Genomic DNA, 56,101 nt, shown 5'->3' with positions numbered 1-56,101 from the left:
GCACGCTGATCAAATGCACGCAGGCGCCACCCGGGTTGACGAAGGCGGCCACGACGTCGACATCCCCCGAGCCACCTTCCATGTACTGTTGGTCCTGCACTCGGCGCAGCAAGGCGATCTGGTCGCGCAACTCTGCCGCCTTCTCGAAGTTCAGGGCCATGGCGGCCTTTTCCATTTCGGCATTGAGCTCATTGCCCAATTGCTGGCTGCGGCCTTCGAGGAACATCATCGAATGGCGCACATCCTCAGCGTACTCCTCTGGCGTCACCAGGCCGACGCACGGGCCTTTGCAGCGCTTGATCTGGTATTGCAGGCATGGCCGGGTGCGGTTGGCGTAATAGCTGTCCTCACATTGGCGCACCGAGAAGGCTTTTTGCAGCAGGCTCAGGCTCTCGCGAATGGCGCCAGCGCTAGGGTACGGACCGAAGTAACGCCCCTTGGCCTTCTTGGCGCCACGATGAATGCCCAGCCGTGGGAATTCACCGTCGGAAAGAAAGACATAGGGGTAGGATTTGTCGTCGCGCAGCAGGATGTTATAGGGCGGACGCCATTCTTTGATCAGCGTCTGCTCCAGCAGCAACGCCTCGGTCTCGTTGGCGGTGATGGTGGTCTCGACCTGGGCGATGCGCCCCACCAGGGCTGCCGTCTTGGGCGCAAGACCCGTCTTGCGAAAATAACTGGCCAGGCGTTTCTTGAGGTTCTTGGCTTTGCCCACGTAGAGCAGCCGCGCCTCGGCGTCGAACATTCGGTAGACGCCTGGGCGACCGCTGCAGGTCGCCAGGAATGCACTGGCATCGAAGATTTGAGACATGGGGCCTTACAGACTTGCGTCAACCATACCGTGGCGAACGGCCAGCAAGGTCAGTTCGACGTCGCTGGTGACCGAGAGTTTTTCGAAGATCCGATAACGGTAAGTATTGACGGTCTTGGGCGACAGGCACAACTTGTCGGAGATGATCTGCACTTTCTGGCAGCCCACGATCATCAACGCGATCTGGATCTCCCGCTCCGACAAGGCATCGAATGGCGAGCCCTGGGGCTGGAACGACTTGAGCGCCAGCTGCTGGGCGATCTGCGGGCTGATGTAGCGCTGGCCGGCAAAGGCCAGGCGGATAGCCTGGACCATTTCGTCCAGCCCTGCCCCCTTGGTCAGGTAACCGGCCGCCCCGGCCTGCATCAGGCGCGTGGGGAACGGGTCGTCCTCACACACGGTGACCGCGACCACTTTGATGTCCGGATGGCTGCGCAACAACTTGCGGGTCGCCTCCAGGCCGCCGATGCCTGGCATTTTCACATCCATCAGGACGACGTCCGGCTTAAGCTCCCGGGCCAGCTTCAGTGCCGACTCGCCGGAATCCGCCTCCCCCACCACCTGCAGGCCATCGATATCGGCCAACATGCGCGTGATGCCGGTACGCACCAGATCGTGATCATCGACCACCAAGACCCTAATCAAACAGACACCTCGTCAATGGGGCGATTGGATCCCGCCACCTTAACAAAATTTTTCACTGCTGACCTAGTGACCTGGTTGGCTATTTCGCCTCCTAGCGCGCAGCGGTCACTAGGTCAATGCATCGTCGAAAATCACAGACCGACCCGATGTGCGTACCTGGCCACCATCGCGCTCGCCCGCCTCTCCAGCCAGACGCTGCAACAGGTGGCGCAAGGCAACCTGATCAGCTTCAGGCAGTCGGCGGAAAAGCGCCAGCACGCGGTCTTCATCGACGGTCAGGCTGTCCAGTGGGGCTGGGGTATGCGCACCACTGAGCACATAGAGCGCATCAACGCCCCGCTTGGCCAGCGCGGCCAGATAATCGACCCGCGGCGTGCGCTCACCACTTTCATATTTGCCCTGGGCATTGGGCTCGACACCGCCGATGTCGCCGAACACCCGCTGGGTGAGGCCAAGGCGCTCACGCTCTTCCCGCAGCCGCGGACCAATTCCACTCATTCGACTCCCTTCCCTTGCTGTCCATGAATCCCACGGAAATGGTGACCTTCGAGCAAGTGGCCATCACCCCGGATGGCACTATGCCAAGTGGGATCCAATCCTGGCAAGCCATCATTGCGCCATTGGTCACGATCCGTCTCGACAGTCAGCTTTTCGGCGCGACCCCGCGTTGCATACGCACGAAACAGTCGTCCTCGCCCATCTCGACGAAACCATGTCGCCGATAGAGCTGACGCGCAGGATTGCTCTTGAACACCATCAATCTGAGCAAGGGCAGCCCCCGTTGCCCTGCCCACTGGGCCAGGGTCTCCAATACCCAAGCGCCGACACCACGCCCCCTGTGCTCCGGCAGCAGGTGCAACTCGCGGATGAACAGGGCCTGACGATCCTGGCTGAGGCTGCAAAAACCCAGCACTTGCCCCTCCTGCGTCACCAGCCACTGTTCGCGCCAACCCCAGGCTTCGTCGAAGGCTTCCTCGATCCACAGCAGGTCGAACTCCCGGTAGTAAGGCAGCATGGCGCGCCGGGTCAGATCGCGGGCGAAGGTGCGGTAGGCGTCGGTGGCGGGGGTCAGTTCGAACGGCATGTGGAGCGGTCTTCCAGTCAATCTACGGGGCATAGCACACCGGTGAACTACCCGGTCCACGGCGCTCCAGTTCATCCTCCAGCCACCCGGCCAGCACCACGGCGTTATTGTGCTTGGTGTCCTTGCCGGCATAGAGCAAGGTCAAGTTGCCCTTGGCCGCCAGATCCAGCAGGGGGTACCAATGCTCGGGATGGGCCGCGAGTTCCTGCTGGTAGCGCTGGGTGAAACCGGCGAAATCAACCTCGCCATGATGAAACGCCTTACGCAACTCATCGGAAGGTGCGACCTCTCGCAACCATCGGCCGTGAAGGTCGTCCTTGCGTTTGTTGCGTGGCCACAGGCGATCGACCAGCACCCGCTGACCGTCCTCGGCCTCCATTGGATCGTAGACACGTTTGCAACGGATCACGACGTTCTCCTACGCCAGGCTTTCCCATCAGCCTAGGGCCTTCATTGACCAAGGTCACGTGCAGACTCTGAATTGCCTTCTATGCTTTGCCCGCCTGGCATCTTTGCCCGACGCCACCCGGAGCCCTCCATGGCAACCTCGTCACTGGCCAACCAGACCGACCTGGCCCACTGCGACGTCCGCCCGCCGTTGTCGCACAGACCCGGCCGCGGCACCCTCACGCTGTTCATCGGCCTGCTGCTGGCCGCTGTGGCTTACACCGCCTGGAGCCTGAAACAGGATGTCAGCGCCAGCGGCACCGTCGTTACTACCTTCACTCCCTTCCTGCTGCTGGGCCTGGCGCTGCTGATCGCCCTGGGCTTCGAGTTCGTCAACGGCTTTCATGACACGGCCAATGCGGTCGCCACGGTGATCTACACCCATTCGTTGCCTGCGTCGGTGGCGGTGGTATGGTCTGGCCTGTGCAATTTCCTTGGGGTGCTGCTGTCCAGCGGTGCCGTGGCCTTCGCCATCATTGCGCTGCTGCCGGTGGAGTTGATTCTGCAGGTCGGCTCAACGGCCGGCTTTGCCATGGTGTTCGCCTTGCTGCTGGCGGCAATCATCTGGAACCTGGGCACCTGGTGGCTGGGTCTGCCAGCCTCGTCCTCACACACCTTGATCGGCTCCATCATCGGCGTCGGCGTGGCCAACGCCCTGATGCATGGCCGCGCAGGCACCAGCGGGGTGGACTGGGCCCAAGCCGGCAAGGTGGGCTATGCCCTGCTGTTTTCGCCGCTGATCGGCTTCGCCTGCGCCGCCTTGCTGTTGCTGGCAATGCGCCTGCTGATCAAGCGTCGCGAGCTATACCAGGCACCGCAAGGGCAGACACCTCCCCCCTGGTGGATCCGCAGCGTGTTGATCCTGACCTGCACCGGCGTGTCGTTCGCCCATGGGTCCAATGATGGCCAGAAAGGCATGGGGCTGATCATGCTGATTCTGGTGGGCACCTTGCCAATGGCCTACGCGCTGAACAAGACCATGCCCACCGAGCAGGCACAGCAGTTCTCTGTCATCGCCCAAAGCACCCGTCAAGCGCTGGTGCGCAGTGCGCCTCAAGCAGCACCGGGCGACCCCCGTCAGGCGCTGGTCGCCTTCATTGCCGAGCCCAAGGCGAGCCCGCAGCTGGTCCCCGCCTTGGCCGCACTCAGCGGGATGATCGGCGAACAGGTCAAAGGCTATGGCTCGCTCAACCGAGTGCCAGCCGAAGCCATGGCCAACATACGCAACGACATGTATCTGGCGAGCGAAACCATCCGCCTCATCGACAAGCAACAGTTGGCACGCTTCGACGCCGATACCCACCGCCAGATAACGGTGTTCAAACAGCAACTGGACGATGCCACCCGCTATATCCCGCTGTGGGTCAAGGTGGTGGTCGCCATTGCATTGGGCCTGGGCACGATGGTGGGCTGGCGACGCATCGTGGTCACGGTGGGGGAAAAGATCGGCAAGACCCACCTGAGCTATGCCCAGGGCGCCTCGGCAGAAGTGGTGGCCATGTGCACCATTGGCGCGGCGGACCTGTTCGGTCTACCGGTGTCGACCACCCACGTGCTCTCATCCGGTGTCGCGGGGACCATGGTGGCGAACGGCTCAGGCGTCCAGCGCCGGACGCTGTTCAATCTGTTGATGGCCTGGGTGTTGACCTTGCCGGCAGCAATGTTGCTGGCCGGATGCCTGTACTGGCTGCTGTGCCAGGTATTCTGAAGGTTCAGGGCCGCGTCGCGACCCTGAACACCTGCAGACTCAGCCCGGAATCTTCAGGCCCCGCTGCACGGCAGGCCGGGCCAGGAAGGCCTCCAGCACTCGCTGCACCTGCTTGAACTCATCGAACCGCACCAGCTCCCGTGCGTTGTAGCGCTCCACCAGGTTGCGCACCCAGGGGAAGATGGCGATGTCGGCGATGCTGTAGTCATCAACCATCCATTCGCGTCCGGACAGATGCCGGTCGAGCACGCCCAGCAGACGCCGGGATTCATTGACGTAGCGGTCCCGCGGGCGCTTGTCCTCGTACTCCTTGCCCGCGAAGAAATGGAAGAACCCAACCTGGCCGAACATCGGCCCGATCCCGCCCATCTGGAACATCAGCCACTGCAGGGTCTGGTAACGGGTGGCCGGGTCCTGGCTGAGCAATTGGCCGGTCTTCTCAGCCAGGTACTGCAGGATCGCGCCGGACTCGAACAGCGGCAATGGCTGACCGTTCGGCCCGTTGGGGTCGAGGATGGCAGGAATCTTGTTGTTGGCGCTCAAGGAGATGAACTCAGGGCTCATCTGGTCATCGTTGTCGAAACTGACCTTGTGCACTTCATAAGGCAGGCCGATCTCCTCCAGCATGATCGAGACCTTGACGCCGTTGGGCGTGGCCAAGGAATACAACTGCAGGCGCTCGGGATGACGCGCCGGCCATTTGCGGGTGATGGGAAAAGCGCTGAGATCGGTCATGGGCACTTCCTGAAAACGAGGAAATGACCACTGTAGGGGTAACCCGGTGGTTTGGCCATCGGTTGTTAATGGGGATTTCGCCGCCATGCGTGGGAGTGGGTTTAGCCGCGAATACGTTGGTGAATCCACTACCGCATTCGCGGGTGAACCCGCTCCCACAAAGACCGTGCAGTGTTTCCGATGGCGCGCCCGTGGATGCGCCATCCGTCACATCAGTAGCGCGTCGGAACGCGCTCTGCACCCTTGGAAATGATCACTTCCACACGACGATTGAGCTGCCGGGAATGCGCATCGGCATTGGAGGCAACCGGGTATTCCTTACCATAACCGCCAGTGGTGATGCGGCCAGGCTCCACGCCCTGACGGCGTAGCGCCATCGCCACGGAAGCGGCGCGCTGTTCGGACAGCTTCTGATTGAACGCATCGCTGCCAGTGGCATCGGTGAAGCCTTCTACCAGCACCTTGCGTTCAGGGTTGTCGTTGAGGAATGCGGCCAGCTTCTGGATATCGCGGTCGCTGCTCGGACGCAGTTGCGCTCGCCCGGTGTCGAACAGCACATCGCCGAACGTCACGACGGTGCCACGCTCGGTTTGCTGGGACTTGAGCGATTGCAACGCCTTGAGCTGGGCGGTACGCACCTGAAGGCGCGCCTCGGTACGCTGGGCCTCGATACGCTGAAGACCGGCCTCGGCCTGACGCAGCACGATGGTCTGCTCGGCCGTCTCGATCTTGCGGTTGGCCAGGTAGGCGAGCTGCTCGACCTGCATGTCCTTGCGGTCCTTGAGCGAGGCCAGCTCCGCCTTGCCAAGGGCACGGTAGGCTTCCTGGGTCTCCAGGGCGGCAAGGCGGCTGGCGTCAGGCTTGCTTTGCAGGACCGAATACGCCTCGCGGGCCTCCAGCAAGCTTGGGTTTTCTGGCGTCGCGCTACAACCGGCCAACGCCAGTGCGAGTACCGAGACACAAGGCAACAGATACGATTTCGACATGGTCAGCTCCTTATTCGGCGGTCACGGCAGGCAGTGTGTCGGGTGCTTCGAGCATTTCCCGCTTGAGCACTTCGATGCCTTCGCGGGCGGCACTGAGTTGTGCCTGTGCCTTGCTCGCCTGGGCCTTGCGCTCGGCGAAGCTGGCATCGGCCTCGGCTTGTTCGGCGAGGGTGCGGACTTGATCCATGTCCTGCTGGCCCATGGCCCGCTCCATGGCATTGAGTTTGTCTTGGGCCGCACGCATTTCGACGGGCGCATACTGGGTCGCATCGGCAGCCACGGCACGATTGACCGCGTTACGGGTCAGCTCGATCTGTTCTGTCGGCACGACAACACTGGCGCAGCCGCCCAGGGCCAATAACAGGCCGCCCAGAGGCATGAGATTGCGGATGGATCTGGCACGCATGAAAACAACTCCTCGGTGCAAGGCGCATGGGCACGGAGCTCCCGCCGCGATCACGCACGCGTTTGCATCAGGGGGGTAGGAAAAGTCTCGGATGCTCAGCAGAACCTCGCCTGCGTCGCAAAGGCGAGAGTGGGAGCTTTATGTGGGATTAAACGAACATCCAAGACCGTCGGTTGCGAAAACCAGACCAGCCTATTCGTAACCCTGGACGAGCCGCATAGGACTCACCTGACAAGCCCGTAAGGTTTTTCAACGAATTGGGGCATTAACCACTCGGCAGACGGCTCAGGACCGTCTGCCGATAGCAGCACTCAAGACAAACCATGGGCCTTGAGCTTGAGCTTCTCGGTATCCACGCGCACGAACACCGAGTCAGCCGTCACGGTCAGTACATCGCCTGCCCAGACTTCGCAGATGACCCGGGTCTTGCGCCCGACTTCACCTTCGACACGTGCTTTGAGCACCAGCTCCACGCCCATCGGCGTGGGTTTGAGGTACGTCAGGCTGAGGGTGCCGGTGACACAATCGATTCGCGGCAGGCTCCCCGCTTCGCGTCCTTCGGCCCGGTAGTGATAGGCCATGGCCGTCCAGTTGGAATGGCAATCCACCAGCATGGCCAGGAAGCCACCATAGACCAGCCCCGGCCAGCCGATGAAGCTGCTGTCGGGCGAGTGGCGACAGACCAGGTGAATACCATCGTCATCCCAATGACTCTTGATGTGCAGTCCGCTGGGGTGCGAGCAGCCACAGCCGTAGCAGGTGCCCTCAGGGGCCGCCAGCTCCTGCTGGGAAAGTACGTGTTCGTTCATATGCGTCCTGTGCTTGTTGGTATGCGGAGAAGACGCCACCGATGGTAGCGCCCCACCCTTCCCCCGCCAACGACGAGGCTGCGCTGGCAGCCTCGTTCTGCGCTACCGATCCGTTGCCGGGGCCAGCACCGAGATACCACGCCTGCGGGTCAGGGCAATCAGCAGGATGAAGCAGGTCACCCCCGCCGTCATCAGCGTCTCGTAGCGATAGGCATCGCTGAACAGCATGTAGCCAAGCACCATGACGATCAGCCCGATCACCAGCCAGGTCAGCCAAGGGAACAACCACATCTTCAGCGCAAGCTCCGTGCCTTCGCGCTCGGCACGCGCCCGCATGCGCAACTGCGACACGGCAATCACCAAGTACACCAGCAAGGCGATGGCGCCGGTGGTCGACAACAGGAAGCCGAACACCTTGCCAGGCAACACATAGTTGACGAAGCAACCGGCGAAACCTGCCAGGGTCGACAGCACGACTGCCACGGTCGGCACGCCATTGCCGGAGATACGCTTGATCATCCGCGGCGCCTCGCCCCGTGCACCCAGCGAATAGAGCATGCGTGAGGCGGTGTAGAGACCGGAATTCATGCAACTGGTGACCGCCACCAGCACCACCAGGTCAACCATCAACTTGGCACCCGGCACGTTCAGCACCTCGAGTACGCGCTGGAAGGACCCCACTGCTTTAAGGCCAGGGTCGTTCCAGGCCACCAGCGACACCACCAGGAAGATCGAGGCCAGGTAGAAGATGGCGATGCGATACACCACCAGGTTGGTAGCGCGGCGAATCTTGTCTTTCGGGTTGGCGGTCTCGTCGGCCGCAATGGTGACGATCTCGGCGCCGAAGAACGAGAAAATCGTAATCAACACGCCGCCGAGCACCGTGCCAAAGCCGTTGGGCATGAAGCCGCCGCTGGCCCACAGATGGCTGACACCGGAGACTTCCGCCAGCGGCCAGACGCCGAATACGGCCATGCTGCAGATGCCGATGAACGCAAGAATGGCGATCACCTTGACCAGCGCGAACCAGTACTCGAATTCACCGAAGTTCTTCACGCTGATCAGGTTGGTGGCCGACAGCACGACCATAATCAGGAACGCGAACAACCAGGACGGCACGCCGGGGAAGTACGCATGGAGGATATCCGCGCCGGCAATCGCTTCGACCGGGATGATCAGCCCCCAGAACCACCAGTACAGCCAACCGATGGTGAAACCCGCCCAGGGTCCGATGGCCTCGGCGGCATAGGTGGAGAATGAACCACTGTTGGGATTGGCAATCGCCATTTCGCCCAACATGCGCATCACCAGCAAGACCAGCAGGCCAGTCATGGCGTAGGAAATCAGGATCGCCGGGCCCGCGGTGGCGATGGCGTTGGAAGAACCGATGAAAAGGCCGGCTCCGATGATGCCGGCGATGGAAATCATGGAGACCTGACGCGAGGTCAGGCCATGTTGCAGCGAGCGTTGTTTTTTTGGGTGTGGCGATGCCATGGGGAACCCTCGAATGGGTCGGCCGCCGCCAGCGGCGGCTGAAAAGGGAGCAGAAGGCAAAAATCGTTGCTTTCGTGTTCTTGTTGTTTTCGGTCCGATCAGGCGCAGGCCCTTATCGATGCCGTGCAGTCGGACGCTGGCATTTGCCGATGGCAAATAACATTTCAGCCGCGCCGAGACGTTCGAACGCGTCGACAGTCATTGTTCTTCTCCTGTTTCAACAGCGGGTTGTCATCGTTGATATAGGTCAGTATTAATCTAATAAGACGAGGTCAACAAACGACCTTTTCGAAGCACATGATTCCGTTGCGGAATGAAATCCTTCCAAATTCACGGGGTACTCACCGCTCATGTCAAAACGACTGATGCCTTCTTCCACCGCCCTGCAGTGCTTCGAAGCGGCCGCTCGTCATCTGAGCTTCACGCGGGCGGCGCAGGAACTGCACCTGACCCAGAGCGCCGTGAGCAAGCAAGTGGCGCAACTGGAGGACATGCTGGCGCACCCGCTGTTCCAGCGCATCCGCAGGCGCCTGCAGCTGACACCGGCCGGCGCGCTGTACCTGACCGAAGTGAACAAGATCCTCACCCAAATCGACATCTCCAGCCGCTACATCCTGAGCTACGGCGATGAAACCGAGGTGCTGCGCATCGCCACCCAGCCGACGTTCGGAGCCCGCTGGCTGGTGCCCAGGCTCAAGGGTTTCGGCGATCGTCACCCACGTATCCACCTGGACATCCGCAACGAGCTGGAACCTTTCGACCTGGTCCAGTCCAAGGCGGACATCGCCTTTTTCTTCGGCCAGGGCACCTGGCCTGGCGCGACGTGCATCGAACTGTTCAGCGAGGCAGTGGTGCCGGTGTGTGCGCCATCGCTACGGGCCCAACACCGCTTCGACAGCGCCGAAGCATTGACCCAGCATCGCCTGTTGCAATGCGCTTCGCGGCCCGAGGCTTGGCATGAGTGGTTCCTGGGCCTTGGGTTGCATAGCGAAAACAGCTATCACGGCCCACGTTTCGACACGTTCTACCTATGCATCCGCGCCGCCATCGCAGGTTGCGGCATCGCCCTGATCCCGCGATACCTGGTCGCCGAAGAGCTGGCCGAAGGCAAGCTGGTGGTGGCCTGGGACCACCCGGTACCCAGCAATGGCAAGCACTTCATCGCCCATGCCGAGCATGCGGCGGAGGTACCGAAGGTGCGGGCGTTCGTGCAATGGATCCTGGAGCGGGTGGCACAGGGGGACTGAAGTTTGTCGTGGCCGCTGGTGACAGACCGCGCTGGCGCGCAGGAGGCTAGCCTTGGAAAAGCAAGAATTTTTGGAATGACCGCAATCGAATAATTCGTTTGCGAAACGACACTTCGCCGCGCTTGGATAATAAGAAAATCAAACCAAGGTTTGCGTGCACATGAATCAGGAAAGTATCAGTCAGTCCATTGCAATTGTTCATCCGATTACACTTTCCCATGGCCGCAATGCCGAAGTCTGGGACACCGATGGCACACGTTACATCGACTTTGTCGGCGGTATCGGCGTTCTGAACCTGGGCCATTGCAACCCAGCCGTGGTCCAGGCCATCCAGACCCAGGCCACACGCCTGACCCACTATGCGTTCAATGCCGCCCCCCATGGTCCTTACCTGGCGCTGATGGAGCGTTTGCAGCACTTCGTGCCGGTGAGCTACCCCCTGGCGGGGATGCTCACCAACAGCGGCGCCGAGGCTGCGGAGAACGCGCTGAAAGTGGCCCGTGGCGCCACCGGCAAGCGCGCCATCGTCGCCTTCGACGGTGGTTTCCATGGTCGCACCCTGGCCACCCTCAACCTCAACGGCAAGGTCGCGCCGTACAAGCAACGCGTGGGTGAATTGCCCGGGCCGGTGTACCACCTGCCCTATCCCAGCGCCGACACCGGCGTCACCTGTGAGCAGGCGCTCAAAGCCATGGACAGGCTGTTCAGCGTGGAACTGGCGGTGGAAGACGTCGCAGCGTTCATCTTCGAGCCCGTGCAAGGCGAAGGCGGCTTCCTGGCGCTGGACCCGACCTTTGCCCAGGCACTGCGCCGCTTCTGCGACGAGCACGGCATCCTGATCATCATCGACGAGATCCAGTCTGGCTTCGGCCGCACCGGTCAGCGCTTCGCCTTCCCTCGCCTGGGCATCGAGCCTGACCTGTTGCTGTTGGCCAAGAGCATCGCCGGTGGCATGCCACTGGGCGCGGTGGTCGGCCGCAAGACAGTCATGGACTCGCTGCCCAAGGGCGGCCTGGGTGGCACCTATTCGGGCAACCCGATCGCGTGCGCGGCAGCTTTGGCCAGCCTGGAGCAGATGACCGACGAGAATCTCGCGACCTGGGGAGAGCGCCAGGAGCAGGCCATCGTGGGCCGCTACCAGCGCTGGAAGGCCACCGGGCTGACGTCGGCGCTAGGTCGCCTGACCGGCACCGGAGCGATGCGCGGGCTGGAGCTGGTCAACGCCGACGGCAGCCCCGCGCCAGCCCAACTGGCCAAGGTACTCGAGTCGGCCCGCGCCAAAGGCCTGCTGTTGATGCCAAGCGGCAAGGCGCGGCACATCATTCGCCTGCTGGCACCGCTGACGATCGAGCCGCAGGTCCTCGAAGAAGGCCTGGATATCCTCGAACAGTGCCTCGCCGCGCTGGGCTGACGCGTTAGAGGCCCAACTCTTCCGGGGTGAGCATGTCGGACTCGAAGGCGATCCAGCCGCCTTCGAGTTCGGCGTGGCCATTGACGATCGGGCCGTAGTAGGTCAGGCCGTTCTCCAGCGTCACGCAGATGTGCGTGGCAGACTTTTCCGGTGCGGCCAGGGTGCCGACGAAGTGCACCTTCTTCAGCGTTTCGGTGACCGCTTCCAGGCCCACGCGCATGTTGGGGTTTTCCATGGCTTCGGCATCACCCCCACGGTCTTCGGCGCTGACGGTCACGGTGGCGATGTAGGGGTACTTACTCAATCGGGTTGCCTCATAAGAAAGGGACGGCGCATCGGGCGCCAAGGGTGCGTAGGTTACGGCAGGCGATGCGCGCGCGCGAGTACCGCGCGCGCATTTGCCCGGGCAAACCGCTCGTTCACAGGCATCCGCCCGTCCCGAGACCGCAGCCCCGAAATCTGTTAGGGTGCCCGCCGATGCACGCCCCACCACACGAGGATCCCGAGTGAGCGCCGAAGAACCCCTGATCGCCGACCTGTTCGAAGTCGACAAACGCCTGAGTCTCAAGCCCGTCGTGGACTTCAACGCCTACCTGCGCAATGCCTTCGGCGAAGGCGCCTGCCGCTGCCACCGCTGCCTGGAACGGGGCGGCGACGAAAGTGACTACAGCCACCAGCACTCCTTCGCACTCGAAGGCCGTACCATGCACCGGCGCTTCGCCAACACCGCGGGGAGCGATGTCCTGCTGGTGCTGAAGAAGGCCTGGCTGTCCTACACCAAGAACGATCTACCACTGACCGGCGCGCTGGACCTGGCCACCGTCAAGACGTTCACCGAAACCGCCCTGCACGAGCGTCTGCTGGCCCTGCTGCCAGCCAGCGGCCTGGCCCGCGAAACCGACGGCCAGTGGCACTTGCAAGCCCTGGCCGACTGACCCGGGCGCTTGGCCGCCGGGCTTAGCGCCCCTGGCGGCCATGCACGATAGCACGGCCTTTTTCCAGGTAAGCGTCCATCTCCTCACGCGGCACCATGCTGCCGCCCGTCGCCCAGACCAGGTGGGTGGCATTGGCCATGCGCCGCTCATCCAGGCCCAGACGCTGACGATAGCCTTGGTTTTCCTGCAACACCCGGCCCATGCCCGGCACGCCCGCCAGCGCCGAAGGCTCCAATGCCAGCCCTTCTAGCTTCTCCACCAGCGCCAGCAAGCGGAACAATTCGGCATCGCTGACGGTGTAGTAACCGTCGATCAGGCGCTGCATGGCTCGCCCGACAAACCCTGAAGGCCTGCCGACCGCGAGCCCGTCGGCGGCGGTATGGTTGTCCAGACCGAAGTCATAGACCGACACCTGCTCATGCAAACCGGTGTACACCCCCAACAGCATGCACGGCGAGTGGCTGGGCTCGGCGAACAGGCAGTGCACCGCATCGCCGAACGCCTGCTTCAAGCCAAAGGCCACGCCCCCTGGACCACCGCCCACGCCACAGGGCAAATAGACGAACAGCGGATGCTCGGCATCGACGATGATGCCCGCCGCCTGCAACTGCCCGCGCAAGCGTTCGGCCGCCACGGCATAGCCCAGGAACAGGTCGGTGGAATTTTCGTCATCGACGAAGTGACATTGGGGATCGGCATCGGCTTCGCGCCGCCCCTGCTCGACCGCGACGCCGTAATCGGCGTCGTATTCGCGCACCTCGACACCACACGCCCGCAAGCGATCCTTCTTCCATTGACGGGCATCGGCGGACATGTGGACCGTCGTGCGCAACCCCAGGCGCGCCCCCATGACGCCGATGGACAACCCCAGGTTGCCGGTCGAGCCGACGGCGATGCTGTACTGGCTGAAGAAGGCCCGTGCCGCCTCGCTGTCGAGCGTTGCGTAATCATCACCAGGCTTGAGCAGGCCGCCGGCCAAGGCCAGACCCTCGGCGTGCTTGAGCACTTCATAGATACCGCCACGAGCCTTGATCGAACCTGAGATTGGCAGCAGGTTGTCTGCCTTGAGCCACAGCGTGCCGAGCGGCGCGATGTCGAGCTCATCGGATAAGGCAGCCTGCAGGCCGGGCAAAGGCAACAGTGGCGATTCGATCAACCCACCGGCGGCTTGGGTCTGCGGGAAGGCCGAGGCGATGAACGGTGCAAAACGCGTCAACCGTGCGCTGGCCTCGGCGATATCGCCTGCCCCCAGCGGTACATCGCCCAACGCCTGGGCACTCGGTGCGACGCCAGGATTGAACCAAGTGACCGGGGCGTGGCGCACCAGGTCGGCGATCAACGGGTGCTGCTGGCACCAGGTCTGCAGCGGAACTTCGAGGGCCATGGGCGACTCCAGGCAGATCATTAGGCAGGGCCTGGATTAGGCGGCACATCAGCCCCCCTTGGCAACCGTCGGATACTTGGCCTGGGCCCCATCAGCAGCGCCATCGTCTGCTACCTTGGGAGAACCCGCTCACCCACAGGTGAATGACCATGGCCCGCACGACTCCCATCGAGCTGTACCGCAACATTGGCATCGTCGCCCACGTCGACGCCGGCAAGACCACCACCACCGAACGCATCCTGTTCTACACCGGGGTCAACCATAAAATGGGCGAAGTTCATGACGGCGCCGCCACCATGGACTGGATGGCCCAGGAGCAGGAGCGCGGCATCACCATCACCTCGGCGGCGACCACGGCGTTCTGGCAAGGCTCGACCAAGCAGTTTGCCGACAAGTACCGGTTCAACATCATCGACACCCCCGGCCACGTCGATTTCACCATCGAGGTCGAGCGCTCGCTGCGCGTGCTCGACGGCGCGGTGGTGGTGTTCAGCGGCGCCGACGGCGTCGAGCCGCAGTCCGAGACAGTCTGGCGCCAGGCCAACAAGTACCATGTGCCGCGCCTGGCCTACATCAACAAGATGGACCGCCAGGGCGCGGATTTCCTGCGGGTGGTCAAGCAGATCGACCAGCGCCTGGGCCACCACCCGGTACCGATCCAGCTGGCCATCGGCAGCGAGGAGCACTTCGCCGGGCAGATCGACCTGGTGAAGATGAAAGCCATCTACTGGAACGACGCCGACCAGGGCACCAGCTATCGCGAAGAGGAGATTCCCGCTGAGCTGCGCGCGCTGGCCGATGAATGGCGCGCGCACATGGTCGAAGCCGCCGCCGAAGCCAATGACGAGCTGACGATGAAGTTTCTCGAGGGTGAAGCGCTGAGCGTTGACGAGATCAAGGCCGGGCTGCGCCAACGCACCTTGGCCAACGAGATCGTGCCGACCATCCTCGGCTCGTCCTTCAAGAACAAAGGCGTGCCTCTGATGCTCGATGCCGTGATCGACTACCTGCCCGCCCCCAGCGAGATTCCCTCGATCAAGGGCGTCGACCCAGATGACGAGGAAAAGCACCTGGAGCGCCACGCCGACGACAACGAACCGTTCTCGGCCTTGGCCTTCAAGATCGCCACCGATCCGTTCGTGGGCACCTTGACGTTCGCGCGCGTCTACTCTGGCGTGCTCAGTTCCGGCGACGCCGTGCTCAACTCGGTCAAGGGCAAGAAGGAACGGGTCGGACGCATGGTGCAGATGCACGCCAACCAGCGCGCCGAGATCAAGAATGTCTGCGCCGGCGACATCGCCGCACTGATCGGCATGAAGGATGTCACCACCGGCGACACCCTGTGCGACATGAACAAGCCGATCATCCTCGAGCGCATGGATTTCCCCGACCCGGTGATTTCCGTGGCCGTTGAGCCCAAGACCAAAGCCGACCAGGAAAAAATGGGCATTGCCTTGGGCAAGCTGGCCCAGGAGGACCCCTCGTTCCGGGTCAAGACCGACGAGGAGACCGGCCAGACGATCATCTCAGGCATGGGTGAGCTGCACCTGGACATCATCGTCGATCGCATGCGCCGCGAGTTCAACGTCGAGGCCAATATCGGCAAGCCGCAGGTGGCCTATCGCGAGAAGATCCGCAACACCTGCGAAATCGAGGGGCGCTTCATCCGCCAGTCCGGTGGACGCGGCCAGTATGGCCATTGCTGGATCCGTTTTGCACCGGGCGACGATGGCAAGGAAGGCCTTGAATTCATCAACGAGATCGTCGGCGGCGTGGTGCCACGCGAGTACATTCCCGCCATCCAGAAAGGCATCGAGGAGCAGATGCAAAATGGCGTGCTGGCCGGTTACCCGCTGATCAGCCTCAAGGCCGCGGTGTACGACGGCTCGTACCACGACGTGGACTCCAACGAGATGGCCTACAAGATTGCCGCGTCCATGGCCACCAAGCAACTGGCCCAGAAAGGCGGTGCCGTGCTGCTGGAGCCGGTGATGAAGGTCGAGGTGGTCACGCCCGAGGAATACCTGGGCGACATCATGGGCGATCTGAGCCGTCGGCGCGGCATGATCCAGGGCTCGGAGGACAGCCCCGCCGGCAAGGTGATCCGTGCCGAAGTGCCATTGGGCGAGATGTTTGGCTATTCCACCGACATGCGTTCGATGACCCAGGGCCGGGCCAGCTACTCGATGGAGTTCACCAAGTATGCAGAGGCGCCGGCAAGCATCGCCGACAGCATCGTCAAGAAGAGCAAAGGGGAGTGATACGCTGTAGCGGCAAGTGGCCAGACACCTTCGCGGGCTCACCCGCGAAGGTGCCGATGCGGGCAAAAGCCCTGCTCAATGCTGCTCCCCTGCCCGCTTGAGCAGCTTCTTGCAGCGCTCCGACAGGTGCACCACGCGCAGGTGCTTGCCAGCCTTGGCATAGCGTTCGCGCAGGGTCTTCAACGCCGCGATCGCCGAGTAGTCGACAAAGCTCAGGTGCTTACAGTCCAGGGTAACGCTGGCTGGATCCTGCGCCGGGTCGAACTGATCGAGAAACGGCGTGGTCGAGGCGAAGAACAGCGTGCCGTGCACTTGATAGACCTTGCCGCCCGCCTCGTCCAGATGGCTGTCGGCATAGAGTTCGCGGGCGTGCTGCCAGGCAAAGTTGATCGCGGCGATGACGATGCCGAACAGCACGGCAGTCGCAAGGTCAGTCAATACCGTCACCACCGTCACTGCGATGATTGCCAGCACGTCGCTGACCGGCACCTTGCGCAACACTCGAAGCGATGCCCAGGCGAAGGTCTGCTGGGCGACCACGAACATCACGCCAACCAACGCCGCCAGCGGGATACGCTCGATCAGCGGCGAGAGGAACAACACGAACAGCAGGATCATCCCGCCCGCCACCACGCCCGACAGCCGGCCGCGGCCATTGGAGCTGAGGTTGATCACGGTCTGGCCGATCATCGCGCAGCCACCCATGCCGCCACATAGCCCCGAGACCATGTTGGCCGCCCCGAGCGCCACGCATTCGCGATCGGGGTAGCCACGGCTTTCGGTGATCTCATCGGTCAGGTTCAAGGTCAACAGGGTTTCCAGCAGGCCGACCATTGCCATCAACACGGCGTAGGGCGCGATGATCTTCAACGTCTCAAGGTTCCACGGCACCTCTGGCAGGGCCAGTCGTGGCAGACCGCCAGCGATGTGCGCCATGTCGCCCAACGTGCGGGTCGGCAAACCAAGCAGATAGACCAGCAGACCGACACCAAGAATCGCGACCAGCGCCGGAGGCACGGCGCGGGTCAGGCGCGGCAGTACGTAGACCACCAGCATGGTCAGCGCCACCAGGCCGACCATCAGGTACAGCGGTGAGCCGCTGAGCCAGTGCTCGCCGTCCTTGAAGTGCTCCAACTGGGCCAGGGCAATGACGATCGCCAGGCCATTGACGAACCCGAGCATCACCGGATACGGCACCAGGCGCACCAGTTTGCCCAGGCGCAGTACGCCAAACAGGATCATCACACCCCCACCGAGTAGCACCGTAGCCAATAGATACTGGGCACCGTGCTGCACCACTAGGGCGACGATCACCACCGCCATGGAGCCTGCGGCACCGGAGATCATCCCGGGGCGCCCACCGAACAGCGCGGTCAGGGTACAGATGATGAAAGCACCGTACAGGCCCATGAGGGGGTTGAGGTGTGCCACCAGGGCGAAGGCAATACATTCAGGCACCAGGGCGAAAGACGTGGTCAGGCCAGCGAGCACGTCGGCGCGAAGTCGGGCGGGTTTCATGGGGTTCCTGTGTCGTGTCCGGATGCAGAAGCGACCGGGATGAAAAATCGAGGGGCGCGATGTTACGAGATTTGTCCGATAGCGACCACCGATCGGCAGCTCAGCGCACGCGCTCGCGACTCTGTACCGCCAGGTCCAGTGCCCGCAGCATGTCCAGACGCGCCGAACGCCCCAAATCCGGATGCTGCAACTGGCCATTGCGTTCGGAAGGCAGGATTGGCGCGGTCAGGTCTTCGGCGTCCATGGCTTCGAAATCCTGCTGCGGGCCCAAGGTCAGCGCACTGCGGCGCAGCAGCATGCGCACCTGGTCGGGGGTCAGCTGTGGGTTGATCGACAGCATGGCAGCCACTGTGGCAGTGACCAGCGGGGTCGCATAGGAGGTACCGCAATGGACCCGGCCTTGCAGCGCAGGACGGATGCAGGCAGCAGCACTGATATCCACACGCATGTCGACATTGGAGCTGCGCCGCTTGGTCACGTGGGTCGGGCTTTCGAGCGCAACGGCTTGGTCGCTGCGTTGGTGGCCGCCGACCACCAGCAACTGATCGGTGATGAATGACGACGGCAGGCGATATTCATCCCTTCCAGACCAGGAAGCACCGTTGCCTGCCGAATTGACCACTACCACATCCGGATGTGCCTTGCGCAACCACAGGAAGAATTCCTCTAGCAGTTCTTCATAACCGCTCATGGCGAGCCCTGAGCGTACCAGAGAGTCCACCTCATCGCCCCGTACGTCCCTGGCCCCGACGCGGTGGATACCCCAGCTCCAGTTCAGCACCCTCACGCCATCCTCGACCAGATTCACCGAGGCGGCGATGTTGGCAGTGATTCCAGCATCGGCATTGCGCTCGACGATCACTTCGAAGCCCGGGGCGGCCTTGCCCAGCCCCGTGAGAAAGCCGCCTGGCGCGCCCTCGCCGCCTCGTCCGGCGAGAATCCCGGTGACCTGCGTGCCATGGCTTTGCGCCTGGTCGCCATCACGGGCGTACACACAGGTTTCGCCCGCACCGCAAGCGCCGCGGTAGGCCATGAATGCCGGAGCATCGAAGTCCACCGCCCGCTCGATCACGCCGATCCGCAATGGCTTTACGGGCACCTTTGAGGCCGGGATACGGCGCTGGTAGTAATACAAGGCATCCATGAAGCGATTGGCAGCCCATTCCTGGGCCTGATCGATGGGCGGCTTGGCGACTTGCACAGCGCCTTCCTCGCCGCGTTCGGGCGCGGACTCCTCGACGATCACTGCATCCACACTGGTTTCGCTGCCGATACGCAGGATCATCGCGTCCCGCTGCACCAGGTCATGGACTGGCAAGCGCAACTGATAGACGTTGAGCGGAGCAATCGCGCCGACGACCTGGGCGCCATATTTGTCGGCGATGCGCTGCGCTTGACGCAGACCGTCGTGATGTTCCTCGATCAATACACTGACCAAGTTCAGGTAGGTGGTCAGGTCATCCATGTTCTTCGCCACTTCGTCGGGCCCTGCGGCCAGCACATGGCTGCGCTGGCGCGTGAGCCAAACCGGATTGCTCCTCTGGCCGCGGGCTTCGAGCCACAACGGGGCGCTGCGCTGGCGGGGCGGATCGAGGGTCAATGTGAGCGTGTCGCCCTGACGCACCACATACGTTTCGGACAACGGCTGGTCACCGAGCCACACCGCAGGCTTGCCTTGCTCCAGCCCCTGGACCCGCAGACACCATCGCTGCGGGCCGTCGCCCAGCAGATCGCCACAACGTTGCAGTTGCTGGATGCGCAAGGGTTGCTGTGCGGCCACGGCCGCGCTCAAGGGCAGACAAATCAACAAGACGAGCAGACGCAGCATCAGGGCAGTCCTTTGGGCTTCTTGTGCTGCGACTGCCAGGCCCTGTCAAAGGTTCAGGCAGCCTGCTGCGGGGCCTTCGCAAGCCCCCAACCAACATGAGCTGCCCAGCCTGTGATCCAGACCCAGCAGAGGCGCGACAAATTTGCCATCATGATCATTCCACCTGCGGAGATCATGGACATGCCGCTACGCCCCTTCATCACGTCTTTTCTGTTGGTCATCAGCCTCACCGCCCAGGCGGCCACCGAGGTGCTGCCACTGCAACATCGCACCAGCGCCGAACTGCTGCCTACCGCTCAGTCATTCCTGGGCAAGGACGGCACGGTCAGCACCTTCGAGAACAAGCTGATCGTCAATGCCAGCCCTGAGCGCATCGATGACCTGCGCGCACTGTTGCAACAGCTCGACACTGCGCCCAAGCGCCTGTTGATCAGCGTCGACAACGACGACAGCAACTTCCAGGACAACCGTGGCAACGCCCGCATCATCCATTACGGCACGAGCAACCGTGAGGGCGGGATGCAGCAGATCCAGGCCAGCGAAGGCCAGCCGGCGTTGATCCAGATCGGTCAGAGCATTCCCATCACCAGTACCAGCACCGACGGCTACGGACGCATTCAAAGCGACACTGAATACCGCAATGTCACCCAGGGTTTCTATGTCACGCCGAGCCTGAGCGGCGATACGGTTCGTCTGCAAATAAGCACCAATAATGACCGAATGAGCCTTGAACGTCAGGATGTAGTAAAAGTTCAAAGCACCGACACGACCGTCACCGGCAAGCTCGGCGAGTGGATCACCCTGGCCGGGTTCAATCAGCAGAGCCAAGCCGAACGTAGCGCCTCAAGCTACACCTACAGCACCCAACGGGGTGAAAACATGACATTACGCGTCAAAGTCGACCTTCTTGACTGATTCCAGGCAATTCAAGGCCTCGACCAAAGGCCTTGAAACTGACCGAAGAGTCTCATTAGACCAAAGATGTAGTAAGCGAAAAAAACCACTACAAAACATTTGACAGGTACTTTTTTCCAAGGGCATGATGGCCTCGCTCCCGCTAATCAGAGGCCCTGGCAAGGGCCTTCGAGACGCGCTCCTCCTTACCCCTGGGGGCGTCTCGTGTCTATACGGCCCACAAGGCGGTTCGACGGGATAGTGACTGCAACGAAGAAGTTGTCCCGAGGGACGGAAGCGCATCACCGCAGTACCTGGCAGTCCTGTCGCACCGCAGCAAGGCATCCACGAGCCGACCTGCCGCCACACCTCGCCCGGCCCTGCACCTCTTCCCCTTCGAGCCTCCCTCGTACGCACTCACCTTCCGCCGGACAGGACAGCCGCCAGGCTTCTGAACCGCAGAGCACAAGCACTTACTTCAAAGACTGATGCGACGAGGTTTTATTTCCATGGCACTGACACGCGAACAGCAAATTGCAGCCCTTGAGAAAGACTGGGCCGAGAACCCGCGCTGGAAAGGCGTGACCCGTACCTATACCGCCGCCGATGTCGTCCGCCTGCGTGGCTCCCTGCAGCCGGAGCACACCTTCGCTCGCCAGGGTGCAGAGAAACTGTGGAAGCTGGTCACCGAAGGTGCCCACCCGTCCTTCCGCCCTGAAAAAGATTTCGTCAACTGCATGGGCGCCCTAACCGGCGGCCAGGCAGTCCAGCAGGTCAAGGCCGGCATCCAGGCCATCTACCTGTCTGGCTGGCAGGTGGCCGCCGACAACAACTCGGCCGAGTCCATGTACCCTGACCAGTCGCTGTACCCGGTCGATTCGGTTCCGACCGTGGTCAAGCGCATCAACAACGCCTTCCGCCGCGCCGACCAGATCCAGTGGAAAGCAGGCAAGAACCCAGGCGACGAAGGCTACATCGACTACTTCGCACCGATCGTGGCAGACGCCGAAGCCGGTTTCGGCGGCGTGCTGAACGCCTACGAACTGATGAAGAACATGATCGAGGCAGGCGCAGCCGGGGTTCACTTCGAAGACCAGCTGGCCTCGGTGAAAAAATGCGGCCACATGGGTGGCAAGGTACTGGTCCCAACCCAGGAAGCCGTGCAAAAACTCGTCGCTGCCCGCCTGGCTGCGGACGTCGCTGGCGTACCGACCATCATCCTGGCCCGTACCGACGCCAACGCCGCTGACCTGCTGACCAGCGATTGCGACCCGTACGACCAGCCGTTCGTGATCGGCGAGCGCACGCGTGAGGGCTTCTATAAAGTCCGCGCCGGCCTCGACCAAGCCATCGCCCGCGGCCTGGCCTATGCCCCGTATGCCGACCTGATCTGGTGTGAAACCGCCAAGCCGGACCTGGAAGAAGCTCGCCGCTTCGCCGAGGCGATCAAGAAGGAGTACCCGGACCAGATCCTGTCGTACAACTGCTCGCCATCCTTCAACTGGAAGAAGAACCTGGACGACGCCACCATCGCCAAGTTCCAGCGCGAACTGTCGGCCATGGGCTACAAGCACCAGTTCATCACCCTGGCAGGCATCCACAACATGTGGCACGGCATGTTCAACTTGGCGCACGACTACGCCCGCAACGACATGACCGCCTACGTCAAGCTGCAGGAGCAGGAGTTCGCTGACGCCAGCAAAGGCTATACCTTCGTGGCGCACCAGCAGGAAGTCGGCACCGGCTACTTCGACGACATGACCACCGTGATTCAAGGTGGCGCTTCGTCGGTAACCGCCCTGACCGGCTCGACCGAGGAAGAGCAGTTCCACTGAGTGTGACGCCCTTCGAACGAGGCCCGACCCTGCAAAGGTGTCGGGCCTTTTTCTTTATCGAGTGGCAACAACGTTGTTCCTACACGTATTTCTGATTACCACGTAGGAACCCGCTTAGCCCTCAGCGTTCGCAGCACAGCCGGCAACATGGGTCTATGCTTGTGGCTACCCAGCAGCAAGGACCGCCCATGCCCCGTCCAAGCCATCTGATCGCCATCGCCCTCACGGCCGCCGCCTTCTATATATATGCATTGGCCAGCGACAATACCCTGCTCGCATTGCTGGCCAAGCCATTGCCAGTGCTGGCATTGATTGCCTGGCTATGCAGCGCTCCTGCGACGCCTTATACGCGCTGGATCAGTATCGGACTCGGTTTTTCGGTACTGGGCGATATCATTTTGGCCGTTCCACGCGATTGGTTCGTTTTCGGCCTTGCAGCCTTCTTCTGCGCACACCTGGCCTACCTGCATGCCTATTGCCGCATCACTCGGCGCCCCGCCCTGGCCACACTGGCGGTATGTGCACTGCTCACCTGCGCGCTGTTCGCACTGCTGGCCAGCCACGGCCTGGGGTCCTTGCTGATACCCGTGGCGCTTTATGCCTTGGCGATTGGTGCAATGCTCTGGCGCGCCCTCGCCTGCGGTGGGCTGGCTGCAATCGGAGCCGGCCTGTTCGTGTTCTCCGACAGCCTGATCGGCATCGACCGCTTCGTCATGCCATTCGCCGGCGCCCAATTCTTGATCATTCTCGCCTACTGGCTGGGCCAATGGGCAATCGCCGCGTCGGCTTATCGTGGCTCAATCGATAAACTGTTGATTCAGAGCGGTGCAAGACGCGAGCCCAGCTGCTAGAACGAGAGGCTTTCTTATTTGCAAGATACACGCTGGAAAAATGAACTTTGCAAGCGTCAGGCCAGGTTTAAAACAACACATCAGGCCAAATGATATTAATTATCATTACTGGCGCAAAAGGTCGTTACATGATGCAAGAAACATAATTAACAAAAGCGCGTGCAATGCCCGAAACTCAAGGGTTTCAGCCATTTAGGAGATTTTTTTGTTCTTAATCCTACGAATAAATTTGCCACAGAAATTTTACTTGCACCGGGTTTACCCATAAAATCAGCCCGATTGATTCAGCTGCGACATTTGGTCACTGCAACCGCGACACGCGTCGCCGCTCTACTTATTTCAGACTGCAGAGCTGGGTCTCTGTATAAGGATTTCTAGCATGTCCGATTCGGTAGGACTCATCGCCCACAACTGGGGCTTTGCCATCTTCCTCCTGGGTGTCGTCGGCCTGTGTGCCTTCATGCTCGGCCTCTCCAGCCTGCTCGGTAGCAAGGCTTGGGGTCGCGCCAAGAACGAACCCTTCGAATCCGGCATGCTGCCCGTCGGCAGCGCCCGTCTGCGCCTGTCCGCCAAATTCTATCTGGTCGCGATGCTATTCGTGATCTTCGATATCGAAGCCCTCTTCCTGTATGCATGGTCTGTGTCCGTCCGCGAAAGCGGCTGGACCGGATTCGTCGAAGCACTCGTTTTCATTGCAATTCTGTTGGCTGGTCTTGTCTACCTATGGCGCGTCGGGGCGCTCGATTGGGCTCCCGAAGGTCGCCGCAAGCGGCAAGCGAAGCTGAAACAATGAGGCTTTGGCATGCAATACAATCTCACCAGAATCGATCCGGATGCGCCCAACGAGCAGTACCCGGTCGGTGAACGGGAAACCGTCACCGATCAACTGCTAGAGGACCAGGTCCACAAGAACATCTTCATGGGCAAGCTCGAAGATGTGCTGCGTGGCGCGGTCAACTGGGGTCGCAAAAACTCCCTCTGGCCGTACAACTTCGGCCTGTCCTGCTGCTACGTGGAAATGACCACGGCCTTCACGGCACCCCATGACATCGCCCGCTTCGGCGCCGAAGTCATCCGGGCCTCGCCCCGTCAGGCCGACTTCATGGTCGTCGCCGGCACCTGCTTCATCAAGATGGCGCCGATCATTCAGCGCCTCTACGAGCAGATGCTCGAACCCAAGTGGGTGATCTCCATGGGCTCGTGCGCCAACTCCGGCGGCATGTACGACATTTACTCGGTCGTTCAGGGGGTCGACAAGTTCCTCCCCGTGGATGTCTACGTGCCTGGCTGCCCGCCTCGCCCCGAAGCCTTCCTGCAGGGCCTGATGCTGCTGCAGGAGTCGATCGGCCAGGAGCGACGCCCGCTTTCCTGGGTTGTCGGTGATCAAGGCATTTACCGTGCCGAGATGCCCGCCCAGAAAGACCTGCGTCGTGAACAGCGCATCCAGGTCACCAACCTGCGCAGCCCCGACGAAGTCTGATCCAGCGACATGCCGCCCGCTCCGGAAGGAGCCGGCGGCCTGGCTTCATTCTCTACGTTGACTCAAAGCGACCGAGACCATGACAGCGGACACCGCTATTTATATTCCGCCTTACAAGGCTGACGACCAAGATGTGGTCGTCGAACTGCACAACCGTTTTGGCGCAGACGCATTCGTCGCCCAAGAAACCCGCACCGGCATGCCGGTCCTGTGGGTAAACCGCGCCCAGCTCAAAGACGTCCTCTCCTTCCTGCGCAACGTTGCCAAGCCGTACAGCATGCTGTTCGACCTGCACGGCGTGGACGAGCGCCTGCGCACCCAGCGCCGCGGCCTGCCGGCTGCCGATTTCAGCGTGTTCTACCACCTGCTGTCGGTCGAACGTAACAGCGACGTGATGATCAAGGTGGCCTTGAGCGAAGGCGACCTGAACCTGCCGTCGGTCACCGGCATCTGGCCAAACGCCAACTGGTACGAGCGCGAAGTCTGGGACATGTTCGGCATCGACTTCGCCGGCCATCCGCACCTGTCGCGCATCCTCATGCCACCGACCTGGGAAGGCCACCCGCTGCGCAAGGACTTCCCGGCGCGCGCCACCGAATTCGATCCGTACAGCCTGAACCTGGCCAAGCAGCAGCTTGAAGAGGAATCGGCGCGCTTCAACCCCGAAGCCTGGGGCATGAAGCGTCACGGCGCCAACGAGGACTACATGTTCCTCAACCTGGGTCCCAACCACCCTTCGGCTCACGGTGCCTTCCGTATCGTCCTGCAACTGGACGGCGAAGAGATCGTCGACTGCGTTCCGGACATCGGCTACCACCACCGTGGTGCAGAGAAGATGGCCGAGCGCCAGTCCTGGCACAGTTTCATCCCCTACACCGACCGCATCGACTACCTCGGTGGGGTGATGAACAACCTGCCGTACGTCCTGGCTGTCGAGAAGCTGGCCGGCATCAAGGTGCCGCAGAAGGTCGACACCATTCGCGTCATGTTGGCCGAGTTCTTCAGGATCACCAGCCACCTGCTGTTCCTGGGTACCTACATCCAAGACGTGGGCGCCATGACCCCGGTGTTCTTCACCTTTACCGACCGCCAGCGGGCCTACACCGTGATCGAGGCGATCACTGGTTTCCGTCTGCACCCGGCCTGGTACCGCATCGGTGGCGTCGCTCACGACCTGCCACGCGGCTGGGACAAGCTGGTCAAGGACTTCGTCGAATGGCTGCCCAAGCGCCTGGACGAGTACGAAAAGGCTGCGCTCAAGAACAGCATCCTCAAGGGTCGTACCATCGGCGTCGCCGCCTACAACACCCAGGAAGCGCTGTCGTGGGGTACCACCGGTGCCGGCCTGCGTGCCACCGGCTGCGACTTCGACCTGCGTAAAGCCCGCCCCTACTCCGGCTACGAGAACTTCGAGTTCGAAGTACCGCTGGCCCACAACGGCGATGCCTACGATCGCTGCATGGTCCGCGTCGAGGAGATGCGCCAGAGTATCCGCATCATCGACCAGTGCCTGCGCAACATGCCGGAAGGCCCGTACAAGGCGGATCACCCGCTGACCACGCCGCCGCCCAAAGAGCGCACCCTGCAGCACATCGAGACCCTGATCACCCACTTCCTGCAAGTCTCGTGGGGCCCGGTCATGCCGGCCAACGAGTCGTTCCAGATGATCGAGGCGACCAAGGGCATCAACAGTTACTACCTGACGAGCGATGGCGGCACCATGAGCTACCGCACCCGGATCCGTACCCCGAGCTACCCGCACCTGCAGCAGATCCCATCGGTGATCAAAGGCAGCATGGTCGCGGACCTCATCGCGTACCTGGGCAGTATCGACTTCGTTATGGCTGACGTGGACCGCTAAGCATGAACAACACGCTTATCCAAACCGACCGTTTCGTCCTGAGCGAAACCGAGCGCTCGGCCATCGAGCATGAGATGCACCACTACGAGGATCCGCGCGCGGCGTCCATCGAAGCCCTGAAGATCGTTCAGAAAGAACGTGGCTGGGTGCCGGACGGCGCCATCTACGCCATCGGCGAAGTCCTGGGCATCCCAGCCAGCGACGTCGAAGGCGTGGCCACCTTCTACAGCCAGATCTTCCGCCAGCCGGTCGGTCGCCACATCATTCGCGTCTGCGACAGCATGGTCTGCTACATCGGTGGCCACGAGTCGGTGGTCAGCCAGATCCAGAGCGAGCTGGGCATCGGCCTGGGCCAGACCACTGCCGATGGCCGCTTCACCCTGCTGCCGGTCTGCTGCCTGGGCAACTGCGACAAGGCCCCGGCACTGATGATCGACGATGACACCTTTGGCGACGTGCAACCTGCCGGCGTCGCCAAACTGCTGGAGGGTTACGTATGACCATCACTTCCTTCGGCCCGGCCAACCGCATCGCGCGCTCGGCTGAAACCCATCCGCTGACCTGGCGCCTGCGTGACGACGGCGAGCCGATCTGGCTCGAAGAGTACCAGGCCAAGAACGGCTACGCCGCCGCCCGCAAGGCGCTGGCGCAAATGTCTGCGGATGATATCGTCCAAAGCGTCAAGGACTCCGGCCTCAAGGGCCGTGGTGGCGCAGGCTTCCCCACTGGCGTGAAGTGGGGCCTGATGCCCAAGGACGAGTCCATGAACATCCGCTACCTGCTGTGCAACGCGGACGAAATGGAGCCCAACACCTGGAAAGACCGCATGCTGATGGAGCAACAGCCCCATCTGCTGGTCGAGGGCATGCTGATCAGTGCCCGCGCCTTGAAGGCCTACCGCGGCTACATCTTCCTGCGTGGCGAATACACCACCGCGGCCAAGAACCTCAACCGCGCCATCGAGGAAGCCAAGGCCGCAGGCCTTCTGGGCAAGAACATCCTCGGCAGCGGTTTCGACTTCGAACTGTTCGTGCACACCGGTGCCGGCCGCTACATCTGCGGTGAAGAAACCGCACTGATCAACTCCCTGGAAGGCCGCCGCGCCAACCCACGCTCCAAGCCGCCCTTCCCTGCCGCCGTCGGTGTGTGGGGCAAGCCGACCTGCGTGAACAACGTCGAGACCCTGTGCAACGTTCCGGCCATCGTCGCCAACGGCAACGACTGGTACAAGTCGCTGGCCCGCGAAGGCAGCGAAGACCACGGCACCAAGCTGATGGGCTTCTCCGGCAAGGTGAAGAACCCTGGCCTGTGGGAACTGCCGTTTGGCGTCACCGCCCGCGAGCTGTTCGAGGACTACGCCGGTGGCATGCGCGATGGCTACAAGCTCAAGTGCTGGCAGCCAGGCGGCGCCGGTACCGGTTTCCTGCTGCCCGAGCACCTCGACGCACAGATGTATGCCGGTGGCATCGCCAAGGTCGGCACCCGTATGGGTACGGGCCTGGCCATGGCGGTCGACGACAGCATCAATATGGTCTCGCTGCTGCGCAACATGGAAGAGTTCTTCGCCCGGGAATCGTGCGGCTGGTGCACCCCGTGCCGTGACGGTCTGCCATGGAGCGTGAAGATGTTGCGCGCCTTGGAGAAAGGCCAAGGCCGTGCCGAGGACATCGAGACGCTGCTGGGACTGGTCAACTTCCTCGGCCCAGGCCGGACCTTCTGTGCTCACGCACCGGGTGCCGTCGAGCCTCTGGGCAGTGCCATCAAGTATTTCCGGTCCGAGTTCGAGGCCGGTGTCGCCCCAGCCAGCGCTGGCGACGCCCTGCGTCCGAACCTGGCCAAGCCGATACCGACCGGGCCGGTCGTGGTCGGCGCATAACAAGATGAATCGCGGATGGTCCGTGCCATCCGCCAGCCTGCAGGCCGGCCCGAACGATTCGTGGCTGGCCGCAGGCTCACCGATTTCCATTAGCCACGCCTGCTCACGCGGGCCAACGAAGAACTTTGAACCATGGCCACTATCCACGTAGACGGCAAAGCGCTCGAAGTCAATGGTGCGGACAACCTGTTACAGGCCTGTCTGTCGCTCGGCCTCGACATCCCCTATTTCTGCTGGCACCCGGCGCTCGGTAGCGTCGGCGCCTGCCGGCAGTGCGCGGTCAAGCAGTACACCGACGAGAACGACACCCGCGGTCGTATCGTCATGTCCTGCATGACCCCTGCCTCCGACGGCACCTGGATCTCCATCGACGATGAAGAATCCAAGGCGTTCCGCGCCAGCGTCGTCGAATGGCTGATGACCAACCACCCGCACGACTGCCCAGTGTGCGAGGAAGGCGGTCACTGCCACCTGCAGGACATGACGGTAATGACCGGCCACAACGAGCGCCGCTACCGTTTCACCAAGCGTACCCACCAGAACCAGGACCTCGGCCCGTTCATCGCCCATGAGATGAACCGCTGCATCGCCTGCTACCGCTGCGTTCGCTACTACAAGGACTACGCAGGCGGTACCGACCTGGGTGTCTACGGCGCCCACGACAACGTGTACTTCGGTCGCGTCGAAGACGGCGTGCTGGAGAGCGAGTTCTCCGGCAACCTGACCGAGGTCTGCCCGACCGGCGTGTTCACCGACAAGACCCACTCCGAGCGCTACAACCGCAAGTGGGACATGCAGTTCGCCCCTAGCATCTGCCACGGCTGCTCCAGCGGCTGCAACATCAGCCCCGGTGAGCGCTATGGTGAACTGCGCCGTATCGAGAACCGCTTCAACGGCTCGGTCAACCAGTACTTCCTGTGCGACCGTGGCCGCTTCGGCTATGGCTACGTCAACCGCAGCGACCGTCCACGCCAACCGCACCTGGCCGACGGCACCAAGCTGGGCCTGGACGCTGCCCTGGACAAAGCCGCCGACCTGCTGCGCGGTCGCACCATCGTCGGTATCGGCTCGCCACGCGCCAGCCTGGAAAGCAACTATGGCCTGCGTGAGCTGGTCGGCGCCGACTATTTCTATTCGGGTATGGAAGCCGGCGAGTTGGCCCGCGTGCGCCTTGCTCTCGAGGTGCTCAACAATAGCCCGCTGCCCGTGCCGACCCTGCGCGACATCGAAGACCACGACGCTGTGTTCGTCCTCGGTGAAGACCTGACCCAGACCGCCGCCCGCGTCGCACTGGCCGTGCGCCAGGCCACCAAGGGCAAGGCCGAAGCCATGGCCGACGCCATGCGCGTACAACCGTGGCTGGACGCTGCGGTCAAGAACATCGGCCAGCACGCGCTGTATCCGCTGTTCATCGCCTCGCTGGCTGAAACCAAGCTCGACGACGTCGCCGAGGAGTGCGTGCACGCAGCGCCGGCGGACCTGGCTCGCCTGGGCTTCGCCGTGGCCCACGCCATCGATCCGAGCGCACCTGCCGTTGACGGCCTGGACGCCGAAGCCAAGGCTCTGGCCCAGCGCATCGCCGATGCCCTGGTCGCAGCCCAGCGTCCGCTGGTAGTCGCCGGCACTTCCCTGGCCGACCCCGCACTGATCGAAGCCGCCGCCAACATCGCCAAGGCCTTGAAGCTGCGTGAGAAGAACGGCTCGCTGAGCCTGGTGGTGCCAGAAGCCAACAGCCTCGGCATGGCCATGATGGGCGGTGAGTCCGTCGACGCCGCGCTGGATGCCGTCATCAGCGGCAAGGCCGACGCTATCGTAGTGCTGGAGAACGACCTGTACGCCCGCGTGCCGGCCGCCAAGGTTGACGCTGCCCTGGCCGCGGCCAAGGTGGTGATCGTCGCCGACCACTCCAAGACCCCGACCACCGACCGCGCCCATCTGGTGCTGCCGGCGGCCACCTTCGCCGAAGGCGACGGTACCCTGGTCAGCCAGGAAGGCCGTGCACAGCGCTTCTTCCAGGTGTTCGACCCGCAATACCTCGACAGCAGCATCCTGGTTCACGAAGGCTGGCGCTGGATGCACGCCCTGCGTGCGACCCTGCTGAACAAGCCGGTCGACTGGACCCAACTGGATCACGTCACCAGCGCCTGCGCCGAAGCCGCCCCGCAACTGGCCGGCATCGTCAACGCAGCGCCTTCGGCCGCGTTCCGCATCAAAGGCTTGAAACTGGCCCGTGAACCGCTGCGCTATTCCGGTCGTACTGCCATGCGCGCCAACATCAGCGTGCACGAACCGCGTACCCCGCAAGACAAGGACACCGCCTTCGCCTTCTCCATGGAAGGCTACTCGGGCTCGGCCGAACCGCGCCAGCAGGTGCCATTCGCCTGGTCGCCGGGCTGGAACTCCCCACAGGCCTGGAACAAGTTCCAGGACGAGGTCGGCGGCCACCTGCGCGCTGGCGATCCAGGCGTGCGCCTGATCGAGCCGCAAGGCGATCGCCTGCACTGGTTCACCACCATCCCGGCGGCCTTCAACCCGGCCCGCGGCACCTGGACTGCCGTGCCGTTCTACCACCTGTTCGGCAGCGAAGAGTCTTCTTCCCGCGCCGCCCCGGTGCAAGAACGCATCCCGGCCGCCTACGTGGCACTGGCCAAGTCCGAGGCCGACCGCCTGGGCGTCAACGAGGGTGCCCTGCTGAGCCTGAACGTGGCGGGCGTCTCCCTGCGCCTGCCGCTGCGTGTCAATGAAGAGCTGGGCGCTGGCCTGGTCGCGCTGCCGAAAGGCCTGGCCGGCATTCCGCCTGCCATCTTCGGAGCATCCGTCGAAGGTCTGCAGGAGGCAGCACAATGAGCTGGTTCACCCCCGAAGTGATCGATGTGATCCTCACCGTCGTCCGGGCCATCGTGGTCCTGCTGGCGGTGGTGGTCTGCGGCGCGCTGCTCAGCTTCGTCGAGCGTCGCCTGCTGGGTTGGTGGCAGGACCGCTACGGTCCGAACCGTGTCGGCCCGTTCGGCATGTTCCAGATCGCTGCCGACATGCTGAAGATGTTCTTCAAGGAAGACTGGAACCCGCCTTTCGTCGATCGCATGATCTTCACCCTGGCGCCAGTCGTGGCCATGAGCGCCCTGCTGATCGCCTTCGTGGTCATCCCGATCACCCCGGTCTGGGGCGTGGCTGACCTGAACATCGGTCTGCTGTTCTTCTTCGCCATGGCCGGTCTGTCGGTGTATGCGGTGCTGTTCGCCGGCTGGTCGTCGAACAACAAGTACGCCCTGCTCGGCAGCCTGCGTGCTTCGGCCCAGACCGTGTCGTACGAAGTGTTCCTGGGCCTGGCACTGATGGGCGTGGTGGTTCAGGTCGGTTCGTTCAACATGCGCGACATCGTCGACTACCAGGCACAGAACCTGTGGTTCATCATTCCGCAGTTCTTCGGCTTCTGCACCTTCTTCATCGCTGGCGTCGCCGTGACTCACCGTCACCCGTTCGACCAGCCAGAAGCGGAACAGGAACTGGCTGACGGCTACCACATTGAATATGCCGGCATGAAGTGGGGCATGTTCTTCGTCGGTGAGTACATCGGCATCATCCTGATCTCGGCGCTGCTGGTGACCCTGTTCTTCGGCGGCTGGCACGGCCCATTCGGCCTGCTGCCACAGGTTCCGTTCCTGTGGTTCGCCCTGAAGACCGCGTTCTTCATCATGCTGTTCATCCTGCTGCGCGCGTCGATTCCGCGCCCACGCTATGACCAGGTGATGGACTTCAGCTGGAAGTTCTGCCTGCCGCTGACCTTGATCAATTTGCTGGTGACCGCTGCGATCGTGCTCTACAACACGCCAGCCGTCGCGGCCCAGTGAGGATTTGCCCCATGTTCAAATATATCGGCGACATCGTTAAAGGCACCGGCACCCAGCTGCGCAGCCTGGTGATGGTGTTCTCCCACGGGTTCCGCAAGCGCGATACCCTGCAATACCCCGAAGAGCCCGTGTACCTGCCGCCGCGCTACCGCGGCCGCATCGTCCTGACCCGCGACCCCGACGGCGAGGAGCGCTGCGTGGCGTGCAACCTCTGCGCGGTGGCCTGCCCGGTTGGCTGCATCTCGCTGCAGAAGGCCGAGACCGAGGACGGCCGCTGGTATCCGGAGTTCTTCCGCATCAACTTCTCGCGCTGCATCTTCTGCGGCCTGTGCGAGGAAGCGTGCCCGACCACCGCGATCCAGCTGACTCCGGATTTCGAAATGGCCGAGTTCAAGCGTCAGGACCTGGTGTACGAGAAGGAAGACCTCCTGATCTCCGGCCCCGGCAAGAACCCTGATTACAACTTCTACCGTGTTGCGGGTATGGCGATCGCTGGCAAGCCTAAGGGCGCTGCACAGAACGAAGCCGAGCCGATCAACGTGAAGAGCTTGCTCCCATAAGGACAGAAAGATGGAATTCGCTTTCTACTTCGCATCCGGGATCGCCGTGGTTTCCACCCTTCGGGTGGTGACCGGCACCAACCCCGTGCACGCCCTGCTCTACCTGATCATTTCCCTGATCTCCGTGGCGATGATCTTCTTCTCCCTGGGTGCGCCGTTTGCCGGCGCCCTGGAAGTAATCGCCTATGCTGGCGCCATCATGGTGCTGTTCGTCTTCGTGGTGATGATGCTCAACCTCGGGCCGGCTTCGGTCGCCCAGGAGCGTGGCTGGCTCAAGCCGGGTATCTGGGCAGGGCCCGTGTTCCTGGCCGCCCTGCTGCTGCTTGAGCTGCTGTACGTGCTGTTCGCCGAGCCAAGCGGCGCGGCCATCAGCGGTACTACCGTGGACGCCAAGGCCGTGGGCATCAGCCTGTTCGGTCCTTACCTGCTGGTGGTCGAACTGGCTTCGATGCTGCTGCTGGCCGCGGCCGTCACCGCCTTCCACCTGGGCCGCAACGAGGCGAAGGAGTAAATCATGGGTGCTATCCCTCTCGAGCATGGGCTGGCGGTCGCCGGCATCCTGTTCTGCTTAGGTCTGGTTGGCCTGATGGTCCGCCGCAACATCCTCTTCGTGCTCATGAGCCTGGAAGTCATGATGAACGCCGCTGCCCTGGCGTTCATCGTCGCCGGCGCCCGTTGGGTTCAACCCGACGGTCAGGTGATGTTCATTCTGGTGATCAGCCTGGCAGCCGCCGAGGCCAGCATTGGCCTGGCGATCCTGCTGCAGCTGTATCGCCGCTTCCACACTCTCGACATCGATGCTGCCAGTGAGATGCGCGGATGAACCTTATCTTCCTGACTTTCGTCTTCCCCCTGATCGGCTTCCTGCTGCTGTCGTTCTCGCGCGGGCGGTTCTCGGAGAACCTGTCCGCGCTGATCGGCGTCGGTTCCGTCGGCCTGTCGGCCGCCGTGGCCGCCTATGTGATCTGGCAATTCAATGTCGCGCCGCCTGAAGGCGGTGCGTACAGCCAGCTGCTGTGGCAGTGGATGTCGGTGGACGGCTTTGCGCCGAACTTCACCCTGTACGTGGATGGTCTGTCGATCACCATGCTCGGCGTGGTCACCGGCGTGGGCTTCCTGATCCACCTGTTCGCGTCCTGGTACATGCGTGGCGAAGCCGGTTACTCGCGCTTCTTCTCGTACACCAACCTGTTCATCGCCAGCATGTTGTTCCTGGTGCTGGGCGACAACCTGCTGTTCATTTACTTCGGCTGGGAAGGTGTGGGCCTGTGCTCCTACCTGTTGATCGGTTTCTACTACAGTAATCGCAACAACGGTAACGCTGCACTGAAGGCCTTCATCGTCACCCGTATCGGCGACGTGTTCATGGCCATCGGCCTGTTCATCCTGTTCGCCCAGCTGGGTACTCTGAACGTCCAGGAACTGCTGGTGCTGGCACCGCAGAAGTTCCAGGCAGGCGATACCTGGATGGTGCTGGCGACCCTGATGCTGCTCGGCGGCGCCGTCGGTAAATCGGCCCAACTGCCACTGCAGACCTGGCTCGCCGATGCGATGGCCGGTCCGACTCCGGTCTCCGCGCTGATCCACGCCGCAACCATGGTGACCGCGGGCGTCTACCTGATCGCCCGTACCCACGGCCTGTTCCTTCTGGCGCCGGACATCCTGCACCTGGTGGGTATCGTCGGTGGCGTGACCCTGGTCCTGGCCGGCTTCGCCGCGCTGGTCCAGACCGACATCAAGCGTATCCTCGCCTACTCGACCATGAGCCAGATCGGCTACATGTTCCTGGCCTTGGGCGTCGGTGCCTGGGAAGGCGCGATCTTCCACCTGATGACCCACGCCTTCTTCAAGGCCCTGCTGTTCCTTGCCTCCGGTGCGGTCATCGTTGCCTGCCACCATGAGCAGAACATCTTCAAGATGGGTGGCCTGTGGAAGAAGCTGCCGCTGGCCTACGCCAGCTTCGTGGTCGGTGGTGCCGCCCTGGCCGCCCTGCCGATCCTGACCGCGGGCTTCTACTCCAAGGACGAGATCCTCTGGGAAGCCTTCGCCAGCGGCCATACCGGCCTGTTGTACGCTGGCCTGGTCGGTGCGTTCATGACCTCGCTGTACACCTTCCGCCTGATCTTCATCGCCTTCCACGGCGAAGCGAAGACCGAAGCCCACGCCGGCCACGGTATCTCCCACTGGCTGCCACTGGGTGTGCTGATCGTGCTGTCGACCTTCGTCGGCGCCTGGATCCACCCGCCTCTGGCGGGTGTACTGCCACAGAGCGTCGGTCATGCAGGTGGCGAAGCCCAGCACTCGCTTGAAATCGTCTCTGGCGCCATCGCCATCGCCGGTATCCTGCTGGCTGCGGTGCTGTTCCTGGGCAAACGCACCCTGGTCACCGCGATCGCCAACAGCGGCATCGGTCGCGTCCTGTCGGCCTGGTGGTTCGCCGCCTGGGGCTTCGACTGGATCTACGACAAGCTGTTCGTCAAACCTTATCTGCTGATCAGCCACATCCTGCGCAAGGATCCGGTTGACCGCAGCATCGGCCTGATTCCTCGGATGGCTCGCGGCGGTCACGTCGCCATGAGCAAGACCGAAACCGGCCAGCTGCGCTGGTACACCGCCTCGATCGCCGTGGGTGCCGTTCTGGTACTCGGCGCCGTGGTAGTGGCCGCGGTATGACTATGAACCTTGCGACTTTGCGAAAGGAAACGAACCCGTCATGATTCTGCCTTGGCTGATCCTGATCCCCTTCATCGGCGGCCTCCTGTGCTGGCTGGGTGAGCGCTTCGGCGCCACCCTGCCCCGCTGGATCGCGCTGCTGACCATGTCCCTGCTGCTTGGCATCGGCCTGTGGCTGTGGGCTAACGGCGACTACACCCTGGCCCCTGCCCCGGGCGCGGAACCGGCCTGGACCCTCGAATACAAAGTCGAGTGGATCAAGCGCTTCGGCATCAGCATTCACCTGGCCCTCGATGGCCTGTCGCTGCTGATGATCCTGCTCACCGGCCTGCTGGGTGTGCTTTCGGTCCTGTGCTCCTGGAAAGAGATCCAGCGCCACGTCGGCTTCTTCCACCTCAACCTGATGTGGATCCTGGGCGGTGTGGTCGGTGTGTTCCTGGCCCTGGACCTGTTCCTGTTCTTCTTCTTCTGGGAAATGATGCTGGTGCCGATGTACTTCCTCATCGCGCTCTGGGGTCACAGCTCCGCCGACGGCAAGAAGACCCGGATCTACGCTGCCACCAAGTTCTTCATCTTCACCCAGGCCAGCGGCCTGATCATGCTGGTGGCGATCCTTGGCCTGGTACTGGTGAACTACAACAGCACCGGCGTCATCACCTTCAACTACAGCGACCTGCTCAAGGCCGAACTGCCAGCCGGTACCGAGTACCTGCTGATGCTGGGCTTCTTCATCGCCTTCGCCGTGAAGCTGCCGGTGGTGCCGTTCCACTCCTGGCTGCCTGACGCTCACGCCCAGGCACCGACCGCAGGCTCCGTGGACCTGGCCGGTATCTTGCTGAAGACTGCGGCCTACGGCCTGCTGCGCTTCGCCCTGCCGCTGTTCCCGAACGCTTCGGCCGAGTTCGCGCCAATCGCCATGACCCTGGGCCTGATCGGTATCTTCTACGGGGCCTTCCTGGCCTTCGCGCAAACCGACATCAAGCGCCTGGTGGCCTTCTCCAGCGTCTCGCACATGGGCTTCGTGCTGATCGGCATCTATTCCGGCAGCCAGCAAGCACTGCAGGGCGCGGTGATCCAGATGCTGGCCCACGGTCTGTCGGCTGCGGCGCTGTTCATCCTGGCCGGCCAGCTGTACGAGCGCATGCATACCCGTGACATGCGCGAAATGGGCGGCCTGTGGCACCGCATCGCCTATCTTCCTGCCATCAGCCTGTTCTTCGCCGCCGCCTCCCTGGGCCTGCCAGGTACCGGCAACTTCGTCGGTGAGTTCCTGATCCTGATCGGCAGCTTCGTCCATGTACCCTGGATCACCGTGATCGCCACCACTGGCCTGGTCTTTGGCTCGGTCTACTCGCTGATCATGATCCACCGCGCCTACTTCGGTCCGGCCAAGTCCGACACCGTACTGGCCGGCATGGACGGTCGCGAACTGGTCATGGTCCTGGGCCTGGCCGGCCTGCTGATCCTGCTCGGCGTGTACCCGCAGCCGTTCCTGGACACCTCTGCCGCCACCATGAGCGGTGTGCAGCAGTGGATCGGTTCCGCTTTCACTCAACTCGCTTCGGCCCGGTAAGAGCGCTATGGAATTCACCACTCAACACTTCATCGCATTGGCGCCGATGCTCATCACCACCGTCACGACGGTGGTGGTGATGCTGGCGATCGCCTGGAAGCGCAATCACTCGCAGACCTTCCTGCTGTCCACCGTGGGCCTGAACCTGGCCCTGCTGTCGATCCTGCCGGCGCTGAAGGTCGCGCCGCTGGCGGTCACCTCGCTGGTGACCATCGACAAGTTCGCCTGCCTGTACATGGCGATCATCCTGGTGGCAACCCTGGCCTGCGTCACCCTCGCCCATGCCTACTTGGGCGAAGGGTCCAAGGGCTACCCGGGCAACCGTGAAGAACTGTACTTGCTGCTGCTGATGTCCGCCCTGGGCGGCCTGGTGCTGGTCAGCGCCAACCACCTGGCTGGCCTGTTCATTGGCCTGGAACTGCTGTCGGTACCGGTCTATGGCCTGGTGGCGTATGCATTCTTCAACAAGCGTTCGCTGGAAGCCGGCATCAAGTACATGGTGCTTTCTGCGGCAGGCTCTGCCTTCCTGCTGTTCGGCATGGCCCTGCTGTACGCCGATGCCGGCAGCCTGACCTTCGACCAGATCGGCAAGGCACTGGCTGCCACCAGCATGCCGAGCCTGCTGGCCCAACTGGGCCTGGGCATGATGCTGGTGGGCCTGGCCTTCAAGCTGTCGCTGGTACCGTTCCACCTGTGGACCCCGGACGTGTACGAAGGTGCTCCGGCGCCGGTCGCCGCGTTCCTGGCCACTGCCAGCAAGGTCGCGGTCTTCGCCGTGGTCGTTCGCCTGTTCATGCTCTCCCCTGCCGCCAGCAGCGGTGTGCTGAGCACCGTACTGGCCGTGATCGCCGTCGCCTCGATCCTGATCGGCAACCTGCTGGCGTTGACCCAGAGCAACCTCAAGCGTCTGCTCGGTTACTCGTCTATCGCCCACTTCGGCTACCTGGTCATCGCTCTGGTCGCCAGCAAGGGCCTGGCCCTGGAGGCCATGGGTGTTTACCTGGTGACCTACGTCATTACCAGCCTGGGCGCCTTCGGCGTGATCACCTTGATGTCTTCGCCCTATGCCGGTCGTGATGCCGATGCCCTGTACGAGTATCGCGGCCTGTTCTGGCGCCGTCCGTACCTGACCGCGGTGCTGACCGTCATGATGCTGTCGTTGGCAGGTATCCCGCTGACCGCAGGCTTCATCGGCAAGTTCTACATCATCGCCACTGGCGTCGAGTCGCACCTGTGGTGGCTGGTCGGTGCCCTGGTAATCGGTAGCGCCATCGGCGTGTACTACTACCTGCGCGTCATGGTCACCCTGTACTTGGTAGAGCCAAACCTGCGTCGCCACGACGCTCCGCTGAAGTGGGAACAGCGCACTGGCGGCGTCATGCTGCTGGCCATCGCTATCCTCGCCTTCGTCCTGGGCGTGTACCCACAGCCTCTGTTGGAACTGGTCCAACAAGCCGGCCTGCAATTGATCGGGTGATCAATCTGCAAAAACAAAACACCCCGCACATGCGGGGTGTTTTGTTTTCTGCTCCATGTAGGCGAAGGCGGGTGTCATGCTGTGCTTGGTGTATTTTTGCCATTGCGCGCCGGCTTGCGTGTACAGCCCGGGTTGTGGGCGGCGCGCCGCAACTCACCATAGGCGCTCGGCAGGTGGACATCTGGATTTGGCATACCGCTGGGGGAGAGTTCATGGGTCATCTCGAACTGGGCACGCACCGACCAGCCGCAGGCCTCGTTGACGCATTGCAGGTAGGCGATACGGAGGAAGATATGACGCCCTTCACTGGTGCGAATCCGCATTTTGCCGGTGCAATGAGGGCATACCAATTTGTAGCTGCTCACAGGCACCTCCTTTTAGGTACCCTCGCCGCGTGTAAGACACCGTGACGATCACAGTCAGTGTCCGCCCCCACCGATTTAAGACTTCTCGATAAATTCATGTTACTTACCATCCGACGCTGAGTGGAGCTTCACCCATCCATCCAGATGGGTTCGGCTCATGGGCTTACAGAAACATTTACTCGTATTGAGTACTTTCTCCGTCCTGCGATAGCCGAACCAAGCGTCCTGCCTGACTATCTTTTGCCTGAGATTTGTCCATAAGCTTGATTGATTGTTGTTGTAGGTATATAGCTGAGCAAATGTAGGCATTTTCACTGCGATCATCATTCATACCGTTACCGATTTGTTTGGTGCTCCCAATATATTCTTATCGCATATTTTTGCCTACAGATCTCATACATAGTCCTTTTTTGGTATTCATAATGAGTACACTTTCCCTGTCTGCGATATTGCATCGAATGAAGGACCTCACCGGCGCCAGAACCGATGCCGAACTTGCCAAAGCATTGAGTATCAGCCCGCAAACCTTGAGCAGTTGGAAGATACGCGGGAGTATTCCTTACGCGTTGTGCATGGAGTTGGCGCAGAAACAAGGGGTGTCCCTCGACTGGCTGCTTCTAGGGGACGGGCAACAAAACCGAACATCCAGCGCATCCCTCCCTCAAGGGCATCCCTCTGCTTGGGAGGCGGATCTGCTCGATCAGTTGCGGGCCCTGTCGGCACTGGATCTGCAAGCCATCCGCGCGACCATCGAGGACAAGTTGCGCATCTCTCAGCTGGAACGTCGTCTCGAAGAATTGACCCATCGCCCTGTCAAGCATTGATCCCCCTGCGCTTCGCTACCGGCACCGCTCACCGTCGTTTCCCTGACCTGTTGGGCCAGGCTCCAGCGGGTCCGGGCCTCCACCAGACGCAGATAGCAAATCGAAAGTGCACGCCCCTGCTCATGACTGTCGACATCGATCAGCCGCCGATAGCCACGCTCGCGCAGGCAACGGCGCCAATCAGCGAACTCTCGCGCTGCAACCTCCATCGAGCTCCTGGCGGCGAGCTCCAATCGCGTATCGCTGACCTGCGATGACAACCCCAGTAGCTCACGCAACCGCCCAAGCTCTATCCGCGGCCAGAACGGATCGTGGTAGACCAGATAGCGCTTGGGCCGGCACTCAAATGGGACGTATGAATCCCGACTCACGGCTCGCCCTCCACTCACTGATTGTTCAGCATGCCGTAACGTATCGCCTTGATCACCGCCGCTACCCGGGTGTTCACGGCGAACTTGCGCAAGATATTGCTGACATGGAAATTGACCGTTGACTCCTTGCAGCCCACGATTTGGCCGATTTCCCAGGAGGTCTTGCCGTAGGCGCACCACAGCAGCACTTCCCGTTCTCTGGGGGTAAGGTGGATGGGCTGATCGGCGTCGACGTCAGGTACCAGTTGGCGTTGCAGGTTCATGAGGCACTCTCCTACGGTCATAAGAGCCCAAAGGCATTTACGTTTGATGTGCTTGAACCTTACGAAGCCGTCGCCGCTTGATTCCAGCGCCCAGGGTTGTAGATCGGCGCCCTACACAAAACGTCCTACATGCAGAGGGGCACTTTTTCCCCATAAAAGCGACGTGCTCTGAAGGATTTTGCGTACGTCTGACACCTGTTACCCGCCCTACTGCCCGGAGTTGTACGATGCGTCCCGTTTCACCTTTCCCTTGCGCTGTCGGCCTATGGGTCGTTGCTACCGGCCATTCGACACTGGCCGCTGCGCCTTTGGAGCTGGAGCAGGTCGTGATCGAAGGCCAGCAGCAAAGTGAGCTGGAGTCTGCCGCCCAGCGCCTACGGGAGGTCCCAGGGGCTACCAACCTCATCGACATGCACCGTGTCGAGCAAGGGCGCGTCGCCACCAACCAGGACGTGCTGGCCTATCAGCCTGGTGTCTTCGCCCAGTCGGCCGGCAACGATGGCATCAAACTGTCGATCCGCGGCTCAGGCATCAATCGCGCACCCGGTGCCCATGGCTCTGGTGTCTACACGATGTTCGACGGCCTGCCGTTGACGGGCCCAGGGGGCACGCCCTACGAGCTGTTCGAACCCCTGTGGCTGAGCCGTGCCGAAGTGCTGCGTGGCGCCAATGGCTTCGACCGGGGGGCATTGGCCCTCGGCGGCGCGATCAACTATGTGACCCACACAGGCTACGACGCTGCGCCTGCTCAAGTGCGCTATGAAGTGGGCAGTCGCGGATACGCCCATCGGCACGTGAGCTCCGGACAGGTATTGGGTGATCTGGATTACTACGTGGCCTTGACCGACGCCGAATACGATGGCTATCAGGAACACAGCAGCGGCAGCGCCAAGGGTTTCGCCGCCAACGTCGGCTATCGCTTCAATCCCAACCTGGAAACACGCTTCTACCTGCGCTACCGCGAAACAGAGAACGACCTGGCTGGACGCCTGACCAAAGAACAGGTCAAGCATGATCCACGTGCAGCCAATCCAGCCTACTTGGCCCGAGACGACAGTCGTCCGCAGCCGGGTAGCACTTGGGTCGCCAACAAGACCACCCTCTACCTGGAGGATGACGCTCGCCTGGAAGCGGGACTGGTCTACCACGACTACCCGATGGACCTGCGCGAAGGCCCCATGCGTCTCAAGGTCGCCTACACCGATGTCAGCGGGACCCTCAACTATGTGCGCCGCGACACCCTGTTCGGGCATCAGAGCAACACCACCATCGGTTGGCGCACCACCAAACACTTGCCCAACAGCGGCGCCTCGCAGTTCGTCCGCGATGGCGATGCCTTCGGCCCACGCACCCGGGACTTCAGCTACCAGGGCTCGGACACCGTACTGCATGTCGGCAACGACCTGGAACTCATGCCTGACCTATGGCTGACCAGCGGCCTGGCGATGATCTATACCCGCCGCGAAAGCGATGTGACCTACCCGCAGGATGGCGGCAAGGTCAGCCAGCATGACTGGGACTATGCGCCTCGCCTGGGCTTGCGGTACGACATCAGTCCGCAAGTGCAGGTGTATGGCAACCTCAGCCGCTCCGTGGAACCTGCACACCCTTGGTCGCTAATCTGGAGCTCGACAGTCCCTACCCAGCCGATCGAAATGCAAAACCAGACCGCCACCACGCTGGAGCTGGGTGCACGGGGCGATTCGCAGCTGGGGCGTTGGGACCTGGCCTGGTACTACTCGCAGGTACGTCACGAACTGCTGGCCGTAGAAATCGTGCAAGGCGCCCTGCCCAAGGAGTTCAACGCCAGCCCCACCGTACACCAAGGCGTCGAGGCTAGCCTGGACAGCACGCTCTGGGAACAGGCCGGCATCGGCAGGGTATCCCTGCGCCAGGCCTATACTTTCAGCGACTTCCATTACCGGGACGACGACACCTTCGGCGACAACCGCCTGCCAGGCATCCCGATGCACTATTACCAGGCCGAGGTGCGCTACGACTGGCCAAGCGGCTTCTATGCAGGCCTCAACACCCAGATGGCCTCCAAAGTCCAGGTCGACTACGCCAACAGCTACCATGCCGATGCCTACGCCCTGCTCGGCGCCCGCCTGGGCTGGAATGCTCCGAAGCAGGACTGGCAGACCTGGCTGGACCTGCGCAACCTGACCAACAAACGCTATGCCGCCACGGTGACGCCTGGGTATGACGATCAGGGCAAGGACAACCCACGCTCCACGCCGGGCGAAGGTTTTGCTGTCTACGCCGGCGTTTCCTACAGCTTTCTCTGAAAGGTCATGACGGCAACTGTACCTGCAACCGACTCGTGAAGATCGCCCAGCTGGACATGAATAGCGCGGCGATCAGCGGACCGATGACGAATCCGTTGAGGCCGAACACCGCCAGGCCGCCCAAGGTGGAAATCAGGATCAGGTAGTCGGGCATCTTGGTGTCCTTGCCCACCAGGATTGGGCGCAGCAGGTTGTCCACCAGGCCAATCACCAGTACCCCAAAAGCGATCAACACAATGCCCGGCAGTATTGCGCCGGTGGCCAGGAAATAGACCGCCACCGGCGCCCAGACAATGCCCGCCCCCACCGCTGGCAACAACGACAGAAACGCCATCAACACGCCCCAGACCAACGCACTGGGAATGCCCAGCACCCAGAAGATAAGGCCACCCAGCGCCCCCTGGGTAATGGCCACCAGCAGATTGCCCTTGACCGTGGCACGTACCACACGGCTGAACTTCAATTGCAGACGACGCTTTTGCTGCTCGGGAAGCGGCACGGCCAGCCGTACCTTGCGCGCCAGCTCGCCGCCTTCTCGCAGGAAGAAAAACAACAGGTACAGCATGATGCCGAAGCTCACCAGAAAATCGAACGTACCCTGACCAAAGCTGAACGCCTGGCCCGCCAGGAACTGGCTGCCTTGCGTGGCCCACTTGGTGATCTTGTCCCGCAGCCCTTCCAGATCGCCCATGCCCAGGCGCTCCAAGGCGTTCTGGACGAAGGCCGGCAACAATGACTTGAAACCTTCCAGATGACCGGCGATATCCAGCTCGCCCTTCTCGATGCGCTGATACAGGCTAGCGCCCTCCTGCACCAGCAAGGTACCAATGATGATCACCGGCAAGATGGCAATCAGCAGGCACACCAGCAACGTGAAGGCTGCCGCCAGGTTGCGCCGTCCTCCCAAGCGCAGCATCAGGTCACGCTGCAACGGGGAGAACAGGATGGCAAGGATCACTGCCCAGAACACCGCACCGTAGAACGGCAGCAAGATCCACAGGAAGGCGATGGTCACCAACGCCAGGAGGACAGTCAGGGCCTTGTTCTGCAGTGCGGTCTGGTTCATGGAGTTTTCTCGCGGGGGTCATCCCTTTAGTGCCCGCCGCTTGGGCAAAAGTGCCGTTGATCCAGATCAATGTCGCATCGACGTGCTGGCTTTAGCATCCGCGCCTTTGCCCCGGTGCGCACATGACCCCTCCCGCCAAGCCCGAACTGCTGGCTCCCGCCGGCACCCTCAAGACCCTGCGCTACGCCTTCGCCTACGGTGCCGATGCGGTCTATGCTGGCCAGCCGCGCTACAGCCTGCGCGTGCGCAACAACGGATTCGACCACGCCAACCTGGCGCTGGGTATCCGCGAGGCGCATGCCTTGGGCAAGCGCTTCTACGTGGTGGTCAACATTGCGCCGCACAATGCCAAGCTCAAGACCTTCATCAAGGACCTCGCCCCGGTCATCGAGATGGCGCCCGACGCCCTGATCATGTCCGACCCGGGCTTGATCATGCTGGTTCGCCAGCACTTCCCGCAGATGCCGATCCACCTCTCGGTGCAGGCCAACACGGTGAATTGGGCCAGTGTCGAGTTCTGGAAGCAGCTCGGCCTTAGCCGGGTGATTCTCTCGCGCGAGTTGTCGCTCGAAGAGATCGAGGAAATCCGCCAGCACGTGCCCGACATGGAGCTGGAGGTGTTCGTCCACGGTGCCCTGTGCATGGCCTACTCCGGTCGCTGCCTGCTGTCTGGCTACCTGAACCGTCGAGACGCCAACCAGGGCACCTGCACCAATGCCTGCCGCTGGAAATACCAAGCCACCCCAGCCACAGAGAACGCCACCGGTGAAATCGTCCAGCAGGTCGAGCCGACCCTGGGCATCGGCGCGCCGACCGAGCAGGCGTTCCTGCTTCAGGAAAGCAACCGCCCAGGCGAAGAAATGCCAGCCTTCGAAGACGAACATGGCACCTACATCATGAATGCCAAGGACCTGCGCGCCATCCAGCACGTGGAGCGGCTCACCCGCATGGGTGTGCATTCGCTGAAGATCGAAGGCCGGACCAAGTCGCACTTCTACTGCGCCCGCGCCGTCCAGTCCTACCGTCAGGCCATCGACGATGCCGTGGCCGGACGGCCCTTCGATCGCGGCTTGATGGGCAATCTGGAGTCCCTCGCCCAACGGGGCTACACCGAAGGCTTCCTGCGACGCCATGTGCACGATGAGTACCAGAACTACCAACGCGGCAACTCGGTCTCCGAGCGCCAGCAGTTCGTGGGCGAACTGACCGGCGCACGGGTGGAGGGTCTGGCCGAGGTCAAGGTGAAGAACCGTTTTGCCGTGGGCGATCACCTGGAACTGATGACCCCGCGGGGCAACTATCACTTCGACCTGAATCACCTGCGCGACCGCCATCAACAGACCATCCAGGTGGCGCCAGGCGATGGCCATGTGGTTTACCTGCCCATTCCCGAACAAGTCTCTCTGGAATACGGGTTGCTGATGCGCGACCTGGAATTGGAGCACAAGCGCCTGACAGATCTGTAATGCTGCGTTCAGGCCGCTGACAGCTGGCGAAGGCGAACATCGTGCAGGCCGCCGGTACAGGTGGCAACCGACTGCGCTGCGCCAGAAGGCCGGTTACGCTATGCTGCGGGTCAATTCAGGGTTACGGGCCGCCCTTCCAGACCACGCTGTTCGCGCGTGTCCCAGCACATCGCGGACATGCAAGCGGCCCATCCAGACGCCAGTATCTGCCTGCGTATCTAGAGGACTATCATCATGCTGCGCAAACACCTGTTCTCCCTCGGCCTGCTGGCGATTGCCGGCCTGGCCCAGGCCGCCGAGACCATCGACGTCTACCGCGACCCCAATTGCGGCTGCTGCAAGGAATGGATCAGCCACCTGCGGGAAAATGGCTTCACGGTCAACGATCACGTCGAGCCGAACATGAGCGAGGTCAAGCAGCGCCTGGGCGTAGCCCCACGTCTTGCGTCCTGCCATACCGGAGTGATCAACGGCAAGTTCGTCGAAGGTCATGTGCCGGCCGAACAGATCCGCCTGCTCGCCAAGCGCAATGACCTCAAGGGCATCGCCGTCCCGGGCATGCCCATGGGCTCGCCCGGCATGGAGATGGGTGACCACAAGGACGCCTACCAGGTCATCGGCCTGACCCAGGAAGGCAAGGACGAAGTGCTGGCCAACTATTGATGCTCAGTCTCTGGGCGCTGTTTCTCAGCGCCTTCGGTGCCGCCACCTTGCTGCCACTGCAATCGGAGGCGGTGCTGGTGGGGTTGCTGCTGCGCCAACCCGAAGCCTGGGCGACGTTACTGCTGGTGGCCACCCTCGGCAACGTGCTGGGCTCGATCGTCAACTGGCTGTTGGGGCGGGCCATCGAGCACCTGCGCGATCGACGTTGGTTCCCCTTCAGTGCCCATCAGCTGGAGCGCGCCCAGCAGCGTTACCGGCGCTGGGGGCAATGGTCGCTGCTGCTGAGCTGGATGCCGGTGATCGGCGACCCATTGACCTTGATCGCCGGCATCATGCGTGAACCGTTCTGGCGCTTCGTGCTGCTGGTGACCTTGGCCAAGGGCGGGCGCTACCTGGTACTGGCGATGATCACCCTGGGCTGGATGCACGGACGCTGACCGTAGTCCGACGTTGAGCCTTGCAAGAGCAGTCTCGCAGGAGAACCGCCGCCCTTACGAGCGTCCCCAGACCAACGCCTCGGTCCATCCCAACTCGGCGAAGTCATCGGCCCGAAGGCAAGCCTCCTCTTCACAGAAGAACTCGTCCAGCTGAGGCGGACGCACCGTCGTATCACTGAGCATGGCGTGCACCTGGCCACGATGATGGATCTGATGCTCGAACAGGTGCGACAGCAAGCGCAGGCGCTGTTCACGCTGCAGGCGATCCGGACGCACGATGCTCACATAACGTTGCAATTGGTCATCGCGCAGAAGCTGGCAATAGGCAATCAGCCGGTGGTCGGCCTGGGCCTGCTCGGCATGCAGGTCTGCACAGGTGGCAAAAGGCTGCTCGGGCTCGAAAAATCGCTCGCCGTCCGGGTCCGGTGCCTCCCCGCGCTGCTCGCACTCCAGCGCATGCAGGTAGAACCAGTCCACCGTCAGGAGGTGGTTGAGCGTGGCCTTGATCGAAGGAAAAAAGCTGCAACGAGGGGCGACGAACTCGTCCTGGGTCAGTTGCAGGCATGCCTTGTACAGGCGGTGGTTAGCCCAGCCATTGTTGTAGGCCTGGGTCAGCAGATGATGCGACAGCGGCTCCATGGTCGACTCCTTCAGGCGAAGCGTTGCAGTTGCATCTCCCGTAGCCGGCTCAGGGTCCGCTGGTACGGGAACGCCAGATACCCTTGAGTGTAGAGCGCTTCGAGCGGGACTTCGGCTTCCAGGTACAAGGCGACCCGACGGTCGTAGCATTCGTCGACCAGGGCGATGAAGCGACGCACGCTGTCATCCTTGGGTGCCAGCGTCGGCAAGTCGCGGTCTCCGGCCACCACTCGCTGGGCCCCATCTTCGGTGCCACGTGCAATGCGTCCCGCCCGCTGGGCACCGCCCAATGCCGGGATGCCTTGGACCAGAATCGCCGAAAAGCGGTCGCACAGCCCCATGAACTCCAGCGCCGACAAGGGTTGCTCGCACACTTCGCTGAAATGGCACCAGATCGCCTGCTCGCTGCGACGAATCACGCGGATTTGCCGCGAACCGATCGACAACGGCTGGTCAGTGGCAGGACCGTCCTGGCTCAGTTGATCGAACACAGCCCCCAGGGCCGTGGGCCGCCCGGGCTCAGCGACCCAATAGCGTTGTCGAAGGGCGCCTGGATGCAGGCGATGATCCTGCTCGCCCGCCACGTTCAGCACACGCATGTGCCGCCCGATGGCAGCGATCGCCGGCAAGAAGCGCTCACGGTTGAAACCGTCTCGGTAGAGCTGCTCCGGCGGCTGGTTTGAGGTGGCGACGATCGTCACCCCCTGGTCGAACAGGGTCTGAAACAGGCGACCCAGGATGATTGCGTCGCCAATGTCGCTGACGAACAGCTCATCGAAGCACAACACGCGAATCTCGGTCGCCAGGGCCTTGGCCAAAGCCTGCAAGGGGTCACGGGTGCCATTGAGCTGGAACAGCCGCTGGTGCACCCAGGCCATGAAGTGGTGGAAATGCTGGCGTCGGGACGGGACCTGCAGACTGCGGTGGAACTGATCCATCAGCCAGGTCTTGCCTCGCCCGACCGGGCCCCAGAGGTACACGCCCAAAGTGGGCTTGCCCAATCGCAGCGCCTCGAAACACGCCTGGAGCGCGTCCACTGCCAGAGCCTGGGCGCCGTCATGGACGAACCCATGCTCGTCGATAGCCTGGCGATAAAGGGTTTGCGGATCGAAGGACATGCCCTGACGCTCGATAAAAGAACGCATCCTACGCATTCGGGCTTGCTGGGGGCAAACGCCCGTCAGTCTTCGCTCAATCCCACCTTGAGCAGCGCCCCGTCCTTCGCATCGGTCAACACGTACAGATAACCATCCGGCCCGACCCGCACGTCTCGGATGCGCGCCTTGAGCTCACCCAGCAGGCGCTCCTCATGCACGATCTTGTCACCCTTGAGCTGCAAGCGAATCAGCTCCTGGGTAGCCAGGGCACCGATGAACAGGTTGTGGTCCCAGGCCTTGAAGGTCGGGCTGTCATAGAACGCCATGCCGCTGATGGCGGGCGACTTTTCCCAGACATGATGGGGGGGCTGGGTGCCCTCCACGTGCTGGCCCTTGGCTTCGGGGATCGGTAACAGCGAGTAGTTGATTCCATGGGTCGCGATAGGCCAGCCGTAGTTCTTGCCGGGCTCAGGGATGTTGATCTCGTCACCGCCCCGGGGCCCGTGCTCGTGAGTCCAGAGCTTGCCAGTCCAAGGGTTGAGCGCGGCACCCTGCTGGTTGCGATGGCCAAAGGACCAAATTTCGGGCCGCACATTGGCCTGACCGACGAAAGGGTTGTCCTTGGGAATTTCGCCATCCGGGAGGATACGTACGATCTTCCCTTGGAGTTTATCCAAGTCCTGAGCAGTGGCACGCTGGTTGTTCTCACCCAACGCGATAAAGAGATAGCCGTCACGGTCGAATACCAGGCGTGAGCCGAAGTGGATGCCTTCAGAGAGCTTCGGCTGCTGGCGGAAGATCACCGTGAAATGCTCCAACCGGGCGAGATCCTGGGACAGCTGCCCACGACCGACCGCGGTACCGGCCTTGCCGTCGGCGCCTTGCTCGGCATAGGAGAGGTATATCGTACGGTCCTTGGTGAACTCGGGGGACAGCACCACATCAAGCAGTCCGCCTTGCCCCTGGGCCCAGACCACAGGCACACCGCTCAGTGGCGGACCGACCTTGCCCTCGGCACTGACCACCCGCAGGTTGCCGGGGCGCTCGGTCACCAGCATTCCCTGGCCGCCTGGCAAAAAGGCCAAGGCCCAGGGGTTGCGCAAACCTTCGGCAATCGTGCTGACCGTCAGTTGCCCCTCCTCGCTGGGCAAGCGCTGTTCAGGGGCCGCTTGGGCCAACAGGGGTATCAGGGCGAAGGTGGCCAGCCAGGTTCTACGGTTCATGCTCGGTTCCTTCCAGTGGGGCTCAGGGCGCGCGTTGGTTATCACGCGGCGGCCGAGTAGGTTCCAGGTTCGGGCTTTGCTGCTCGCGCCGCAGGTTATCGCCATTGCCTATGCCACGGTTGTCCAGCGTTGGAGGCCGGATGATCGGCTGAGTGGACGGCCCGCGGACCGGAGGTGTGGCCTGCATGCTGCCTTGGCGACTATTGGGGTTGGCGCGCTGGATCGGGCTGTTGTAGGGATTGTTGCGGTCGGCGGCAATGAGCAACGGTTCGGGGAACGGTGCGGCCGAAAGTGGCAGACTCAGCGAAAGGCCGATAACCAGAGCGGATATCGTGGGATTCATGCTCCACCTCCTATACGCAACCGCGCGCTAAAGCGTTGGATAGCCTAAGACGCGACAGGTTCGCGGCAAAGGTGCTAATCCAGGGAGAGAGGTTTCCTGATGTTTCAGTATGAGCCCAGGGGATTGCCCCGCTGGGCTTTCGCGACACAAGGACCACTCATCGCTCAATGGCGCGAGCGGCCTTGATCGAGGTGCTCAATCCTTGGCGTCGACCTTGTGCCGAGCGGCATACAGGCAAAGCATCTCCATGGCCAGCGTGGCGCCAGCCAAGGCGGTGATGTCAGCGTGGTCATAGGCCGGCGCCACTTCCACCATGTCCATCCCCACCAAGTTGATGCCGCGCAGCCCGCCCAGAATCTCCAGCGCCTGCACCGTGCTCAGGCCGCCACAGACCGGCGTACCCGTGCCAGGTGCGAACGCAGGATCGAGGCAGTCGATGTCGAACGTGAGATACACCGGTCGATCTCCCACCCGCTGGCGGATCGCCGCGATCACAGCCTCGGTGCCCTGACGGTGCACCTGGCGCGCGTCGAGGATGGCAAAACCCTGGGTGTCGTCATTGGTGGTGCGCAAACCGATCTGCACGGAACAGGAGGGGTCTACCAGCCCCTCACGGGCTGCGTGCCAGAACATGGTGCCATGATCGATACGCTTGCCCTCCTCGTCCGGCCAGGTATCGCTGTGCGCGTCGAAGTGGATCAGCGCCAAAGCTCCGTGGCGCTCGGCATGGGCCTTGAGCAGCGGGTAACTGATGAAATGATCGCCCCCGAGGGTCAACATGGCGCACCCAGCGTCGAGGATCTGCCTGGCATGGGCCTCGATGCTGGCCGGGACCGACTCGGGTGTACCACTGTCGAAAGCGCAATCGCCATAGTCGATCACCGCCAGATGATCGAAGGGGTCGAACGTCCACGGCCAATGTCTGGCCCAGGCCTGCTGCACCGAGGCGGCGCGGATGGCCCGTGGCCCGAAGCGGGCGCCAGGACGGTTGCTGGTGGCGGTATCGAACGGCACACCGCTGACCACCACATCGACGCCGCGCAGGTCACGGCTATAGCGGCGCCGAGAAAAACTGGTAATGCCGGCGTAGGTGCTTTCCGCGGCAGTGCCGTAAAGGCTATCGCGGGTCATGGCCTGGTCATTGTTATGGGCGTGTTCCACGGTCAAGCTCCTGGTTGTCATTGTTCGTTACTGACGGCTGCGAAACGCAGTCCACATCCGATTGCGCTGGCGCAAGTCGGACAGCGCCATGCCGCGGTCGCCATACAAACGCTGGCGGACCTCGGCGGATGGGTAGATGTCCGGGTCGTTGCGCACGGCATCGTCCACCAGTGGCGTGGCAGCCCGGTTGGCATTGGCAAAGAACAGCGTGTTGGTCAGTTCGGCCACGGATTCAGGACGCAGCATGAAGGCGATGAAGGCGCGAGCAGCCTCCGGGTGCGGGGCGTCCTTGGGGATGACCAAATTATCCTGCCAGACCAACGTTCCCTCGCGCGGGATGCGGTAGATCACTTCGAAGGCCTTGCCGGCACGACGCGCCTGGTCAGCAGCCATCGCCGCATCGCCGTTGTAGGTCAACGCCAGGCATACGCTGCCGTTGGCCAGGTCATTGATCTGCCGGCCGTTGGCCACGTAGCTCACCGAGGGCTGCAACTGACGTAGCAAAGCCTGAGCGGCATCCAGATCGGCCTTGCTCTGGCTGTATGGGTCTTTGCCCAGGTAATTGAGGGTTACCCCGATCACTTCCTGAGGCGAGTCGGGCAAGGCGATGCCACAGCCTTTGAGGCGACTGGCGTATTCGGGTTTGAACAGCAGATCAAGGCTGTCCAGCGGTACGTCCCCAAGACGTTCTCGCACCGCCTCGACATTCACACCCAACCCCAGGGTGCCCCAGGTGTAGGGCACCGCATAGCGATTGCCGGGATCGGTCTCGGCCAGTTTGGCCAGCATATCCGGGTCGAGGTTGCTGTACCCGGGCATTTCCTGGGCCTGCAAGGGCTGCAACGCATTGGCCTTGAGGGCCCTGGCCAGAACCGTGGATGAAGGCACCACCACGTCATAGCCGCTACCGCCGGTGAGCAGTTTGGTCTCCAGTACTTCGGGCGTGTCGAAGGTGTCATAGCGCACCTTGTAACCGGTCTGCTGCTCGAATCGCTTGAGCGTCGACTCCGCGACATAGTCGGCCCAGCTGTAGAGGTTGACGACCTTCTCTTCGGCCTGGAGCGGCAAAGCCAGGACCAGGGACAGCAGACACAGCGATCGACGCATGGCGAACACCTCGGCAAATGAGTGGATGCCGTCAGCATGCCAGCCGGGTTACATTGAAAAAATCGCAAGTTTGCAAAGCTGACATTCACCAGGAGTGATGTAATGCTCGGACAACTGCACGACCCGGACCTGCACCTGCTGAGGCTGTTCGTCACTGTAGTCGAGGCCGGCGGCTTCAGTGCCGCCCAAGGCGTGCTGGGCCTGAGCCAGCCCAGCATCAGTCAGCAGATGGGGCGCCTCGAAACCCGCCTGGGATACCGCCTGTGCAGTCGTGGCAAGGGTGGATTTCGCCTGACCGAAAAAGGCGAGTTGCTGCTCAAGGCTACCCGGGAGTTGCTGGTCCAGATCGAGCAGTTCCGTCAGCAGGCCAATGGTGTAGGCGGACGGCTGCTGGGGTCTGTACGCATCGGCATGGCCGAGAACCAGGACGCCAGCGTCACGCTTCGTCTGGCCAATGCCATCGCACGCTTTCGCCAACGCGAGGAGTCGGTGCAACTGGAGTTGATCAGCGCGCCGCCGGCTGAGCTCGAGCGGCTGCTTCTCGAGCAGCGCCTAGACTACGCCATCAGCTACTTCTCCGGTAGCCAGGCTGCGTTCGATTACCAGCCGCTGTTCAACGAAACCCAACGGCTGTATTGCGGCCAGGGACACCCGTTGTTCGCAGTTATGCAGGTGTCGGGGGAGGAGTTGCTCGAAGCTGACCAGGTCCGCCACCCCTACCGCTTCCTCAAAGCGGGTGAGCCCTTCCAGAGCCGACGCAGCTCTGCCTTGGCCGAGCAGATCGACAGTGCCTTGACGTTCATCCTTTCGGGGCGCCACATCGGCTACCTGCCCCTCCATTGCGCCGCGCCCTGGGAGACGCGCGGGCTGCTACGGGCGTTGGATCCGGGCCTGGATTTCAGCGTGCCCTTTACCCTCGCCCGGCATCGTGCACAAGCACCGGGTGAGGCGCAGCAAGCCTTTGCCGAAGACCTGCGGGAGGCCTTCGCCTGAGTCTTTCGGAGGACTCTGTACAGAGGGTCTTTCAACGCCTGCACCCTTTTGCCACACTGCGGGCTTGACCGTTACGCCAAGGCCATTGCCATGACCACTCGCCGCCTCCGATTCTGGCTGATTGCCCTGTTGGCCTTCACCCTCAATGCCTGCGCCCTGTTCCAGGCGCGTGATCCATTGAACATCAGCGTCGTCGGGATCGAACCACTGCCGTCCGCGGAGCTTGAAATGCGCATGGCAGTGAAAATCCGTGTGCAAAATCCCAACGAGGCGCCTGTCGATTTCAACGGCATTGCGCTCAAGCTTGAGGTCAACGGCCAGCCCCTGGCTGCCGGGGTCAGCGATCAGAAGGGGCACATTGGCCGCTACGACGAAGCGGTCATCGTCGTGCCCATGAGCGTCACGGCCTTTGCGATGGTGCGCCAAGCCTATGGTTTGGGAAGGCTGGGCTCACTGCAAGGGTTGCCCTACGTGCTGCAGGGCAAGATGGCTGGCGGCCCCTTAGGGACCGTGCGCTTCACCGACAAGGGCAAGCTCGACCTGCCCACTGTCGGTAGCGCGACCTGGTGATCGCGCAGGCGGTGTGGCTCAGCGATTGCTGCTGGCCGCGGCCATCATCTTGTTGACTTCGCTGCGCACCATGTTGGCGAACTCAGGGGGCGACATGCCATCGAGTTCGGCGCGAACCCATTCCGCCCATTTGCTCTTGCGCCGCGGCTTCTCACCGATCAACCGCGCCGCCTCGCCCTTAGCCTTGCCGAGGTTGTTCTGCCAATGTTCGAACAGCCGGGCCTTCTCTGCCTCGATCTGTGCCCGTTCCTCGAAGCTTCTGTTGGCCAGATTGAAACTCATGGGATTACCTACCGCTTGAAAATGGCCGCTATCTTACACTGTAGCGGCGAGCAACCGTTACGCCGCGGCAACTTTCCGCACGGCGCGGCATCCATTGCTCAACCCCCTACGATCGAGGACACATTCATGGCCAGGAAAATCGCCGCGCACAGCGACAACGAACAAATCAAGGACCAGGTTTTCAGCGAACTGCAGGCCTTGATCGAAGAATCGGAGCGTCTGCTCCAAGACAGTGCTGCGCTGGTGGGGGACGAGGCCGATACGTTACGGGCACAGGTCGCCCTCAAGCTGCGCCAAGCACGCCAGACCGCGGATACCCTGCGAGGCAAGGCACAGCCTGCGATAGAAGCTGCCGAGCACTATATGGGCGGACACCCATGGCAGACGGTGGCAATCTCTGCAGGTGTGGGGCTGGTGATCGGCCTTGTGTTGGGCCAGCGACGCTGACTCGCCCGATCACCGGACCGCTCAGGCCGCCATGGCCATTGGGATACCGCTGTGGAAGCGCAGTTCCTGATCTGGCGAACTGATCAGTTCCGCCTCGGCTTCACGCACCTGTTCTACGACCCGGGCGATGTCAGTGGCCTCGCCATATTGGTGGGCCAACTTGAGGTAGCCTTGGTAATGGCGCGCTTCGCTCTTGAGCAGGCCGTGATAGAAGGTCCCGAGTTCTTCGTCCAGGTGCGGCACCAACGCTGCGAAACGCTCGCAACTGCGGGCCTCGATGAAAGCACCGACCACCAGCGTATCGACCAGCTTGACAGGTTCGTGAGCCCGCACCAGGCGCCGCAGACCGGACGCATAACGCCCCGCCGACACCGGTCGCAACGGAACACCACGACGCTTCATCAGGCGCAGGACTTGCTCATGATGCACCAACTCCTCACGGGCCAGGCGCGACATCATGTTGATCAAGTCAAGATGGGTGTTGTACTTGGCGATCAGGCTCAGCGCGGTACTGGCGGCCTTGAACTCGCAGTTTTTGTGATCGATCAACAAGGTTTCCTGGTCGGCGAGCGCCGCTTCGATCCAAGCGTCGGGGGTAGGACAGCCCAGGAAGGCATCGATTTCAGGAATCAGGGACATAAGCTCACAACGACAGGCCAACGGCAGGATTGGCGATTATACCGGCGGTGGCGCTGATCGCCAGCGACTATGCTGATACATATCAAGCGGCACTGCGCGGGATGCTGACTATAGTCAGCCATTGGCCGCCACCTACCAAGGGAGTTAATGCCCATGCAAGCCGTCCGCAGCATACTCGTCGTCCTAGACCCCGAACACGCCCACAGTCGCGCCTTGACACGCGCCAAGCTCATCGCCGGGGTGACAGGCGCACGCATGCACTTGCTAATGTGTGACAAGCGCCAGGACCACAGTGCCCTACTCAGCCTGCTGAGCAGTCAGCTACACGATGACGGGTATGACAACATCACCCATGAACAGACCTGGCATGAAAGCCTGCATGAATCCATCATCGAGGTGCAGCAGGCCGAAGGTTGCGAACTGGTCATCAAGGAGCACCGGCCAGACAACCCACTGCGCAAGGCACTGCTGACCCCTAGCGATTGGAAACTTCTGCGCTATTGCCCCTGTGCAGTCCTAATGGTGAAGAACGAGCGGCCCTGGACGGGAGGCGCGATTCTTGCCGCTGTGGATGTAGGCAACAACGATGAAGACCACAGGCGTCTACATGCCAGCATCATCGACCATGGCTATGCGATTGCCGGCCTGGCCAAGGGTGACCTGCACGTCATCGCCGCCCACCCTTCTCCCATGCTTTCGGCGTCTGACCCGACTTACCAGCTCTCCGAAACCATCGAGCAGCGATATCGCGAAGCCTGCACGGCCTTTCAGGCCGAATTCGGTATTTCTGATGATCACTTGCACATTGCCGAAGGCCCGGCAGACGTTCTTATTCCTTACACCGAAAAACAGCTCGATGCGGTGGTGACCGTCATGGGTACTGTGGCCCGCACAGGCATTTCCGGTGCTTTGATTGGCAATACTTCGGAAGTGGTTCTCGACGCCTTGGAAGGGGACGTGTTGGTCCTCAAGAGTGAAGAGGCGACCGCACACCTGGCAGAGCTGGCGCGTGGCTGACGGAGCCAGGGAAGCGACGCGATTTGTATAGGCGTTTATTTCAGAGACCCAAAATACAAAACCCCTACCTGCTCACGCAGATAGGGGTTTTGCGAAATGAATCTTGACGATGACCTACTCTCACATGGGGAAGCCCCACACTACCATCGGCGATGCATCGTTTCACTACTGAGTTCGGGATGGGATCAGGTGGTTCCAAT

General features: G+C 62.1%; 55 protein-coding genes, 1 rRNA gene and 1 pseudogene (1 of these 57 cut by a window edge). 30 read left to right on the top strand and 27 right to left on the bottom strand.

What is annotated here, in order from left to right; translation table 11 throughout:
• The 5 genes from uvrC to DQ397_RS02830 all read right to left on the bottom strand — a co-directional run.
• Positions 1–811, bottom strand: the 5' portion of a protein-coding gene (gene uvrC / locus DQ397_RS02850) for an excinuclease ABC subunit UvrC (RefSeq protein ID WP_043209201.1). Its footprint begins 1,013 nt before the window's first position; only the first 811 of its 1,824 coding nucleotides appear in the window; it begins with the start codon at positions 809–811; the stop codon falls past the left edge of the window.
• A 6-nt stretch (positions 812–817) separates the two neighbouring features.
• On the bottom strand, positions 818–1,456 hold the full coding sequence (gene uvrY / locus DQ397_RS02845; protein WP_043209199.1) for a UvrY/SirA/GacA family response regulator transcription factor: 639 nt from the start codon (positions 1,454–1,456) through the stop codon (positions 818–820).
• A gap of 108 nt (positions 1,457–1,564) precedes the next feature.
• Entirely contained in the window at positions 1,565–1,954 is a 390-nt protein-coding gene (locus DQ397_RS02840) for a helix-turn-helix domain-containing protein (protein ID WP_043209197.1), read from the bottom strand.
• A 145-nt stretch (positions 1,955–2,099) separates the two neighbouring features.
• On the bottom strand, positions 2,100–2,540 hold the full coding sequence (locus DQ397_RS02835; RefSeq protein ID WP_043209194.1) for a GNAT family N-acetyltransferase: 441 nt from the start codon (positions 2,538–2,540) through the stop codon (positions 2,100–2,102).
• A 22-nt stretch (positions 2,541–2,562) separates the two neighbouring features.
• Positions 2,563–2,949, bottom strand: coding sequence for a DUF488 domain-containing protein (locus DQ397_RS02830; RefSeq protein WP_043209192.1), 387 nt, complete (start codon positions 2,947–2,949; stop codon positions 2,563–2,565).
• A 129-nt stretch (positions 2,950–3,078) separates the two neighbouring features.
• Between DQ397_RS02830 and DQ397_RS02825 the strand changes: the two genes are divergently transcribed.
• Positions 3,079–4,695, top strand: coding sequence for an inorganic phosphate transporter (locus DQ397_RS02825; RefSeq protein ID WP_043209190.1), 1,617 nt, complete (start codon positions 3,079–3,081; stop codon positions 4,693–4,695).
• Between the two features lie 39 nt (positions 4,696–4,734).
• Here the strand turns inward: DQ397_RS02825 and DQ397_RS02820 are convergent, their stop codons facing one another.
• The 5 genes from DQ397_RS02820 to DQ397_RS02800 all read right to left on the bottom strand — a co-directional run bounded on the left by DQ397_RS02820 (position 4,735) and on the right by DQ397_RS02800 (position 9,125).
• Complete coding sequence (locus tag DQ397_RS02820) at positions 4,735–5,430, bottom strand: glutathione S-transferase N-terminal domain-containing protein (RefSeq protein WP_043209187.1); 696 nt, start codon at positions 5,428–5,430, stop codon at positions 4,735–4,737.
• A gap of 212 nt (positions 5,431–5,642) precedes the next feature.
• The gene (locus DQ397_RS02815) at positions 5,643–6,416 is read right to left on the bottom strand and encodes an OmpA family protein (RefSeq protein WP_043209186.1); all 774 of its coding nucleotides are present in this window, start codon (positions 6,414–6,416) and stop codon (positions 5,643–5,645) included.
• A 10-nt stretch (positions 6,417–6,426) separates the two neighbouring features.
• Positions 6,427–6,822: a DUF4398 domain-containing protein gene (locus DQ397_RS02810; protein WP_043209184.1), complete on the bottom strand. Its 396-nt coding sequence runs from the start codon at positions 6,820–6,822 to the stop codon at positions 6,427–6,429.
• 311 nt (positions 6,823–7,133) lie between these two features.
• Positions 7,134–7,631, bottom strand: coding sequence for a PaaI family thioesterase (locus DQ397_RS02805; protein WP_043209182.1), 498 nt, complete (start codon positions 7,629–7,631; stop codon positions 7,134–7,136).
• A gap of 102 nt (positions 7,632–7,733) precedes the next feature.
• Positions 7,734–9,125 (bottom strand): amino acid permease, encoded by a 1,392-nt coding sequence (locus DQ397_RS02800; RefSeq protein ID WP_043209180.1) that lies wholly within the window; start codon positions 9,123–9,125, stop codon positions 7,734–7,736.
• Between the two features lie 350 nt (positions 9,126–9,475).
• Here DQ397_RS02800 and gcvA point away from each other — a divergent pair, with 350 nt between their 5' ends.
• Together gcvA and DQ397_RS02790 are read left to right on the top strand one after the other, a co-directional pair.
• The gene (gene gcvA / locus DQ397_RS02795) at positions 9,476–10,372 is read left to right on the top strand and encodes a transcriptional regulator GcvA (protein WP_043209178.1); all 897 of its coding nucleotides are present in this window, start codon (positions 9,476–9,478) and stop codon (positions 10,370–10,372) included.
• Between the two features lie 160 nt (positions 10,373–10,532).
• Positions 10,533–11,783, top strand: a complete 1,251-nt coding sequence (locus tag DQ397_RS02790) for an aspartate aminotransferase family protein (RefSeq protein WP_043209177.1) — start codon at positions 10,533–10,535, stop codon at positions 11,781–11,783.
• Between the two features lie 4 nt (positions 11,784–11,787).
• Here the strand turns inward: DQ397_RS02790 and DQ397_RS02785 are convergent, their stop codons facing one another.
• A complete protein-coding gene (locus tag DQ397_RS02785) occupies positions 11,788–12,087 on the bottom strand; it encodes a hypothetical protein (protein ID WP_043209175.1) in 300 nt (99 codons plus the stop codon).
• A gap of 202 nt (positions 12,088–12,289) precedes the next feature.
• Here DQ397_RS02785 and DQ397_RS02780 point away from each other — a divergent pair, with 202 nt between their 5' ends.
• Positions 12,290–12,718 (top strand): hypothetical protein, encoded by a 429-nt coding sequence (locus DQ397_RS02780; protein ID WP_043209173.1) that lies wholly within the window; start codon positions 12,290–12,292, stop codon positions 12,716–12,718.
• Between the two features lie 22 nt (positions 12,719–12,740).
• Here the strand turns inward: DQ397_RS02780 and dsdA are convergent, their stop codons facing one another.
• On the bottom strand, positions 12,741–14,102 hold the full coding sequence (gene dsdA / locus DQ397_RS02775) for a D-serine ammonia-lyase (RefSeq protein WP_148921464.1): 1,362 nt from the start codon (positions 14,100–14,102) through the stop codon (positions 12,741–12,743).
• Between the two features lie 149 nt (positions 14,103–14,251).
• On the opposite strand from dsdA, the gene fusA reads away from it, so the two are divergent.
• Positions 14,252–16,363, top strand: coding sequence for an elongation factor G (gene fusA / locus DQ397_RS02770; RefSeq protein ID WP_043209170.1), 2,112 nt, complete (start codon positions 14,252–14,254; stop codon positions 16,361–16,363).
• A gap of 75 nt (positions 16,364–16,438) precedes the next feature.
• On the opposite strand, the gene DQ397_RS02765 is transcribed toward fusA, so the two are convergent.
• Together DQ397_RS02765 and DQ397_RS02760 are read right to left on the bottom strand one after the other, a co-directional pair.
• Positions 16,439–17,881, bottom strand: coding sequence for a SulP family inorganic anion transporter (locus DQ397_RS02765; protein ID WP_043209167.1), 1,443 nt, complete (start codon positions 17,879–17,881; stop codon positions 16,439–16,441).
• Positions 17,882–17,981: 100 nt separating this feature from the next.
• Entirely contained in the window at positions 17,982–19,709 is a 1,728-nt protein-coding gene (locus tag DQ397_RS02760; RefSeq protein WP_043209165.1) for a S8/S53 family peptidase, read from the bottom strand.
• 150 nt (positions 19,710–19,859) lie between these two features.
• Here DQ397_RS02760 and DQ397_RS02755 point away from each other — a divergent pair, with 150 nt between their 5' ends.
• The 16 genes from DQ397_RS02755 (at position 19,860) to nuoN (ending at position 38,640) form a co-directional block, all read left to right on the top strand.
• Complete coding sequence (locus tag DQ397_RS02755; protein ID WP_178113764.1) at positions 19,860–20,624, top strand: secretin N-terminal domain-containing protein; 765 nt, start codon at positions 19,860–19,862, stop codon at positions 20,622–20,624.
• 488 nt (positions 20,625–21,112) lie between these two features.
• Positions 21,113–22,438 (top strand): isocitrate lyase, encoded by a 1,326-nt coding sequence (gene aceA, locus DQ397_RS02750; protein WP_043209162.1) that lies wholly within the window; start codon positions 21,113–21,115, stop codon positions 22,436–22,438.
• Positions 22,439–22,626: 188 nt separating this feature from the next.
• Positions 22,627–23,289, top strand: coding sequence for a lysoplasmalogenase (locus tag DQ397_RS02745; protein ID WP_043209160.1), 663 nt, complete (start codon positions 22,627–22,629; stop codon positions 23,287–23,289).
• Between the two features lie 379 nt (positions 23,290–23,668).
• The gene (locus tag DQ397_RS02740; RefSeq protein WP_043209159.1) at positions 23,669–24,082 is read left to right on the top strand and encodes an NADH-quinone oxidoreductase subunit A; all 414 of its coding nucleotides are present in this window, start codon (positions 23,669–23,671) and stop codon (positions 24,080–24,082) included.
• A 9-nt stretch (positions 24,083–24,091) separates the two neighbouring features.
• On the top strand, positions 24,092–24,769 hold the full coding sequence (locus tag DQ397_RS02735; RefSeq protein WP_043209157.1) for an NADH-quinone oxidoreductase subunit B family protein: 678 nt from the start codon (positions 24,092–24,094) through the stop codon (positions 24,767–24,769).
• Between the two features lie 79 nt (positions 24,770–24,848).
• Positions 24,849–26,630: an NADH-quinone oxidoreductase subunit C/D gene (gene nuoC, locus DQ397_RS02730; protein WP_043209154.1), complete on the top strand. Its 1,782-nt coding sequence runs from the start codon at positions 24,849–24,851 to the stop codon at positions 26,628–26,630.
• 2 nt (positions 26,631–26,632) lie between these two features.
• Positions 26,633–27,130 carry an NADH-quinone oxidoreductase subunit NuoE gene (gene nuoE / locus DQ397_RS02725; protein ID WP_043209152.1) on the top strand — a complete coding sequence of 166 codons (498 nt, stop codon included), beginning with the start codon at positions 26,633–26,635 and terminating at the stop codon, positions 27,128–27,130.
• Positions 27,127–28,506, top strand: a complete 1,380-nt coding sequence (gene nuoF, locus DQ397_RS02720; protein WP_043209150.1) for an NADH-quinone oxidoreductase subunit NuoF — start codon at positions 27,127–27,129, stop codon at positions 28,504–28,506. The genes nuoE and nuoF overlap by 4 nt, the downstream gene beginning before the upstream one ends.
• A gap of 132 nt (positions 28,507–28,638) precedes the next feature.
• Complete coding sequence (gene nuoG, locus DQ397_RS02715) at positions 28,639–31,353, top strand: NADH-quinone oxidoreductase subunit NuoG (protein WP_043209148.1); 2,715 nt, start codon at positions 28,639–28,641, stop codon at positions 31,351–31,353.
• A complete protein-coding gene (gene nuoH / locus DQ397_RS02710; protein WP_043209145.1) occupies positions 31,350–32,357 on the top strand; it encodes an NADH-quinone oxidoreductase subunit NuoH in 1,008 nt (335 codons plus the stop codon). The genes nuoG and nuoH overlap by 4 nt, the downstream gene beginning before the upstream one ends.
• Positions 32,358–32,368: 11 nt before the next feature.
• Positions 32,369–32,917, top strand: coding sequence for an NADH-quinone oxidoreductase subunit NuoI (nuoI, locus tag DQ397_RS02705; protein WP_043209143.1), 549 nt, complete (start codon positions 32,369–32,371; stop codon positions 32,915–32,917).
• 10 nt (positions 32,918–32,927) lie between these two features.
• The gene (nuoJ, locus tag DQ397_RS02700; RefSeq protein WP_043209139.1) at positions 32,928–33,428 is read left to right on the top strand and encodes an NADH-quinone oxidoreductase subunit J; all 501 of its coding nucleotides are present in this window, start codon (positions 32,928–32,930) and stop codon (positions 33,426–33,428) included.
• Positions 33,429–33,431: 3 nt separating this feature from the next.
• The gene (gene nuoK / locus DQ397_RS02695; RefSeq protein WP_023631349.1) at positions 33,432–33,740 is read left to right on the top strand and encodes an NADH-quinone oxidoreductase subunit NuoK; all 309 of its coding nucleotides are present in this window, start codon (positions 33,432–33,434) and stop codon (positions 33,738–33,740) included.
• Entirely contained in the window at positions 33,737–35,590 is a 1,854-nt protein-coding gene (gene nuoL / locus DQ397_RS02690; RefSeq protein WP_043209138.1) for an NADH-quinone oxidoreductase subunit L, read from the top strand. Before nuoK ends, nuoL begins: the two co-directional genes overlap by 4 nt.
• A gap of 40 nt (positions 35,591–35,630) precedes the next feature.
• Entirely contained in the window at positions 35,631–37,163 is a 1,533-nt protein-coding gene (gene nuoM / locus DQ397_RS02685; RefSeq protein WP_043209137.1) for an NADH-quinone oxidoreductase subunit M, read from the top strand.
• A 7-nt stretch (positions 37,164–37,170) separates the two neighbouring features.
• The gene (nuoN, locus tag DQ397_RS02680) at positions 37,171–38,640 is read left to right on the top strand and encodes an NADH-quinone oxidoreductase subunit NuoN (RefSeq protein ID WP_043209136.1); all 1,470 of its coding nucleotides are present in this window, start codon (positions 37,171–37,173) and stop codon (positions 38,638–38,640) included.
• 74 nt (positions 38,641–38,714) lie between these two features.
• Here the strand turns inward: nuoN and DQ397_RS02675 are convergent, their stop codons facing one another.
• Positions 38,715–39,005 (bottom strand): ogr/Delta-like zinc finger family protein, encoded by a 291-nt coding sequence (locus DQ397_RS02675; protein ID WP_043209133.1) that lies wholly within the window; start codon positions 39,003–39,005, stop codon positions 38,715–38,717.
• A 422-nt stretch (positions 39,006–39,427) separates the two neighbouring features.
• Here DQ397_RS02675 and DQ397_RS02670 point away from each other — a divergent pair, with 422 nt between their 5' ends.
• Positions 39,428–39,829: a helix-turn-helix domain-containing protein gene (locus DQ397_RS02670; RefSeq protein WP_043209131.1), complete on the top strand. Its 402-nt coding sequence runs from the start codon at positions 39,428–39,430 to the stop codon at positions 39,827–39,829.
• A gap of 8 nt (positions 39,830–39,837) precedes the next feature.
• Here the strand turns inward: DQ397_RS02670 and DQ397_RS02665 are convergent.
• Both DQ397_RS02665 and DQ397_RS02660 read right to left on the bottom strand, forming a co-directional pair.
• Positions 39,838–40,200, bottom strand: a pseudogene (locus tag DQ397_RS02665) (head completion/stabilization protein); the annotation flags it as partial.
• Positions 40,201–40,214: 14 nt separating this feature from the next.
• Positions 40,215–40,463 (bottom strand): helix-turn-helix transcriptional regulator, encoded by a 249-nt coding sequence (locus DQ397_RS02660; protein WP_043209129.1) that lies wholly within the window; start codon positions 40,461–40,463, stop codon positions 40,215–40,217.
• A gap of 227 nt (positions 40,464–40,690) precedes the next feature.
• Between DQ397_RS02660 and DQ397_RS02655 the strand changes: the two genes are divergently transcribed.
• Entirely contained in the window at positions 40,691–42,751 is a 2,061-nt protein-coding gene (locus tag DQ397_RS02655; protein ID WP_043209126.1) for a TonB-dependent receptor domain-containing protein, read from the top strand.
• Between the two features lie 4 nt (positions 42,752–42,755).
• Here the strand turns inward: DQ397_RS02655 and DQ397_RS02650 are convergent, their stop codons facing one another.
• Complete coding sequence (locus DQ397_RS02650) at positions 42,756–43,817, bottom strand: AI-2E family transporter (RefSeq protein WP_043209125.1); 1,062 nt, start codon at positions 43,815–43,817, stop codon at positions 42,756–42,758.
• Between the two features lie 122 nt (positions 43,818–43,939).
• Between DQ397_RS02650 and yegQ the strand changes: the two genes are divergently transcribed.
• From yegQ to DQ397_RS02635, 3 genes are all read left to right on the top strand, one after another.
• On the top strand, positions 43,940–45,283 hold the full coding sequence (gene yegQ / locus DQ397_RS02645) for a tRNA 5-hydroxyuridine modification protein YegQ (protein ID WP_043209123.1): 1,344 nt from the start codon (positions 43,940–43,942) through the stop codon (positions 45,281–45,283).
• A gap of 234 nt (positions 45,284–45,517) precedes the next feature.
• Positions 45,518–45,946: a DUF411 domain-containing protein gene (locus DQ397_RS02640; protein WP_043209122.1), complete on the top strand. Its 429-nt coding sequence runs from the start codon at positions 45,518–45,520 to the stop codon at positions 45,944–45,946.
• Entirely contained in the window at positions 45,946–46,383 is a 438-nt protein-coding gene (locus DQ397_RS02635; RefSeq protein ID WP_043209121.1) for a YqaA family protein, read from the top strand. The genes DQ397_RS02640 and DQ397_RS02635 overlap by 1 nt, the downstream gene beginning before the upstream one ends.
• Before the next feature lie 54 nt (positions 46,384–46,437).
• Here DQ397_RS02635 and DQ397_RS02630 read toward each other — a convergent pair whose 3' ends face one another.
• The 6 genes from DQ397_RS02630 to DQ397_RS02605 all read right to left on the bottom strand — a co-directional run bounded on the left by DQ397_RS02630 (position 46,438) and on the right by DQ397_RS02605 (position 51,953).
• Positions 46,438–47,022, bottom strand: a complete 585-nt coding sequence (locus tag DQ397_RS02630) for a DinB family protein (RefSeq protein ID WP_043209118.1) — start codon at positions 47,020–47,022, stop codon at positions 46,438–46,440.
• 11 nt (positions 47,023–47,033) lie between these two features.
• Positions 47,034–48,140: a cell division protein ZapE gene (zapE, locus tag DQ397_RS02625; RefSeq protein WP_043209116.1), complete on the bottom strand. Its 1,107-nt coding sequence runs from the start codon at positions 48,138–48,140 to the stop codon at positions 47,034–47,036.
• Between the two features lie 62 nt (positions 48,141–48,202).
• Positions 48,203–49,342: a PQQ-dependent sugar dehydrogenase gene (locus DQ397_RS02620; protein ID WP_043209112.1), complete on the bottom strand. Its 1,140-nt coding sequence runs from the start codon at positions 49,340–49,342 to the stop codon at positions 48,203–48,205.
• A 22-nt stretch (positions 49,343–49,364) separates the two neighbouring features.
• Positions 49,365–49,685 (bottom strand): hypothetical protein, encoded by a 321-nt coding sequence (locus DQ397_RS02615; RefSeq protein WP_043209110.1) that lies wholly within the window; start codon positions 49,683–49,685, stop codon positions 49,365–49,367.
• A 195-nt stretch (positions 49,686–49,880) separates the two neighbouring features.
• A complete protein-coding gene (gene speB / locus DQ397_RS02610; protein WP_043209108.1) occupies positions 49,881–50,846 on the bottom strand; it encodes an agmatinase in 966 nt (321 codons plus the stop codon).
• 27 nt (positions 50,847–50,873) lie between these two features.
• Positions 50,874–51,953, bottom strand: a complete 1,080-nt coding sequence (locus DQ397_RS02605) for an extracellular solute-binding protein (RefSeq protein ID WP_043209106.1) — start codon at positions 51,951–51,953, stop codon at positions 50,874–50,876.
• Positions 51,954–52,055: 102 nt separating this feature from the next.
• Here DQ397_RS02605 and DQ397_RS02600 point away from each other — a divergent pair, with 102 nt between their 5' ends.
• Positions 52,056–52,946, top strand: coding sequence for a LysR family transcriptional regulator (locus tag DQ397_RS02600; protein ID WP_043209104.1), 891 nt, complete (start codon positions 52,056–52,058; stop codon positions 52,944–52,946).
• 90 nt (positions 52,947–53,036) lie between these two features.
• Complete coding sequence (locus DQ397_RS02595) at positions 53,037–53,516, top strand: LEA type 2 family protein (protein WP_043209101.1); 480 nt, start codon at positions 53,037–53,039, stop codon at positions 53,514–53,516.
• Positions 53,517–53,534: 18 nt separating this feature from the next.
• Here DQ397_RS02595 and DQ397_RS02590 read toward each other — a convergent pair whose 3' ends face one another.
• Positions 53,535–53,798, bottom strand: a complete 264-nt coding sequence (locus DQ397_RS02590) for a hypothetical protein (RefSeq protein WP_043209099.1) — start codon at positions 53,796–53,798, stop codon at positions 53,535–53,537.
• Positions 53,799–53,924: 126 nt separating this feature from the next.
• On the opposite strand from DQ397_RS02590, the gene DQ397_RS02585 reads away from it, so the two are divergent.
• A complete protein-coding gene (locus DQ397_RS02585) occupies positions 53,925–54,245 on the top strand; it encodes a YqjD family protein (RefSeq protein WP_043209098.1) in 321 nt (106 codons plus the stop codon).
• A 21-nt stretch (positions 54,246–54,266) separates the two neighbouring features.
• On the opposite strand, the gene DQ397_RS02580 is transcribed toward DQ397_RS02585, so the two are convergent.
• A complete protein-coding gene (locus DQ397_RS02580; RefSeq protein WP_090345534.1) occupies positions 54,267–54,884 on the bottom strand; it encodes a tRNA-(ms[2]io[6]A)-hydroxylase in 618 nt (205 codons plus the stop codon).
• A 153-nt stretch (positions 54,885–55,037) separates the two neighbouring features.
• Between DQ397_RS02580 and DQ397_RS02575 the strand changes: the two genes are divergently transcribed.
• The gene (locus tag DQ397_RS02575; RefSeq protein ID WP_043209095.1) at positions 55,038–55,901 is read left to right on the top strand and encodes a universal stress protein; all 864 of its coding nucleotides are present in this window, start codon (positions 55,038–55,040) and stop codon (positions 55,899–55,901) included.
• 101 nt (positions 55,902–56,002) lie between these two features.
• On the opposite strand, the gene rrf is transcribed toward DQ397_RS02575, so the two are convergent.
• Positions 56,003–56,101 (bottom strand): 5S ribosomal RNA (gene rrf / locus DQ397_RS02570); the annotation flags it as partial.

The sequence above is a fragment of the Pseudomonas sp. CK-NBRI-02 genome, from assembly GCF_008124495.1.
Classification (GTDB): Bacteria; Pseudomonadota; Gammaproteobacteria; order Pseudomonadales; family Pseudomonadaceae; genus Aquipseudomonas; species Aquipseudomonas guariconensis.
Note: the sequence above shows the minus strand (reverse complement) of the source record. Positions and strands in the feature narration are given on the sequence as shown.

What these genes read in the sequence shown, in the direction of transcription:
- nuoL (WP_043209138.1), top strand. Translation starts at nt 33,737, where the DNA reads ATGAACCTTATCTTCCTGACTTTCGTCTTCCCCCTGATCGGCTTCCTG.
- DQ397_RS02640 (WP_043209122.1), top strand. Translation starts at nt 45,518, where the DNA reads ATGCTGCGCAAACACCTGTTCTCCCTCGGCCTGCTGGCGATTGCCGGC.
- DQ397_RS02805 (WP_043209182.1), bottom strand. Translation starts at nt 7,631, where the DNA reads ATGAACGAACACGTACTTTCCCAGCAGGAGCTGGCGGCCCCTGAGGGC.
- DQ397_RS02840 (WP_043209197.1), bottom strand. Translation starts at nt 1,954, where the DNA reads ATGAGTGGAATTGGTCCGCGGCTGCGGGAAGAGCGTGAGCGCCTTGGC.
- dsdA (WP_148921464.1), bottom strand. Translation starts at nt 14,102, where the DNA reads ATGGCCCTCGAAGTTCCGCTGCAGACCTGGTGCCAGCAGCACCCGTTG.
- gcvA (WP_043209178.1), top strand. Translation starts at nt 9,476, where the DNA reads ATGTCAAAACGACTGATGCCTTCTTCCACCGCCCTGCAGTGCTTCGAA.
- DQ397_RS02745 (WP_043209160.1), top strand. Translation starts at nt 22,627, where the DNA reads ATGCCCCGTCCAAGCCATCTGATCGCCATCGCCCTCACGGCCGCCGCC.
- DQ397_RS02835 (WP_043209194.1), bottom strand. Translation starts at nt 2,540, where the DNA reads ATGCCGTTCGAACTGACCCCCGCCACCGACGCCTACCGCACCTTCGCC.
- DQ397_RS02815 (WP_043209186.1), bottom strand. Translation starts at nt 6,416, where the DNA reads ATGTCGAAATCGTATCTGTTGCCTTGTGTCTCGGTACTCGCACTGGCG.
- nuoN (WP_043209136.1), top strand. Translation starts at nt 37,171, where the DNA reads ATGGAATTCACCACTCAACACTTCATCGCATTGGCGCCGATGCTCATC.
- DQ397_RS02655 (WP_043209126.1), top strand. Translation starts at nt 40,691, where the DNA reads ATGCGTCCCGTTTCACCTTTCCCTTGCGCTGTCGGCCTATGGGTCGTT.
- nuoE (WP_043209152.1), top strand. Translation starts at nt 26,633, where the DNA reads ATGAACAACACGCTTATCCAAACCGACCGTTTCGTCCTGAGCGAAACC.
- nuoJ (WP_043209139.1), top strand. Translation starts at nt 32,928, where the DNA reads ATGGAATTCGCTTTCTACTTCGCATCCGGGATCGCCGTGGTTTCCACC.
- DQ397_RS02595 (WP_043209101.1), top strand. Translation starts at nt 53,037, where the DNA reads ATGACCACTCGCCGCCTCCGATTCTGGCTGATTGCCCTGTTGGCCTTC.
- aceA (WP_043209162.1), top strand. Translation starts at nt 21,113, where the DNA reads ATGGCACTGACACGCGAACAGCAAATTGCAGCCCTTGAGAAAGACTGG.
- DQ397_RS02585 (WP_043209098.1), top strand. Translation starts at nt 53,925, where the DNA reads ATGGCCAGGAAAATCGCCGCGCACAGCGACAACGAACAAATCAAGGAC.
- DQ397_RS02825 (WP_043209190.1), top strand. Translation starts at nt 3,079, where the DNA reads ATGGCAACCTCGTCACTGGCCAACCAGACCGACCTGGCCCACTGCGAC.
- nuoH (WP_043209145.1), top strand. Translation starts at nt 31,350, where the DNA reads ATGAGCTGGTTCACCCCCGAAGTGATCGATGTGATCCTCACCGTCGTC.
- DQ397_RS02575 (WP_043209095.1), top strand. Translation starts at nt 55,038, where the DNA reads ATGCAAGCCGTCCGCAGCATACTCGTCGTCCTAGACCCCGAACACGCC.
- DQ397_RS02800 (WP_043209180.1), bottom strand. Translation starts at nt 9,125, where the DNA reads ATGGCATCGCCACACCCAAAAAAACAACGCTCGCTGCAACATGGCCTG.
- DQ397_RS02580 (WP_090345534.1), bottom strand. Translation starts at nt 54,884, where the DNA reads ATGTCCCTGATTCCTGAAATCGATGCCTTCCTGGGCTGTCCTACCCCC.
- DQ397_RS02670 (WP_043209131.1), top strand. Translation starts at nt 39,428, where the DNA reads ATGAGTACACTTTCCCTGTCTGCGATATTGCATCGAATGAAGGACCTC.
- DQ397_RS02635 (WP_043209121.1), top strand. Translation starts at nt 45,946, where the DNA reads ATGCTCAGTCTCTGGGCGCTGTTTCTCAGCGCCTTCGGTGCCGCCACC.
- DQ397_RS02630 (WP_043209118.1), bottom strand. Translation starts at nt 47,022, where the DNA reads ATGGAGCCGCTGTCGCATCATCTGCTGACCCAGGCCTACAACAATGGC.
- DQ397_RS02600 (WP_043209104.1), top strand. Translation starts at nt 52,056, where the DNA reads ATGCTCGGACAACTGCACGACCCGGACCTGCACCTGCTGAGGCTGTTC.
- DQ397_RS02810 (WP_043209184.1), bottom strand. Translation starts at nt 6,822, where the DNA reads ATGCGTGCCAGATCCATCCGCAATCTCATGCCTCTGGGCGGCCTGTTA.
- DQ397_RS02820 (WP_043209187.1), bottom strand. Translation starts at nt 5,430, where the DNA reads ATGACCGATCTCAGCGCTTTTCCCATCACCCGCAAATGGCCGGCGCGT.
- DQ397_RS02735 (WP_043209157.1), top strand. Translation starts at nt 24,092, where the DNA reads ATGCAATACAATCTCACCAGAATCGATCCGGATGCGCCCAACGAGCAG.
- DQ397_RS02755 (WP_178113764.1), top strand. Translation starts at nt 19,860, where the DNA reads ATGATCATTCCACCTGCGGAGATCATGGACATGCCGCTACGCCCCTTC.
- DQ397_RS02590 (WP_043209099.1), bottom strand. Translation starts at nt 53,798, where the DNA reads ATGAGTTTCAATCTGGCCAACAGAAGCTTCGAGGAACGGGCACAGATC.
- nuoF (WP_043209150.1), top strand. Translation starts at nt 27,127, where the DNA reads ATGACCATCACTTCCTTCGGCCCGGCCAACCGCATCGCGCGCTCGGCT.
- nuoM (WP_043209137.1), top strand. Translation starts at nt 35,631, where the DNA reads ATGATTCTGCCTTGGCTGATCCTGATCCCCTTCATCGGCGGCCTCCTG.
- nuoC (WP_043209154.1), top strand. Translation starts at nt 24,849, where the DNA reads ATGACAGCGGACACCGCTATTTATATTCCGCCTTACAAGGCTGACGAC.
- nuoK (WP_023631349.1), top strand. Translation starts at nt 33,432, where the DNA reads ATGGGTGCTATCCCTCTCGAGCATGGGCTGGCGGTCGCCGGCATCCTG.
- DQ397_RS02765 (WP_043209167.1), bottom strand. Translation starts at nt 17,881, where the DNA reads ATGAAACCCGCCCGACTTCGCGCCGACGTGCTCGCTGGCCTGACCACG.
- DQ397_RS02660 (WP_043209129.1), bottom strand. Translation starts at nt 40,463, where the DNA reads ATGAACCTGCAACGCCAACTGGTACCTGACGTCGACGCCGATCAGCCC.
- DQ397_RS02615 (WP_043209110.1), bottom strand. Translation starts at nt 49,685, where the DNA reads ATGAATCCCACGATATCCGCTCTGGTTATCGGCCTTTCGCTGAGTCTG.
- nuoG (WP_043209148.1), top strand. Translation starts at nt 28,639, where the DNA reads ATGGCCACTATCCACGTAGACGGCAAAGCGCTCGAAGTCAATGGTGCG.
- yegQ (WP_043209123.1), top strand. Translation starts at nt 43,940, where the DNA reads ATGACCCCTCCCGCCAAGCCCGAACTGCTGGCTCCCGCCGGCACCCTC.
- DQ397_RS02605 (WP_043209106.1), bottom strand. Translation starts at nt 51,953, where the DNA reads ATGCGTCGATCGCTGTGTCTGCTGTCCCTGGTCCTGGCTTTGCCGCTC.
- DQ397_RS02790 (WP_043209177.1), top strand. Translation starts at nt 10,533, where the DNA reads ATGAATCAGGAAAGTATCAGTCAGTCCATTGCAATTGTTCATCCGATT.
- DQ397_RS02760 (WP_043209165.1), bottom strand. Translation starts at nt 19,709, where the DNA reads ATGCTGCGTCTGCTCGTCTTGTTGATTTGTCTGCCCTTGAGCGCGGCC.
- DQ397_RS02620 (WP_043209112.1), bottom strand. Translation starts at nt 49,342, where the DNA reads ATGAACCGTAGAACCTGGCTGGCCACCTTCGCCCTGATACCCCTGTTG.
- nuoI (WP_043209143.1), top strand. Translation starts at nt 32,369, where the DNA reads ATGTTCAAATATATCGGCGACATCGTTAAAGGCACCGGCACCCAGCTG.
- DQ397_RS02650 (WP_043209125.1), bottom strand. Translation starts at nt 43,817, where the DNA reads ATGAACCAGACCGCACTGCAGAACAAGGCCCTGACTGTCCTCCTGGCG.
- fusA (WP_043209170.1), top strand. Translation starts at nt 14,252, where the DNA reads ATGGCCCGCACGACTCCCATCGAGCTGTACCGCAACATTGGCATCGTC.
- DQ397_RS02740 (WP_043209159.1), top strand. Translation starts at nt 23,669, where the DNA reads ATGTCCGATTCGGTAGGACTCATCGCCCACAACTGGGGCTTTGCCATC.
- zapE (WP_043209116.1), bottom strand. Translation starts at nt 48,140, where the DNA reads ATGTCCTTCGATCCGCAAACCCTTTATCGCCAGGCTATCGACGAGCAT.